49 protein-coding genes and 2 pseudogenes (1 of these 51 running past the window's edge) are annotated in these 57,671 nt (G+C 27.4%); 21 read left to right on the forward strand and 30 right to left on the reverse strand.

All coding sequences use genetic code 11. The features are described 5' to 3' along the window. Positions 1-498 precede the first annotated feature (498 nt). The 8 genes and pseudogenes from F811_RS0109375 to glmS all read right to left on the reverse strand — a co-directional run bounded on the left by F811_RS0109375 (position 499) and on the right by glmS (position 9,256). Positions 499-1,812, reverse strand: coding sequence for a hypothetical protein (locus tag F811_RS0109375; RefSeq protein ID WP_020004987.1), 1,314 nt, complete (start codon positions 1,810-1,812; stop codon positions 499-501). A 584-nt stretch (positions 1,813-2,396) separates the two neighbouring features. Then, positions 2,397-2,786, reverse strand: a complete 390-nt coding sequence (locus tag F811_RS0109380) for a hypothetical protein (protein WP_020004988.1) — start codon at positions 2,784-2,786, stop codon at positions 2,397-2,399. A gap of 52 nt (positions 2,787-2,838) precedes the next feature. Next, positions 2,839-3,291 carry a hypothetical protein gene (locus tag F811_RS0109385; RefSeq protein ID WP_020004989.1) on the reverse strand — a complete coding sequence of 151 codons (453 nt, stop codon included), beginning with the start codon at positions 3,289-3,291 and terminating at the stop codon, positions 2,839-2,841. Positions 3,292-3,440: 149 nt separating this feature from the next. Further along, a pseudogene (locus F811_RS16990) lies at positions 3,441-3,548 on the reverse strand (type II toxin-antitoxin system YoeB family toxin); the annotation flags it as partial. Positions 3,549-3,560: 12 nt separating this feature from the next. After that, complete coding sequence (locus tag F811_RS17125) at positions 3,561-3,695, reverse strand: hypothetical protein (RefSeq protein WP_020004990.1); 135 nt, start codon at positions 3,693-3,695, stop codon at positions 3,561-3,563. A gap of 121 nt (positions 3,696-3,816) precedes the next feature. Continuing rightward, positions 3,817-4,938, reverse strand: coding sequence for a hypothetical protein (locus F811_RS0109395; protein ID WP_020004991.1), 1,122 nt, complete (start codon positions 4,936-4,938; stop codon positions 3,817-3,819). Positions 4,939-5,019: 81 nt separating this feature from the next. After that, a complete protein-coding gene (locus F811_RS0109400; RefSeq protein ID WP_020004992.1) occupies positions 5,020-6,885 on the reverse strand; it encodes an ankyrin repeat domain-containing protein in 1,866 nt (621 codons plus the stop codon). Between the two features lie 547 nt (positions 6,886-7,432). Then, entirely contained in the window at positions 7,433-9,256 is a 1,824-nt protein-coding gene (gene glmS, locus F811_RS0109405; RefSeq protein WP_020004993.1) for a glutamine--fructose-6-phosphate transaminase (isomerizing), read from the reverse strand. Between the two features lie 235 nt (positions 9,257-9,491). On the opposite strand from glmS, the gene F811_RS0109410 reads away from it, so the two are divergent. Then, positions 9,492-11,612 (forward strand): alpha-amylase/4-alpha-glucanotransferase domain-containing protein, encoded by a 2,121-nt coding sequence (locus F811_RS0109410; RefSeq protein ID WP_020004994.1) that lies wholly within the window; start codon positions 9,492-9,494, stop codon positions 11,610-11,612. Between the two features lie 26 nt (positions 11,613-11,638). Further along, positions 11,639-12,304 carry an ATP-dependent dethiobiotin synthetase BioD gene (gene bioD / locus F811_RS0109415; protein ID WP_020004995.1) on the forward strand — a complete coding sequence of 222 codons (666 nt, stop codon included), beginning with the start codon at positions 11,639-11,641 and terminating at the stop codon, positions 12,302-12,304. A 62-nt stretch (positions 12,305-12,366) separates the two neighbouring features. On the opposite strand, the gene F811_RS0109420 is transcribed toward bioD, so the two are convergent. Further along, entirely contained in the window at positions 12,367-13,698 is a 1,332-nt protein-coding gene (locus F811_RS0109420; RefSeq protein WP_020004996.1) for a glucose-6-phosphate isomerase, read from the reverse strand. Positions 13,699-13,810: 112 nt separating this feature from the next. Here F811_RS0109420 and dcd point away from each other — a divergent pair, with 112 nt between their 5' ends. Further along, positions 13,811-14,329, forward strand: a complete 519-nt coding sequence (gene dcd, locus F811_RS0109425; RefSeq protein ID WP_020004997.1) for a dCTP deaminase — start codon at positions 13,811-13,813, stop codon at positions 14,327-14,329. Between the two features lie 254 nt (positions 14,330-14,583). On the opposite strand, the gene F811_RS0109430 is transcribed toward dcd, so the two are convergent. From F811_RS0109430 to F811_RS0109440, 3 genes are all read right to left on the reverse strand, one after another. Next, positions 14,584-15,090, reverse strand: coding sequence for a DUF2147 domain-containing protein (locus F811_RS0109430; protein WP_020004998.1), 507 nt, complete (start codon positions 15,088-15,090; stop codon positions 14,584-14,586). Between the two features lie 256 nt (positions 15,091-15,346). Continuing rightward, positions 15,347-15,847: a DUF2147 domain-containing protein gene (locus tag F811_RS0109435; RefSeq protein WP_020004999.1), complete on the reverse strand. Its 501-nt coding sequence runs from the start codon at positions 15,845-15,847 to the stop codon at positions 15,347-15,349. 80 nt (positions 15,848-15,927) lie between these two features. Further along, complete coding sequence (locus F811_RS0109440) at positions 15,928-17,556, reverse strand: phytoene desaturase family protein (RefSeq protein WP_020005000.1); 1,629 nt, start codon at positions 17,554-17,556, stop codon at positions 15,928-15,930. Positions 17,557-17,950: 394 nt separating this feature from the next. Between F811_RS0109440 and F811_RS0109445 the strand changes: the two genes are divergently transcribed. The 4 genes from F811_RS0109445 (at position 17,951) to F811_RS0109460 (ending at position 21,299) form a co-directional block, all read left to right on the forward strand. Continuing rightward, positions 17,951-18,451, forward strand: a complete 501-nt coding sequence (locus tag F811_RS0109445; protein ID WP_020005001.1) for a hypothetical protein — start codon at positions 17,951-17,953, stop codon at positions 18,449-18,451. Beyond that, positions 18,448-20,421: an AAA family ATPase gene (locus tag F811_RS0109450; protein WP_020005002.1), complete on the forward strand. Its 1,974-nt coding sequence runs from the start codon at positions 18,448-18,450 to the stop codon at positions 20,419-20,421. The genes F811_RS0109445 and F811_RS0109450 overlap by 4 nt, the downstream gene beginning before the upstream one ends. 20 nt (positions 20,422-20,441) lie before the next feature. Continuing rightward, positions 20,442-20,684 (forward strand): hypothetical protein, encoded by a 243-nt coding sequence (locus tag F811_RS0109455; RefSeq protein ID WP_020005003.1) that lies wholly within the window; start codon positions 20,442-20,444, stop codon positions 20,682-20,684. 192 nt (positions 20,685-20,876) lie between these two features. Further along, positions 20,877-21,299, forward strand: a complete 423-nt coding sequence (locus tag F811_RS0109460) for a rhodanese-like domain-containing protein (RefSeq protein WP_020005004.1) — start codon at positions 20,877-20,879, stop codon at positions 21,297-21,299. A 101-nt stretch (positions 21,300-21,400) separates the two neighbouring features. On the opposite strand, the gene F811_RS0109465 is transcribed toward F811_RS0109460, so the two are convergent. Continuing rightward, on the reverse strand, positions 21,401-22,921 hold the full coding sequence (locus tag F811_RS0109465) for a bifunctional metallophosphatase/5'-nucleotidase (RefSeq protein ID WP_020005005.1): 1,521 nt from the start codon (positions 22,919-22,921) through the stop codon (positions 21,401-21,403). Between the two features lie 163 nt (positions 22,922-23,084). On the opposite strand from F811_RS0109465, the pseudogene F811_RS16055 reads away from it, so the two are divergent. Then, positions 23,085-24,479, forward strand: a pseudogene (locus F811_RS16055) (MATE family efflux transporter). Positions 24,480-24,822: 343 nt separating this feature from the next. Here F811_RS16055 and F811_RS0109475 read toward each other — a convergent pair. Genes F811_RS0109475 through F811_RS0109490 form a run of 4 tightly spaced genes read right to left on the reverse strand, consistent with a single transcriptional unit; the run spans position 24,823 to position 27,071 of the window. Further along, a complete protein-coding gene (locus F811_RS0109475; RefSeq protein ID WP_020005008.1) occupies positions 24,823-25,509 on the reverse strand; it encodes an ATP-binding cassette domain-containing protein in 687 nt (228 codons plus the stop codon). After that, positions 25,499-26,227: an ABC transporter permease gene (locus tag F811_RS0109480; RefSeq protein ID WP_020005009.1), complete on the reverse strand. Its 729-nt coding sequence runs from the start codon at positions 26,225-26,227 to the stop codon at positions 25,499-25,501. Before F811_RS0109480 ends, F811_RS0109475 begins: the two co-directional genes overlap by 11 nt. Positions 26,228-26,234: 7 nt before the next feature. Next, a complete protein-coding gene (locus F811_RS0109485) occupies positions 26,235-26,645 on the reverse strand; it encodes an META domain-containing protein (RefSeq protein WP_020005010.1) in 411 nt (136 codons plus the stop codon). A gap of 21 nt (positions 26,646-26,666) precedes the next feature. Beyond that, the gene (locus F811_RS0109490) at positions 26,667-27,071 is read right to left on the reverse strand and encodes an META domain-containing protein (RefSeq protein WP_020005011.1); all 405 of its coding nucleotides are present in this window, start codon (positions 27,069-27,071) and stop codon (positions 26,667-26,669) included. A gap of 183 nt (positions 27,072-27,254) precedes the next feature. On the opposite strand from F811_RS0109490, the gene F811_RS0109495 reads away from it, so the two are divergent. The 3 genes from F811_RS0109495 (at position 27,255) to F811_RS0109505 (ending at position 30,450) form a co-directional block, all read left to right on the forward strand. Then, positions 27,255-28,160 (forward strand): metal ABC transporter solute-binding protein, Zn/Mn family, encoded by a 906-nt coding sequence (locus F811_RS0109495; RefSeq protein WP_020005012.1) that lies wholly within the window; start codon positions 27,255-27,257, stop codon positions 28,158-28,160. A 32-nt stretch (positions 28,161-28,192) separates the two neighbouring features. Continuing rightward, positions 28,193-28,933 (forward strand): metal ABC transporter ATP-binding protein, encoded by a 741-nt coding sequence (locus tag F811_RS0109500; RefSeq protein WP_020005013.1) that lies wholly within the window; start codon positions 28,193-28,195, stop codon positions 28,931-28,933. 428 nt (positions 28,934-29,361) lie between these two features. Continuing rightward, complete coding sequence (locus F811_RS0109505) at positions 29,362-30,450, forward strand: variable surface family protein (RefSeq protein WP_020005014.1); 1,089 nt, start codon at positions 29,362-29,364, stop codon at positions 30,448-30,450. Between the two features lie 423 nt (positions 30,451-30,873). Here the strand turns inward: F811_RS0109505 and F811_RS0109510 are convergent, their stop codons facing one another. Beyond that, positions 30,874-31,215: a YkvA family protein gene (locus F811_RS0109510; RefSeq protein WP_020005015.1), complete on the reverse strand. Its 342-nt coding sequence runs from the start codon at positions 31,213-31,215 to the stop codon at positions 30,874-30,876. Between the two features lie 216 nt (positions 31,216-31,431). Between F811_RS0109510 and F811_RS0109515 the strand changes: the two genes are divergently transcribed. The 4 genes from F811_RS0109515 to F811_RS0109530 all read left to right on the forward strand — a co-directional run bounded on the left by F811_RS0109515 (position 31,432) and on the right by F811_RS0109530 (position 34,966). Beyond that, entirely contained in the window at positions 31,432-32,196 is a 765-nt protein-coding gene (locus tag F811_RS0109515; RefSeq protein WP_020005016.1) for a ParA family protein, read from the forward strand. Positions 32,197-32,230: 34 nt separating this feature from the next. Further along, positions 32,231-32,737: a GNAT family N-acetyltransferase gene (locus F811_RS0109520; RefSeq protein ID WP_020005017.1), complete on the forward strand. Its 507-nt coding sequence runs from the start codon at positions 32,231-32,233 to the stop codon at positions 32,735-32,737. A gap of 37 nt (positions 32,738-32,774) precedes the next feature. After that, on the forward strand, positions 32,775-33,722 hold the full coding sequence (locus tag F811_RS0109525) for a ParB/RepB/Spo0J family partition protein (RefSeq protein WP_020005018.1): 948 nt from the start codon (positions 32,775-32,777) through the stop codon (positions 33,720-33,722). 77 nt (positions 33,723-33,799) lie between these two features. Then, entirely contained in the window at positions 33,800-34,966 is a 1,167-nt protein-coding gene (locus tag F811_RS0109530; RefSeq protein WP_020005019.1) for a DUF4384 domain-containing protein, read from the forward strand. 228 nt (positions 34,967-35,194) lie between these two features. On the opposite strand, the gene F811_RS0109535 is transcribed toward F811_RS0109530, so the two are convergent. From F811_RS0109535 to F811_RS0109555, 5 genes are all read right to left on the reverse strand, one after another. Continuing rightward, a complete protein-coding gene (locus F811_RS0109535) occupies positions 35,195-35,884 on the reverse strand; it encodes a hypothetical protein (protein WP_020005020.1) in 690 nt (229 codons plus the stop codon). 230 nt (positions 35,885-36,114) lie between these two features. Further along, positions 36,115-37,164, reverse strand: coding sequence for a hypothetical protein (locus F811_RS0109540; protein ID WP_020005021.1), 1,050 nt, complete (start codon positions 37,162-37,164; stop codon positions 36,115-36,117). A gap of 28 nt (positions 37,165-37,192) precedes the next feature. Next, entirely contained in the window at positions 37,193-38,008 is an 816-nt protein-coding gene (locus F811_RS0109545; RefSeq protein ID WP_020005022.1) for a TIGR00282 family metallophosphoesterase, read from the reverse strand. A gap of 36 nt (positions 38,009-38,044) precedes the next feature. Further along, the gene (rny, locus tag F811_RS0109550; RefSeq protein ID WP_020005023.1) at positions 38,045-39,574 is read right to left on the reverse strand and encodes a ribonuclease Y; all 1,530 of its coding nucleotides are present in this window, start codon (positions 39,572-39,574) and stop codon (positions 38,045-38,047) included. Positions 39,575-39,712: 138 nt separating this feature from the next. After that, a complete protein-coding gene (locus F811_RS0109555; RefSeq protein ID WP_020005024.1) occupies positions 39,713-40,252 on the reverse strand; it encodes a rubrerythrin family protein in 540 nt (179 codons plus the stop codon). 207 nt (positions 40,253-40,459) lie between these two features. On the opposite strand from F811_RS0109555, the gene F811_RS0109560 reads away from it, so the two are divergent. From F811_RS0109560 to F811_RS0109575, 4 genes are all read left to right on the forward strand, one after another. Continuing rightward, positions 40,460-41,077 (forward strand): cytidylate kinase-like family protein, encoded by a 618-nt coding sequence (locus F811_RS0109560; protein WP_020005025.1) that lies wholly within the window; start codon positions 40,460-40,462, stop codon positions 41,075-41,077. Positions 41,078-41,164: 87 nt separating this feature from the next. Beyond that, positions 41,165-41,665, forward strand: coding sequence for a DUF2262 domain-containing protein (locus F811_RS0109565; RefSeq protein ID WP_020005026.1), 501 nt, complete (start codon positions 41,165-41,167; stop codon positions 41,663-41,665). Between the two features lie 108 nt (positions 41,666-41,773). Further along, entirely contained in the window at positions 41,774-42,379 is a 606-nt protein-coding gene (locus tag F811_RS0109570) for a DNA alkylation repair protein (RefSeq protein WP_281167086.1), read from the forward strand. 695 nt (positions 42,380-43,074) lie between these two features. Then, on the forward strand, positions 43,075-43,947 hold the full coding sequence (locus F811_RS0109575; protein ID WP_020005028.1) for a flagellin N-terminal helical domain-containing protein: 873 nt from the start codon (positions 43,075-43,077) through the stop codon (positions 43,945-43,947). Between the two features lie 92 nt (positions 43,948-44,039). On the opposite strand, the gene F811_RS0109580 is transcribed toward F811_RS0109575, so the two are convergent. The 7 genes from F811_RS0109580 to F811_RS0109610 all read right to left on the reverse strand — a co-directional run bounded on the left by F811_RS0109580 (position 44,040) and on the right by F811_RS0109610 (position 54,017). Further along, positions 44,040-44,417 (reverse strand): helix-turn-helix transcriptional regulator, encoded by a 378-nt coding sequence (locus F811_RS0109580; protein ID WP_020005029.1) that lies wholly within the window; start codon positions 44,415-44,417, stop codon positions 44,040-44,042. 5 nt (positions 44,418-44,422) lie between these two features. Further along, entirely contained in the window at positions 44,423-44,647 is a 225-nt protein-coding gene (locus F811_RS0109585) for a hypothetical protein (protein ID WP_020005030.1), read from the reverse strand. A 526-nt stretch (positions 44,648-45,173) separates the two neighbouring features. Further along, on the reverse strand, positions 45,174-47,318 hold the full coding sequence (locus F811_RS0109590; RefSeq protein WP_020005031.1) for an ankyrin repeat domain-containing protein: 2,145 nt from the start codon (positions 47,316-47,318) through the stop codon (positions 45,174-45,176). A gap of 323 nt (positions 47,319-47,641) precedes the next feature. Continuing rightward, a complete protein-coding gene (locus F811_RS0109595; protein WP_020005032.1) occupies positions 47,642-51,952 on the reverse strand; it encodes an acyl-CoA dehydratase activase in 4,311 nt (1,436 codons plus the stop codon). A 27-nt stretch (positions 51,953-51,979) separates the two neighbouring features. Then, complete coding sequence (gene panD, locus F811_RS0109600) at positions 51,980-52,330, reverse strand: aspartate 1-decarboxylase (RefSeq protein WP_020005033.1); 351 nt, start codon at positions 52,328-52,330, stop codon at positions 51,980-51,982. A 183-nt stretch (positions 52,331-52,513) separates the two neighbouring features. Next, a complete protein-coding gene (locus tag F811_RS0109605; protein ID WP_020005034.1) occupies positions 52,514-53,338 on the reverse strand; it encodes a DUF2262 domain-containing protein in 825 nt (274 codons plus the stop codon). 151 nt (positions 53,339-53,489) lie between these two features. Beyond that, positions 53,490-54,017, reverse strand: coding sequence for a hypothetical protein (locus F811_RS0109610; protein WP_020005035.1), 528 nt, complete (start codon positions 54,015-54,017; stop codon positions 53,490-53,492). Between the two features lie 196 nt (positions 54,018-54,213). On the opposite strand from F811_RS0109610, the gene F811_RS0109615 reads away from it, so the two are divergent. Together F811_RS0109615 and mfd are read left to right on the forward strand one after the other, a co-directional pair. After that, positions 54,214-55,683 (forward strand): hypothetical protein, encoded by a 1,470-nt coding sequence (locus tag F811_RS0109615; protein ID WP_020005036.1) that lies wholly within the window; start codon positions 54,214-54,216, stop codon positions 55,681-55,683. Positions 55,684-55,786: 103 nt separating this feature from the next. Next, positions 55,787-57,671, forward strand: partial view of a transcription-repair coupling factor gene (gene mfd, locus F811_RS0109620; protein ID WP_020005037.1) — the 5' portion only. The gene runs 1,862 nt beyond the window's last position; the window shows 1,885 of its 3,747 coding nt (coding positions 1-1,885); its start codon is at positions 55,787-55,789; its stop codon lies off the right edge, out of view.

Genomic DNA, 57,671 nt, shown 5'->3' on the forward strand with positions numbered 1-57,671 from the left:
TGTTCGCCTCAGCTTAGTATAAGCTGCCAACTAAAGTTGTCAGCTGCTTCGGCTCACTTGTTAGTTGTTATGCTCGCCTTTTATTATTGCTAATAAAAATTATTGGCTTATAGGCTCTGCCAATAATTTTTATATTTAGCTTTCTAATATTTTATTATGTTTGTATTTTATTGTTGCCAGCAATAAACTCGCTTAATATAATATATATTAGAGTTGTTTCAAAAGTACTTGACAATATTATATATAAAATTTTGATAATTTATAAATTATGAAAATAAAGTTTTACATGTTGTATAACTTATTATTTTAGTATATAAATATGCAGTCCTTTTGCTTCTTTGGGTCACCAAAAGAAGTGGGGGTGTGGGGGCTAGTCCCCACTATCATAAATAAAATTAGTTTTGGAACAAATATATTATTTTTTGTTGCTATATTGACCTTTTATTTTTCTTATAAACTTTTATATTTTGCAAATGCTCCAAAATATATAAAAATTAATTATCTACTATTAAAAAATTTAAATAAGTAATGACTTTCATTCAAATAATTTTTTAAATGATCTGTAGGGATAAATATTCTTTCTGCCGTATTTTCTAAATTCATATCTCTATTATTAAGCTCCATATTTGGGTATTCAGGCATTACTATAATTCCTGTATCTGTTAAAAGAAATATTACATTATCTATATTATTATAAAAATTATCAGTAAGTTCATAATTAGATAATAATTCCTTACTATCAGCAACTAAATCTCTTAAATAAGAACTTATACTTCTTTCGCTTTCTAATTCAAATATAAGAGAATGATTTTTTAATATAATTTCTTTAGGTGCTTCTACTTCTACAGTTCTTTTGTATACGCATATTACTTCATCATCATAGTATAATATATCAAGGCATCTAAAATTACTAATTTTATTATAATATGCAATACAAGTTTTATCATCAAGACAGAATTTATCTTCTAAAAGCTCATCTTTATGGTTCAATTTCTCTTCAAGCTCTTTTCCTTTTTCTTGTTTGAATTTTTCATCATAATTATAAGCTCCGCTAATAGCCTTATTTATTCTTTCTTTTCCCTTAATAAAAGGAAAATTGAAATTAAACAAATAATTAGTCATCATGTTATTCATATCAGACCAAGCTGTATCATAGGAATCTATCTGTTCAATTGGAAGAAAAAATTGTTTTATTTCTATTTCAGGCTTTCTAATAACTTCAAAAACTCCTTCTATTCTTTTATTTTCAATATCCATAGTATATTCAATTTTTGATGCTTTTTCATAATCTAATTCTTTTCTGAATGTTATTCTTGTCAATTTATCTCTTATCCCTTCTTTTGACTCAAATTTATCTCTCTTTCGTATAGCTGAATGATTTTGTTTGAAATATATTTCTTTAAAATATTTAACATCATAATCATGATAAACTATTATTTGATCTATGTATAACGGACTAGTTTCACGAATAATTAATTCATCGCTGTTATTTATAAATATTTGCCCTGAAAAAGAGTCAAAATATTCATGTGCCCACAAATCGAAATCTAATGAAGGAGATACATCTCTCAACTTACGGCAGGATGCCCCGTATGAATAATAATGTTCATCATATTTAATTTTATAGCAATTAATATATATATTATTTATTTTATCTTTCAGCATAAATAATTCTTTTTCATTTAACCATATTTTATTTTTAGAATACCATTTCTTTAGCGACGGTAGAATTTTACCAATATTAAGATATAATACCAGAGGACCCAGAGATACAATAAAAACTACAATACCTACGATAAGTTCAATATCCATAAATAACTCCTATTATTGTTATGCTCGCCTTTGCCTAAAGGTTTGACTTAATAAATTAAGTCAAAGGCTTCGGCTCGCTTGTTAATTGTTATGCTCGCTTTCTATTATTACTAATAAAAATTGTTCGCTAATTGTATCTAGCAAATAAATTTGCTAGATGCTCACAATTTTTATATTTAGCTTTCTAATATTTTATTATGTTTAAATTTTATTGCTGCTAGCAATAAAATCACTTAATATTAATATAAGCTGCCAACTGCTTCGGCTCGCTTGTTAATTGTTATGCTCGCTTTCTATTATTGCTAATAAAAATTATTGGCTTATAGGCTCTGCCATTCTTACGAATGTCAGACGCCAATAATTTTTATGTTTAGCTTTCTAATATTTTATTATGTTTACATTTTATTGCTACAGCAATAAACTCACTTAATATTAATATAAGCTGCCAACTAAAGTTGTCAGCTGCTTCGGCTCGCTTGTTAATTGTTATGCTCGCTTTTTATTATTGCCAGCTATAAACTTGCTTAATAATATAATCGTTTATCTTTGACATACATAATTTTTAAAACTTATAACTTTAAAAATTATTTTTTTTGTTTTATTACAGTGATTATAATGGGTTCTTCTCCGCTAATATTATAAATAAGTTCAAGTGATGTATCAGTAAATTTAAATTCTGCATAATTGCCGTCTTCATCTGCAGTTTTATAATAATTATCTGACACTTTTAATAAGTTTTCATTTAGCATACCGCCTTGATAATCTTCTCCCCTTAGCATAATTCTTATACCTTCAGAACCTACTGTTACAATCATTTTTCTTATTTTCTCTTCAGAATTATTAGGGTCTCCAACATAAGTGCCGTACCATTTAGGAGATATTACACCTGATTCTTTAGGATATGCGGACAAATTCATTACTAAAAAACTTGGAACTAATAAAGCGAATAAAAATTTTAAAATACGATTTTTCATATAACCTCCTCATTGTATCTAATTATAATTTTATTCATATTAAGATATTTTTTCAATATTTTTTTCCTAATTTAGGCAAATTAATTGATTTAAGCTTCTGTGTTCCTTCATAAACAGACATTTCAAGTACTCCATTAGTAAATTTAAACTCCAAGTGAGCATCATTTGTAGATATAGTTTCATAATGATTATCTGATACTTTTGATAAATCATCATTACCTATATCACACTTTACAGCTCTGTCGCTTTCAATTACAACATCCGCACACTTTTTTACAACTTCTATTGTAGATTCATCATTAGGATAATCAATTTCTAATCCATCATAACCTACAATTACATAAACCGATTTCATATATGTTTCATCTGGAGACATAAAATATTGCCCGTATAGGTCTTCAGGGATATTTGTGTTTTCTTCTGTTTTCTTAGAGCATGAAATATTAATGAATAAAAAACTTGAAATTAATAAAAATAATGAAAAATTTAAAATTCTACCTTTCATATCATATAACCTCCTATTCTATAGAATTATAAATACATTTTGTAATTATGTCAATAAAAAATTTGTTTATGTATAAAAATATTTGATATTCTTTACTTAAACTATATTTACTTTTATAAAATATAGTATCAAATCATACTAAATAATAATTATTCTTTATTATAATGATATTTGCAAGATGTTATTATTAAGTTGTTATTTTCTATATGATAAACTAATCTATACTCTAAATTAATTCTTTCTGAATATAAATCTTTTTTATCATATTTTCATTTTTCAAGCTCTTCAAATTCTTCTAAAGTCTTGACTATAACTTTTCCATTAGTTTCCATATCTATAGCTTCATCAAGATACTGCTGTTCTTTTATTATATCGATAATTTTTGTTAAACTTTCTTCAGGCATACTGTCTATAATATTTATTAATTCTTCTTTAACCGTTATAATTATTCCTTAACAATTACTTACTAATAGTATAAAATAACAATTAAAACAAAATCAAATTTTCATTTATTTTATTTATAAATTAATCAAATAAATAATACAAATAATGATCTTTCTTTATATAATCTTTTATATTTTTATAATCAATAAATATTTTTCCGTAGCCTTTTTCCTTCATTATTATGATAAATGAATCAGTTATGCCAAAAATTAAATTATCTATATTAGAATAAAAATCACTAGGGGCATTATATTTTTTTAATAATGCTTCAGTATCATTGACAAAGTCTTTAAGATAAGGGCTTATTAATTTCTGACTGTCTAACTTAAATATAGCAAAGAGATTATTTATTTCAACAAGTTTAATATCTTCTAATTTTGAAAATCTTTTATATATACATATTGTTTTATCATCATAGTATAATATATTAAAACTTTTAAACTCTTTAAGTTCATTATAAATATTCTTATAATCGCTTATATAAGATAAGATGCTATCATCAAATAATGACTGCCAATCTTTTTTATAATATTCTTTTACATACGATCCAATTATATCCCTATTTTCTTCTATTTTTTCTTTAACAAACTCATCTGAAAACTCTTCAGCTCCATTAATAAATGAATTGATTTTTTCTTTTCCATTTATAAAAAAATAATTAAAATTAAATACATTATAAACGAATCTTTCCTCAACTTTCCTTAATGGTGATATTTCCGAATTACGCAAACTTATTACTTCTGCTTCTGGATTTCTTATGATTTCAAAAACACCTTCTATTTTTACAGTCTCTCTAAAAGTGTTTTTAAGTTTATCTGCAGCAGAATCTATAACATTTGTATAAGGATCAAACTCAATAATATATTCTATTTTTGATTCTGATGTATCATATAATTTTGTTTTGAATTTTATATAAGCAAAAGTAGTTGCAAAATTTGAAGATATATCATAATAATTATGAACTGTTATTCCTTCAGATCCCACAACAATATTATTTATAATAAATCCATTATCATTATTTATATATATTCTTCCTACATTTCTATATTCATAAACATAAATATATATATTGTTTATTTTATCTTTAAGTATAAAAAAATCATTTTTATAAAATATAACAGGATTATTTTTAGCATCTGTCAGCATACCAATAAAGACAAGAGCTGCCAATATCACTCCTGCTATAATTATTAAAGCCATCATATAACTCATAACTCCTTATTATTAGTTTTCTGATAGTAAAAAATATAAGCAATAAGTTATTAATATTTTATTTGTAAAAATTTAATCAAACAAATAAGATAAATAATGATCTTTATTAATATTATATTTTATCTCATATAAAGGAATAAATATTTTTTTATACCCTTTATCTTTCATCAATATAATACCCGCTTCTGTTATAAGAAAAATTAAATTATCTATATCCTTATAAAAATTACTATTATATTTTTTTAATATCTCATCAGCATTATTAACAAAATCTTTAAAATAAGGGCTTATTAATTTTTCATTATCTAAATCAATTATAAGCGATATATTATTTACTGTAAGATTATTATTAGTTTCTATTTTAGCAAATCTTTTATATACGCATATTGTTTTATCATCTAAATACACTATATTATTAACATTATAAAAATCTTTAAGTTTATCATAATATTTAGTTTTAATATCGTTTAATGACGTACTCTCATGTTTCTTTAAAATCTGTTCAACATTTATCTCCAATTCATTTTTTTTATCAGAATACGATTTATTATCTCCGTTTATATATGCATTAATTTTATCTTTATTCTTTATATTGAAATGATATAGATTAAAGAAATAGGAAAGCATCCCTATAAAACGATTACCTTTTGAAGCCTTTTTAAACATTAATCTAGAATATTCTACATTAATATTAGTATTTCTATTTACTTCAAAAACTCCATTCATAATTTTAGAGTCAGCTATTTCCACAATATACTCAATTTCATTTTTATCACTCTTTATAAAATCATAAAGAGAACAATCGAATTTTATTATAGCTTTTTCATTTGCTTCTATGTCAACATCATACCAGCTAAAATATTCCTTATCATTTTTTTTATTATCATACAAATCATAAATAGCAATATAATTCCCCGTTAAACTACTGTTTATATTATAATATCCTTTTAGCTTATTATTATTTATAAATATATTTCCAAAAAAACCCAGCATTGTAGATAATAGTCCGAAAGAATAATAAGTATAACAGTAAATATACATATTGTTTACCTTATCTTTAAAAGTTATAAACATTGTACTCTCTTCATAAATATTAGGAATATATCTTCTTTTATATACATAAATAAAAGAAGCAAATAAAGCAATCATAATAGCTATAAAAATTAAATATTTACCAAATACCAATTTAAAATAATATAAAAAATTGTCAGTTTTAGCACCGCTTAAAACTAATTCAGCTGCTATATCTTTATTGCCTTTATCAAGTGCTATTTCAAGCCCTTTATCTAAATTCATTTTGAATTTATTTCCAAAGAATAAAAATTTCTTTTTTAATAAAATTCTTAACATAGGCTCATTTTCATTATTAACAGCTAACAAAAACTCATCATTTACATCATCATTGTCTTTATAATGTTTCAAAATAACTTCAGCAGCATCATAAAAATAATCATCTACAGCACTGTAAAGAGGTTTTTTACCATTAATAGATTTTTTATAAATATCAGCATTATTTTCAATTAAGAAATCTATTATATTAGTTTCGCCCCTATATCCTGAATAAGTATAAAGCAAAGTATAGCCGTCATATACTCCGTTTATATCATATTTTTGTATAAACTTCTTAACATCTTCTAAATTCCCATAACCTTCTGCAGTACTTTGATATTCATCTTCTAAACTATCTATTTCTATAACATTATATTTTTTATAAAGTTCCATTTTCTCTTTTAATGCTTTTTCTTCTTCCTCTTTTAGCAAGTTTTCCATATATTCTTTAGGGTCTTTTGCCATTTCTTTTAATTCATCTTCATTTACAAACATTGCATCAAAAAGTTTTTTATAGAAATTAGTATCATATTCTTCTGAGTATAAAAATAAAGACGATATTATTAATAAAATAAAAGAGATAATTATTCTGCAAGTATTTTTTTTCATATTTTCATAAACCTCATAAATATTTTTCTAAATTTGCAAAATTATTATACATTATAAATCTATATACATCAATTAGGTATGATTATAAAAAATCCTAATTAAAACAAAATACATAATTCTATATAAAATAATTATTTCATAATTAATTTTTTTAATTTAATATACATGATAAAACTTATTATATACCTAAACAATTATATTTTGTCAAAAGTAAAGTTATATTTTTGTTTTGATATCTGGGGCTTTGCCATTACGAAGTACACAGCGTGACCGCTCTGCGCCCTACTTCTTTTTGACGCTGTCCGCCTCGCTCTGCGTGCCGTAGGCAGGCGTGCCACAAAGAAGCAGGCACAGCCCGCAGTAGCGAAAGGCTACATTTGGGTTTTAATTTACTAAAGCTATCTTACATGTAACACAACTTTAGTATGATTTAGTACTAATTTTTTACACTTGCACTTTTTGGTTCTTTTTGCGGCGGGAAAAAGAACAACAAAAAATTGACAAAATTAAAAATTTTCAGTATATACTAAATTAATACACAAAAACACTATTCAACAGTTACACTCTTAGCTAAATTTCTAGGCTTGTCTACATCGCATCCCCTTATAACAGCAGTATGATAGGCTAATAATTGTAACGCTGCTATAGACACTATAGGCATAAACATATCCTCTACTTTAGGAAGATATACTATTTTTCTGTAGGCATCTTTATCTATATCAATACCTTCTTTGGTAAATAAAAGAACATTAGCTCCCCTAGATATTACCTCTTTTGTATTGCTTATCATTTTACTTAATATTTTCTCCTGTATAGCTAATGCCACAACTGGAGTATTATCAGTTATAAGAGATATAGCACCATGTTTAAGCTCTCCTCCAGCATATGCCTCGCAGTGAATATAGCTAATCTCTTTCATCTTCAAAGCTCCTTCCATAACCTGATAATAGTCCAAATCTCTCCCTATAAAAAATATACTGCCTGCTTCTTTATAATCTATACATAAATCTTTTATAGCACTGCTCATATTAAGTACATCTTTTATAGAGTCTATAGTATTAAGCAAATTTTTTATAAGAAGTTTTATATAATCATTATCTTTTATTTTTCTCTCTAGTATTATCTTAAAAGTTATCAAGTACATTATGGCCATCTGTACAGAATAAGCCTTTGTTGAAGCTACTGATATTTCAGGTCCTGCATAAGTATATATCACATAATCAGCATTCCTAGCGATAGAAGACCCATTAACATTTACTATAGCTAAAGTTTTGTATCCTTTCTCTTTAACCAAATTCAAAGCAGCCAAAGTATCAGCAGTTTCTCCAGACTGTGATATAAATATTGATAAAGTTTTTTCTGTGAGTATAGGATTTTTATATCTGAACTCAGAAGCTATTTCGCATTCTACAGGTATTCTGCAATTATCTTCTATAAGTCTTTTTCCTATCATAGCAGCATGCATAGAAGTACCGCAGCCCACTATATAAACCCTATCAAAAAACTTCCAAAAATTTTTATCAGTAATACCGTCCCTTTCAAAATCTGGAACACCCTGAACTATTCTAGGCTCTATAGTATCAAGAAGTGCTTTAGGCTGCTCATTAATTTCTTTAAGCATAAAATGATCATATCCGCATTTCTCTGCCTGCTCTACAGTCCAATTAGCTTCAAGTATATCATAATCAGTTTCTTTTAAATTTTCATCATATATAGTTATTTTATTTTTCTCCAAAACAGCAATATTATTTTCTTCTATTAATATGTATTTATTAGTATATTTTAATATTGCTGGTATATCAGAAGCTAAAAAATTTTCATTATCGCCTAATGCCGCTATTAAAGGAACTGACTTTCTTACTGCATATACTTTATTAATATCATCTTTAAATATTATGGCAAAAGCATAAGAGCCTTCTATTATGTTAACTGCTTTTTTTATAGCTATTAAAGGATCTCCTTCATATAATGAATCTATTAAATTCGCTGCCACTTCAGTATCAGTTTCAGAAAGAAATTTGTATCCTTTAGTTATTAAATCTTTTTTTATATCTTTATAATTTTCTATAATACCGTTATGAACAAGAGAAAGCCTCTCTGTAAAATGAGGGTGGGCATTAATATCTGAAGGAGCCCCATGCGTTGCCCATCTAGTATGACCTATTCCTATATTTGAGGATATATTATCCTTAACAATATGTCTCAAATTCTCAAGTTTTCCTTCAGCCTTAAAAGTAATAATATCATTTTTTGAATCAACTATAGATATACCCGCCGAATCATATCCCCTATACTCCAAAGATGAAAGTCCTTCCATTAATACATCAATAGCATTATCATTATTTCCTACATATCCAACTATTCCACACATAAAAAATTCCCTAAATAATAAATTTTATCAAAAAACATATTTTTTAAAAATAGCTCATTTTTGATAATCGTATATTTTAAAGCATAAAAAAATAAAGTCAATACTGTTTAGAGTAATACTATAAATATAATGGTACCTTTACAAAAAGACTTATTTAGTATAGAATTATGTTAATTAAAATTTCTATTATTACGAAATTATAAGTAATAAATTTTTAATCAGGCAGGGCATAATAATGAAAACTATTAATTTAATACTAGGCAATCATAATCATCAGCCAGTAGGTAATTTTGACTTTGTATTTGAAAGCACATACCAAAAAGCATATAAACCTTTTTTAGATATACTCACAAAATATAAAGATATAAAATTTAATTTTCACTATACAGGCTGTCTATTAGAATGGATAGAAAAACATCACCCAGAACATATAGAAGCATTAAAAAAATTGGCAGATGATAATAGAATAGAACTTCAAAGCGGGGGTTTTTATGAGCCTATAATGCCTTCAATACCTGATAAAGATAAAGACATACAGATAAAAAGATTAAATGAGTATATAGAAGATAAATTTAATTTAACTCCAAAAGGAGCTTGGATTGCTGAAAGAGTATGGGAGCCTACATTAGTTAAAAATTTAGCTAAAAACGGTATTAAATACATAATGCTTGATGATTCTCAGTTTTTAACTACAGGAATAGACACAAAAAATATTTTCGGATATTTTATTACTGATAATGAAAGCTATAAACTTAATATATTTCCTATATCACAGGAACTTCGATATCTCATACCTTTTAGAGATGTAGAAAAATCTATTGAGTATTTAAAATCAATAGCAACAGAAGATGGAAACAGAGTTGTAGTTTTGCACGATGACGGCGAAAAATACGGTGATTGGCCTGGTACTCAAAAATGGGTATATGAAGATAAATGGCTTGAAAAATTCTTTGAAGCTCTTACAAAAGAAAAAGATACTATCATAACAACAACATACAGCGAATATATGGAGCGTCATGCACCTGTTTCAAAAATATATATACCTACAGGTTCTTATGAAGAAATGCTTACTTGGGTGCTTCCTGCCGAAACTCAGTATGAATTCCATAAAAAACAAGAAGAGCTTAAAAAAGATGAGAATAATGAAATAATAACCAGATTTATGAGAGGCGGATTTTGGAGAAATTATTTTTATAAATATTCTGAAAGCAACAGAATGAATAAAAGAATGATATTCACTTCCAATCTTATAGGCGAAATTACAGAATCCAACTATAAAGAAAAAGAAATCGCTTTAAACTACTTATTAAAAGGACAATGCAACTGCCCTTACTGGCATGGTACATTTGGAGGACTTTATTTAAATAATTTAAGACATGAGACATATGCCAATCTAATAAAAGCAACAACAATATCTTTAGAAAAAGTATATGGAAGAAAACATTTCCTAAGTCATAATATGGATTTTGATATGGACGGAAGAGATGAAGTTATGATTTCATCAGAAAGTGCCGATTTCATTTTGCATTCTTTAAGCGGATCTATAATAGAATGGGATATAAAAAAAGAAAACCCTATCAATTTAATAGACTGCCTAAAAAGAAGAAAAGAGGCTTATCATATAGCTGCTATGAAAAACGCCAACAATAATAATAACGGCAATGAACATGTATCTATACATGAAATAGCAAAAAAAGTTGATGAAAAAATTGCTAAATATTTGGTATTTGATAAAAATGAAAAAGTTTTTGGTGTAGATCACTTCTTAAATAAAATGCCTACTGCAGAAGAATTCCAATTGTTAAAATATGAAGAGAATGCATCATTTTATGAAGAGTATTATAATATACTAGAAAATCTCATTAATAAAGACTATGCCACTGTTTCTTTTGAAAAAACTTCAAAAGTTAATGATAAAGATATTCATTTGATAAAAAGATATGTAATAAATAATGACGGCTCTTTCTCTCTTGATGTTATTATGGAAAATAAATCTAATGAAGATACAGAGTTTATATATGCATTAGAAAATAATATAACACTTCTTGCAGGACAGGAAAAAGACAGATATTATATAGGCGGAGGTGAGAGAATATCAAATAATCTTTCTGATATTGGTGAGTATACAGGTACTTCTTTTGCTATGGCTGATGAAGGATACATAAAAATAAATGTAATGATAGAAAGTAATGAAGAAACTGCATTCTTATATATGCCTAACTATACTATATCTGATGCTGTTGATAAACTTGAAATGAATTATCAAAACTCTACAATAGTATGCTGCAAAAAAATATCATTAAAAGCGGGAGAGAAAATTAAATATAAAATTAAAGCTTCTGTTAAAGATATTTAAAATATATTTAATTTTAAGGATGTTTGATGAAAATATTTTGTATTATATCTGATAAAAGCCATGTAGGAAAAACTTATCTTTCCTCTCATATAGTATCATCATTGAAAATGTTTGATAAGAAAGTATGCTATTACAAACCTTTTGTTATGGAAGTAAGAGACAATAAATTATTCGACTGCGAATATATAAAAAATACTACCAATCTAAAAGCTTCAGAAATATTTGTCTCTTATGCCACAAACGGAAATATATCTCCTATGCATAGCATTAATACAAAAATTGATGAAAGAGATATTACAGATTTAATAGATGAAAATAAAAGTGTTTATGATTATATGGTGTTTGAATCATTATCTCTCTACTGCCCTATAAAAGAAAATTATAACTTTATGGACTTGATACTGGATATAGAAAAAGAAAATGAAGTGCATATAATACCTGTTATAGAGTATGATTCTAATGTTATACATACATCTTTAGAACAAGTGGAACTGTTCCATACAAGAGGATTCAAAGTTCCTTTTATAGTCATAAATATAAAAAAAGATGTATTTGTTTCAGACAGTGTTATAGAATATATACGAAGGCAGATAAATCCTATAAAAGTGCATACAACAGAATTTGATAATACTCCAGAAAATAAAAAAATAGAAATAGTAAAATATCCTGATATTATTAAGGAATTATTTTAACAAATAAAAAAGAGGCTTTAGTATATTAAAGCCTCTTTCTTTTATAATACAATTAAATATTATTATTTTTCTAATCTTGCTCTTAAAGTTTTACCCATCTCTTCATAGCCTTTTTTACCAAGCATAGCAAACATATTTTTCTTATACTCTTCTACACCAGGCTGATCAAACGGATTAACACCAAACATATAACCTGATATACCGCATGCTTTTTCAAAGAAATATAAAAGCTCTCCGATAGTGAAAGGAGTAATTTTATCAATATCTACTATTATATTTGGTACTCCTCCATCAACATGGGCTAATACTGTAGCTTCTAATGCTGATTTATTTATTTCATGCAAAGATTTTCCGTCCAAATAATTAAGTCCATCTAAATCTGATGCTTCTTTTTGTATTTTTAAATCAATATCTTCTTTATCAACTCTTATAACAGTTTCAAATAACCCTCTTTTACCGTCCTGTATAAACTGACCCAAAGAGTGCAAATCAGTAGAAAAATCAACAGAAGCAGGGAATATGCCTTTTTTATCTTTACCTTCACTTTCTCCGTATAATTGTTTCCACCATTCTGATATATAATGCATTCTAGGTATATAATTAACCATTATTTCTGTGCTGTATCCTTTAGTATAAAGTGCATTTCTAAGCATAGCATATAACATAGAAGGATTTTTCTTATAATCCATTTCTTTAGTTAATTTAGCCATAGCATCAAAACCTTTAACAAACTCTTCTATATTTATACCAGCAACAGCAATAGGTATAAGTCCTACTGGAGTAAGTACAGAATATCTTCCGCCTACATCATCAGGTATAACAAAAGTTCTGTATTTATTTTCATTGGATAATGTTTTTAAAGCTCCTTTAGCCTTATCTGTAGTAGCTATTATTCTTTTAGAAGCTCCTTCTTTTCCGTATCTTTTTTCAGCATATTCTTTAAGCATTCTAAAAGCTATAGCAGGTTCTGTTGTAGTACCACTTTTAGATATTACATTAATATAAAAATCTTTACCTTCCAAATAATCAAGTAAATGCTTAAAATATTCACCGTTCATATTATGACCAGCATATACCACCTGAGTATTTCCTTTTTTAGCCTGAGCAAAAGGATTTAAGAATGACTCAATTACAGCTTTACCTCCCAAATAAGAACCGCCTATACCAACTGAAACCAATACTTCAGCATTCTCTCTTATTTCTTTAGCTAAGTTATCGATTTCACTAACCATTTTTAAAGCTTCTGTAGGTAAATCAACCCAGCCTAAAAAATCATTACCAGCACCCTTTTTATTTTCTAAAAGTTCATTAGCGTATTTTGCAAAGTCAGATAAATATTCCAATTCATGTTCTCTTAAAAAAGACAACACATTTTTATAATTTATAGATATCATTAATAACTCCCTCATTTTATTTTAGTCAGTAAATTATACTATAATAATACCGAAAAATAAAGAAAATAATTATAATTTCTCAAAGAAAATACAGTATATAGGATAAATATAGATGATTTTGTCTGGGCTTCAAATAGAAAAAAATATAGGTAAAGATATAATAATAGATCCATTCAATAGAAAACAATTAAATTCAAACAGCTATAATGTAAGACTGCATGATAAACTTTTAGTATATAAAGATAAAGTTCTTGATATGAAAAAATTAAGCGAAACAAAAGAAATAATAATACCAGAAAGCGGATATGAATTAAAACCTAATGAATTATATCTTGGACGCACTCTTGAATATACAAAAACCAAAAAATATGTCCCTATGATAGAAGGGCGTTCATCTATAGGAAGACTTGGAATATTTATTCATATTACAGCAGGATTCGGCGATGTAGGTTTTGCTGGATATTGGACTTTGGAAATATTCTGCATAAAACCTATCATAATATATCCCAATGTAGAGATAGCTCAGCTTTATTATCACACTATAGACGGAGAATATGAAGAGTATACCAGCAGTAAATATCAAAATAACACAGATGTTCAGCCAAGTATGCTATATAAAGATTTTAAATAATATCAATATATAACTAAAAAATTATACAAAGAATTAAGTATTAAAAGAGAAGCAGATATTTTAAATAAAAAATTATTTTGTTTTTAATATCTGAACTCTTCTGCAAAATGTAAACTTCTATTGCTGCATACAGAAAATCATATACTTCTATAAAAGAACAATAAAAAATTATATTACAAGTTGAATATTTATAAAAATAAAAAAGAGGCTAAAAAGCCCCTCTATAAAAAATAGTTTATATATTTTATGAAATATTAATTAAACTTTCTTAAATCAGACCTATTTAAAGGTTTATAAAGTGATTTTTCAGAGTCAGGTACTTTAGTCCATTTCATGGATTTGCCCAATACACCTGCTTTATCTAAAGAACCTCTTACAGTTAGAGTTTTTTTATCTTCTGATAATGACATTTTACCATTATATGTTTTTCCATCATAAGGATTATATATTTTTCCGCCTTTCCATTCTCCTTTTTCAAAAGAAAGCCCCATCAGATAAACTAATCCTTTTAAAGGAAGTTCTCTTAATTCTTTATTAGGATTTTTCACATCTTTTTTCTCAGGTCCGTTATATCCGCCTTTATAATCGAAAAAGTAACCATAATATTTACCATTTTCTTTATAAATCTCTACAACAGGTATCAGACCTTGAGAATCCTTCTCCGAATACCAAAGACCCACAACATCATCAGCACTTTGAGCTAAAAGCAGTAAATTTGAAAAAACTGCAAGCACAAATGAAATAAAAATTTTTCTCTTCATAATTTAACTTAATTCCCAAAATAATTTTTACAAAAACATCATTATTTTATAAAATTTTATATTTATATAACACAATTTTTTATTCTTTGGTAAAATTATTTTTTGTTTTTTATTATTTTAGCCTGCAAATACATAGATATATCTGCAGGCCAAGACAATTTAATTTATCAACAAGGGATCATAAAACCTAAACTGCTGTTTTATAAAAATTAATAATCTCCATATAGTTATTTTTTATACATAAATCAATTGTTAGTTAATTTAGCTTTCTTAATTCACTCTTATTTAACGGTTTATATTTAGCAGCATCACCGCTTGGTAATTTTTGCCATATTATATTTTTTCCAAATATTCCAGCTCCGTCAGCACTAGCTCTTATTTTTATTTCTGTACCATTATCCGATAAAGTTACTTTGGCATGATAAGTTTTACCGTCATCTGGATTGTATATTCTTCCATTTTTCCATTCGCCATTAACAAACTCCAAATCATATAAATAAACAAGTCCTCTTAAAGGGAGGTTTCTTAACTCTTTTTTTGGATTATTAACATCGTTTACTATATCATTTGAATTTTTATAGGCAAATGAATAAGCGTAATATTTATTATTTTCTTTATATATTTCAACAACTGAAACTCTATTTTGAGAATCTGCCTGACTGTACCATAAACCTGTTATATCATCAGCATTCTGAGAAAAAGCTAATACATTAAACAAAAATGTAAAAATTAATATTGTCATTATTTTATTTTTCATTAAATCCTCCTTAAAATTAGTAATTTTAGTATAAGTGATAAACTAATACTTTAGTCTATCACTTTACGCAAACATATTTTTTACTTAAACAAATTAATTAAAGCGGGTATCCATTGATAAGCCGTACCTATAGCAGTACCAACAGCCGCACATAATAAAAATCTAAGCACTATATAAGGTTTTAATGGGAATAGTATATTGCGTGCTGCCAAATATCCGCTTAATAAAGCACCTGTAAATCCTCCGCCGGGGAAGTTCCAAGCACTAGCAAAATGTAAGTTTTTAACAGTAGGCGATACCCTTACACATCTGCTTTTTTTCAAGTAAGTATCCTGTACAAATCCGTAAGGAGTACCGTCTGGTGTTTTAATGTATCTCTTAATTGTTTTAGGAGTAGCTACTTCATAATACTCTATATTATCTCTAAATCCTGGGTAATGCTGTTCTGCTCTGTCAATTAATTTTTCTGCCATTTCTTTTTTTCTTGCTTTATATTCTTCATCGCTTAAATCTTTCCATTCATCTAAAAATGAAGGTCCTGTAAGCACGGCAAATGAACGGTTATCCCCCTCCTCTACAAGTCCGCTGTCTATTGCTGAATAGTCTACAAATACAAAGTTTCTGTCTTCTACTGGTATATGTCTTTGTCCTTTAGCATCCTCTTTGAAGTTTGTATTTAAAGTTTTTTCTGTAGTTATAAAAGTAGAGTATGCATTATTAGGATAAAGCTCTGAGAATTTTTTCTTAAATATTATGTAAACTGTATAAAGCGATACTGAGTTTTTAAGTTTCTTTATTCTCTTATCTTCATATCCTTTAGGCAGTAATTCATCATAAACTATTTGAGGAGCTGCATTTGCTATTACATAATCAGCATTAACTGTAACTTCCTGTTTTGCTCTTTTATCATAATAAGTTACTCCCTCAGCAATATTTCCTTTTACATTTATTTTCTTAACTTCTGAAGAAACTTTTATCTCTCCTCCGTTTTCTTTGATTATATCAGCTAAAGCATTTGATAAGTTCTGACTTCCGCCTTTAACAAAGTAAGCAGAGTTATAATAAGCACCCTGAGCACAGGCATGATAATACCAAGTAAACTCATATGGGTTTTGGTGATAGTAAGTAATATTTATATTCAATATTCTTTTTAACTTATCACTTTTTATTATAGAATCCAAAACATCTCCAGTATTTTTCTGCTTAAACAACTGATATAAAATCATAGGAAGTGTTGTTACTGGAAAGAAGAAATAATCCCAAAACTTCAAGTCATAAGGTACTCTTCTTATCATATACATCATTCTTGAAAGTCCAGCAAAGTATTTTTTTATACCTTCTTTCTCCGCTGGAAACTCTTTTTCTAAAGTGTTTATAGCATTCTCATAACCTTCAGGTATAACCAAGTCTGTAGATTCTGTTTTTATTCTCCAAGTTTGAGGAAGCTGTACTAGATTAACTCTGTCATAAAGACCTAATTTACTAAATATTACATGCTTCATCTCTCTGTTTTTTTTAGCCATATCTAATTCATGAAGACCTACTTCAAATTTTACATTTTTTCTTTTATATGCTGTAGCACATCCTCCCACTATATTATGGCTTTCTAATACAAGTACTTTTTTTCCTTTTTTTGCTAAATAGGCTCCTGAAGTTAATCCTCCCAAACCAGAACCTATTATCACTATATCATATTTATTGTTAGTCATATTCATAATCTCCTTTAATAAATTTAAATTGTCTTTATATATTATAAGCGTTTTTATTATTTTTTGCTTATATATTAATAATAATATAAAAAATAAAAAATACAAGCAATTTTTATAAAAAATGCGTATATATAGTTCGTTTTTTTGAGAAATTTAAGATTTTTTTACAATTTTGTATTATATGTATGATAATTTTAAAATGTTTGTTTGTTATTTTAGAATAAATTATAATTAGGCAGCCTATATTATAAAGCTAATAAATTAATAATAATCAATAAAAATAATATTTACACTTTTTGTAATCAAAAATTTTACATTTTTTGTAAATACAATATTGACAGTTTCTGTAAACAGACTATAATAAAAATATATAAAAAATAAAGCGAATAAACAAATGGAAAACAAACTATTAAGAGAAAAAATAAAAGATCTTGATATTAGAATAATGGACTTAGCCAAATATATGGAAATGTCAAGACCTACAATTTATAAATATATAGAAATGTACGAAACTGGACATCGTAATGAAATAGAATCAAAAGTTTTAACTGTTTTTGAATATATTGATAATAATAAAAATATAGGCAAGACTAATGTTATAAAGTTTATATTAGAGAATATATCAAAAATAGAAGAAAATATCAGCGAAACAGAAAAGAAAAAAATACAAATAAGAAATTTATTAAAGCATCAAAATAAAACAAAAGAAGATTTTATATATCTTATTTCAGAAGATAATTTCTTTGACCCTATTTTAGATTATTTGATAAAATGCAGAAATATAGCTGATAAAAAAATCACAGAAGAAGAATACGAGTTTATAAAGCCTTTAGAAGAACTGTATAAAACTCAAGGATTTAAAATAAAAATAAATAAAAAAAGGAGCGATAAATGAATAGAAGATTTTTAAAAATTCAAAACTTTAGAAATATAGGAGTTACAAAAGACTTGGAAGAATACCAAACACTTTATTTAAATAACACTTTGAATAAAGATGAAATGGGCGAGCTTATAATACTTATAGGCGAAAACAATGTCGGTAAATCAAATATATTAGATGCTGTTAATGTAATAAGACCTACAGAAAATATTAAAAGTATAAATTTAAAAAAAGATATACCCGACTTTATGGACTATGAAGATGCAAAACCTAAAATAAAACTTATTTATGCTGATGAAAATGAAAGCCAAGAGATAGAATATTTTTTAGATGAAAATTTAAATGTTAATTATAATTCTAATTTACAAAAAGAGTATAAGACTATTAAAACCCAAAAAACTGTAAAAGGCAAAGAATTTGATATAGAAGCAGTAAAAGCAGAATTTAAGAATAAATTTAATTTATATGAATCACAAAGAAATACTTTTTCTCAAAGAAATTATTCTTATGAAAGTAGTATCAAGAATATTAGCAATAAATATTATAATATGGTAATACATAATAAATCATTAGATGAACTTGTAGCTATATATGAAGAGTTAAAAAAACTATATTCAAATTTCGTTTCAGAATATAATAACTACTATTCTCCAAAAATAGAAGAAAAAGAATTTTATGATTTAAGAAAAATAGCATCCAAAGATACAGTTATAGAAGCAGAAGAAACTATAGAAGTACCTAAAGATATTATTAAAGAAAAGTATGATATTAACTTTATACCTAATATTATTTATTATAAAGAAGAAGAGGTTAAAGACAGCGATTTAGTTACTACTCCTGAAAACATTAAAAATTCTAAATTCTTTAATGCATTATTCAAAGCTATAGGAAAAAATATCAGCACTGTAGAAACAGCCTATGAAAAAGCAAAAAAAGCGCCCGGACATAAAAATCAATATCAAAACACAATAAATCAGAATCTTAAAGATATAGTAAGCAAAAAATTTAATGAATTATACTTTCAGGATTTGAATACTCAGGAATATAATTTCTATATCACTTTAGAAAAAGATCAAATATATTTATCTATGGAAAAAAACGGAAATATCATTTTATTAGAGCAGCAGTCTGTAGGCTTCAAATGGTTTTTTAATTTCTTCTTTAATTTCTTATACTCTAATGAATTAAATCCAGGTGATATAGTTTTGATGGATGAGCCAGAAATACATTTATCAATACCGGGTAGAAGAGATTTAAGAAATTTTATAAAAAAGTTTGCAAGAAATCATGGTATAACATTTATAATTACTACTCATAATCCTTCATTTATAGATGTTGATTATTTAGATGAGCTTAGAATTGTAAGATTCAAAAAAGATAAAATAGGCGTTGAAATACAGAATGATTTTTCTGCTATAGGTGAAGATGAAGTTGATACATTAAATGAAATAGTAGACGGTTTCGGAGTGCTTCATAGAGATATAATAACCAATCCTAATAATAAAGTAATATTTGTTGAAGGGCTTATGGATTATAATTATCTTACAGCTTTCAAGAAATTAAAAGAAGCAAAAGAAAATAAAAAAATTAATTTAGTATTTCTTCCTATTCATGGACTTGGAAAAGATGATAAGGAGATGAACAATAAATTAAAACAGTTGGTACAGTTTAGGGAGGCTATTATATTGACAGATAGCGATGAGAGGGCAAATTTATTCAAAAAAGCTTCAGAATCAAATACTTTAATGAAAGAGAGATTAACAGTATTTCAATTAAAAGAAGCGGATCAATCTTTCAAAGAAATAGAAAGTCTATTCAGTGATAATGACAAAGGAAGATACAGAGAAATGATACAAAATAAAAGCGGAAGCCTTTCTTCATTATTCAAAAATAATATTTTTAAAAGAGAATTAGATGAACAGACTATAAATAATTTTAATAAACTTCTTGACTATTTAAGCGAGATGCTATTAACTAATAAGTAAATATAAAGAGGAGAAATAAAATGACTAAAATATTAAAATTTAATAATGCTATTTTAAATTTAGACAATTTAGACGTTATACAAAAATTTGCAGATAATGCTTATGACTTATATTTTACTACATGCTTAGTACGAGTTCAACTTACTGAAGAAGAATTTCAATATCTAACAGAGTTTTTAAAAAGCGATTTTAAATTCCATGAAATTAATAAAGATATTCATCAGCTTTTTGACAATAATGAAAGTATTCATAATATGATATAAAAATATTAAAAAATACTCAAAAAAATATAAAAGTGACTGTTTATTACAGTCCTTTTTTATATAATAATTCTTTACAATTATAAAAAATCAAATTTTTATTATAAAAAATAAAAAAAAATATGTTTTTTGGGAACTTTTACAAAAAATATTCGTCTAATTAATAAATTAAATATACTTATAGGGAGTACACCTATGAAAAGAAATCTTTTTATTATTTTCACATTATTATTAACAGCAGTTATGAGCAATGCTCAAACAGCAAAAACCGAATCATACGAACTTGACAATATAAAAGTTGTGGGTAAAAACGGATTAGCACTTAATGACTTTATATCATCACTTAATGCTGACCCTAACATAGTATTAGTCGATGCTAGAACACCAGAAGAGATTAAAGAAACAGGAATTATAAAAAATGCTGTAAACATCGACTACAGAGCTAAAGGCTACAGCAAAAAATTATTATCATTAGACAAAAACAAAAAATATATGTTTTACTGCAAAACAGGAGGACGCTCTGGAAAAACTGTTCAGTATATGCTTGATAACGGATTTAAAAACGTTAACTATCTAAAAGATGCAGGATACATAGAACTTTCAGCTGCTTTAAAATAAGTATAATTATTAATCAAATATAGGGGTTGTTATTTACAGCCCCTTTTTTAATTATATATTATACTTAAAAAATAAAATCGTTTCTATATCATTAGAATTTTTTAATTAAATATTATGCGCTCTCTATTATCAATGGCACTCTCTGGAACATTTTTATATTCTTTTAATTTTTTTATTATTAAATCTCTTATGTCAAGCCCTGTATGTATTGTATTTTCTCCATACTGAAATAAAGGCTTACCATTAGAATCTATATATTTTTCGCCTCCATTAAATATATAGTCGGCAACAGCTGCAACATATTTTTCATTATCATTTATAGGATTTCCTTTTATATATGATTCTAAAAGTTTTCCGCTACTGTCAAAATTAATAATGCAGTCTTTTGAAACCTGTAAAAACGCTCCCTCCCCTACTCTTGAAGCTGAAAGCTCTAATATATTTTTTAATTCTCTTCCGCTTAAAGTGGTTAGTATTATAAGATTATCAAAAGGAAAAAACTCATAAATATTTCCTAATGTAACTTTTCCGCTTGGAAGCTCTCCTCTTAAAGAGCCTGAATTAATTAATGCTATATCAATATTTTCCTGCGATGAAGAGACTATATCCGAAACAAAATTACCCAAAGCTGTAGATTTATTTCTTACATCTTCGTCAGTTAAAGCATAAGGTAAAACAGCTATTTCAGTATTAAACTCTTTATCAACTTCTTTTTGCATCTCATCTATTTTTGAAAGAATAGTTTCATCTTCTTTTATAGTTTCATCTAATCTTGTAAGTTTATAATTAGGATAAGCATATTTACCATTTTTAAACATCACATCTATAGTACCAATATACTCTCCGTACTCTCCAGCCTGCACTATAGTGGTATTTCCTATAATAACTGGTTTTTCAATCAATGTATGGGTATGTCCGCCTATTATAATATTAAATACATTAGGCATACTCTCTGCTATTTTTTTGTCAGTGTCAAATCCTGCATGGCTTAATAAAATTGTCATGTCATTTGTTGTATTTATAGGAGTAGTATTTAAAAGATTTTTTAAAGATAATATTTCATCTTCTATATCTATATAATCAAGACCCTGAGTAATATTCATTTTCTCACTTTGAAGCACTCCAACTACAGCAACATTTATACCTTTAATATTAGTTATCATATAAGAAGGCACATAATTTTCACCAGTAGATATAACTTTAACATTGCATGCTATTGTAGGAAAGTTTCTATTACTTATAATATTATTAAGCTGATTTATACCAAAATCAAATTCATGATTGCCAAGTGCAGATACATTAACACCCAAATCATTCATAAGTTCAGCTTCGTCCATTCCCTGATAAACAATAGAAAAAACACTTCCAGTAATAGTATCGCCCGCATGCATAACTATAACATTTTCATTAGTCTTTTTTATATTATCAATAAAAGTTTTTCTTCTTGCAGCTCCGCCGTATCTGTTGGTACTGCCGTCTTCTTTCGACACTGTTGTAAATTCTTTATTCTTTGAATGTGTATCATTCATATGAACTATTGTAAAAACTTTGACAGTATTATCATCAGAACATGAAATAATAAAAAGAATTGAAATTATAAATGTAATAAATATTTTTTTCATTTGTGTATCCAAAAAATTTATAGGTCTAATGATATAATTATTAATTTTTTAAGTCAATAATGCCCAGTATGTAAATATGTACATATAAACAAATAATTTGACTAAAATATAAATAGGTTTATCATATTATAAGTTTATTAAAAATTATTATGCGGAAATAACTATGGAAAGTGAAGCAGTATTAAACAATTCAAATACAGATAAAAAAACTAATGATCTAGCAAATAAGCCAGTAGGAAAATTATTATTTCAATTGGCACTTCCAGCAATAGCAGCACAGATAATAAATGTATTATACAATGTAGTAGACAGAATGTATATAGGTCATATTAAAGATATCGGAGCTACTGCTTTAACTGGTGTGGGAGTAACAATGCCAGTAATTATAGCAGTATCAGCATTTGCATATCTTGTAAGTATGGGAGGCTCTCCTCGTGCTTCTATTATGATGTGAAAAAAACATTATGATAAAGCGGAAGAGATACTTGGAAACTGTACTATGACTTTAATCATAATCTCTATAACTTTAACTATAATACTAATAATATTTGCAAAGCCTATACTTATGCTTTTTGGTGCTAGCGAAAACACTATCATATATGCATTAAGATATTTAAGAATATACTCTATTGGAACAATATTTGTGCAGTTGGCATTGGGACTAAACACTTTTATAACAGCACAGGGTAAAGCAAAAACAAGTATGTTCACAGTATTAATAGGAGCTTTAGTTAATATTATATTAGACCCTATATTTATATTTGTATTTAATATGGACGTAAGAGGTGCCGCACTTGCTACAATCATATCACAGGCAATATCCTGCATATGGATTCTATCATTTATGACATCAAAAAGAACAATCCTAAAATTAAAAATAAAAAATTTCAAAATACAGCCTAATATAATACTTCCTTGTTTGGCTTTAGGATTTTCTCCGTTTATAATGCAGTTTACCGAAAGTATTTTGTCTGTATCTTTTAATACTTCTCTTTTAAAGTACGGAGGAGATTTAGCGGTAGGAGCTATGACAATATTAATCAGTATTATGCAGTTTTCTTTTCTTCCTATAATGGGACTTACTCAGGGAGCTCAGCCTATTATAAGCTATAATTACGGAGCTGGAAATTTGCAAAGAGTAAAAAGTACTTTTAAAATACTTCTTATAAGCTGTTTATCATTTTCTGCTTTAATGTGGACAATATCAGTATTTTTCCCATATTTATTTGTAAGAATATTCACAAGCGATGAAGAGTTAATAAATTACAGTGTATGGGCTTTAAGAATATATATGGCTAGCTCTTTAATATTTGGAGCCCAGACTGCATGTCAGCAGACATTTGTTGCTTTAGGCAATGCTAAAATATCAGCATTCCTTGCTATATTAAGAAAGGTTATACTACTTATACCTCTTATATTCATACTTCCTATATTTTTTGATAATAAAGTTATGGCTGTATTACTAGCAGAACCGATAGCTGATTTTTTAGCAGTATGTACAACTATAACATTATTTAGCTTAAACTTCAAAAAACTGTTAAAATCGGCAGATAAATAAATTATCAATTCATAATAATGATTTATAATTGCACAAACATTATATATACATAAACAAATATAGTTTGTCAAAAAATAAATTTTTAAATTCGCATATTTTGAAGTCTTTTCCAAAACCAGTTTTTTTACGGCTGTACGGAGAGTACTTCAGATTGCTATAAAAGAACACCTTACGAAGCATTCCTTTGGAAAGGTATGTACTATAGATATTATCATACGTTTAATACATATATCTAACATATAAAACTGCAGTAATTGAGTTTTAAAAAGTACCATTAGGTATTGAAAGCAGCCTTAACAAAGTCAGTAAAAAAGAAGATAATACATTTACAAAAATATAGTAATCAACTGCTGATTAAAATCTCTATTAATTCTGACTGTAAAGTGCTATTTAAATCATTGCTTTTTATTTCTCTTTCGTATGTAAGTTTAGTATACCCTTCTTTATTTGAAAGCACATACAAATAATCTCCAAGCATAACAGCTTCAGATACATCATGTGTAACATAGAAAAAAGTTTTATTTGTACTTACCTGTATTTTTTTTATTATATCAATAAGCTCTTTTTTCTTTTTTATATCCTGCCCCTGCAAAGGTTCGTCCATAAGTATAAAATTTGAATCATAAGCTAAAGCCCTTGCAAGTGATAATCTCTGCTTCATTCCTCCGCTTAATTCGCTTGGTTTTGAATATGTATTTTTTGTTAGCCCTGCCATTTCTAAAGAATATTTTATTTTTTCATCTATTTTATTTTTTTTATCTTTTTCTTTTATTTTATCTTTAAGTACATATTCTATATTTTTGTAGCAGTTGAAATAATTAAGAAGTCTAGGTTCCTGATATACAAATGCTTTATCATCTTTGGCAATATTTGAAGAGATTATATTCAAAAGCGAAGTCTTTCCAGAACCTGAAGAGCCTAATATTATATTTATACTATTTAAATGAAAGTCTATATTAAAATTTTTAAATACTATTAAATCTTTATATGACAGATTTATATTTTCTAATTTAAATATTTTATCTGTCATGAGTAATCCTTATAATGATTTCAAAAACAGCATTAAATATTACAGCAATAAGACAGTAAGCAAATAAACTCACAGTATCCAAATATAAATGCGACTCATAAAGTCTGCTTCCTATACCAAAGCTAGGAAGTGCCAATATTTCGGCTGCTAATATGCTTTTCCAAGTAATACCCATAGACTGAGATAAAGCAGTTAATACATAAGGTTTTATAGAAGGTATATAAAGACTAATTATCTGATTTTTTAAAGATACATTGTAAGATAAAGACATTTCTATAAGATTTTTATCAACATTTATAATGCCGTTAGTAATAGCATCATATATTATAGGAAATATAACAAGCATAGAAACAAATATAGGCACTGTATTATTATCAAACCATATTACAGCAACCAATATAAGAGGTATTGTAGGTATAGTACGTATAAAATTTATTATAGGCATAAGTATATATCTTAAAGGTAAAAATATACCTGATAATACCCCGAATAAAAAAGCAGACAAAAATGATAAAATAAATGCCGCAAATACTCTAACTATACTATACATCAAATCTTTATAAAATGATTTTTCTAATACTATATCTCTTAACTTTTTTATTATTGTAAATATATTTGGAAATATTATTTCAGAATTAATTTTAATAGAAACAAAACTCCATAATAAAATAAAGATAATTATACCAAGTAATATATATATAATTTTTTTATTATTCATTTTATTTTTATTTTATTCTTTTAAATACAAGCTTTTCCTCATCTAATGTTATTATGGTAAGCATATTACTTGTAAGTTCTATAGAAGATGCCTTGTTTAATAATTCAATATATTGTCTTTCTGCCTCAATAGCTTCTGATTCTCCTCCCATTTTTGTAACAACCATATCTTTAAATATAATCATGTTACCTCTTCTCATTTCATACTTTCCTAAATAAGTATTAAAACCACTGTATCCGTAAAACTCTTCATTATAAAAAGATATAGTAATTCCTCTTCCTTCAAACATATTAGTAAGCTGAAATGTTTTTCCATTAAGCGTACTTGTAGATACAGATATTGATTTCTTTGATGAAGCACAGGAGCTTATAAAAATTATTATAATAAAACTAAATATTAATACAAAATTTCTTACCATCTTAAAATATCCAAATAATAATTATATTTCTTCAAACACTAAGTTATTGTTTGACAATAATGTATATATTGTTAATTTTTTGCCTTTAATCTCATATGAAGTTGCATTTTTAAGCATATTAAGATATTCAATTTCAGCTGCAATTTCCTCTTTGCTTCCAGTTCTTTTTGTCATAGATATAGATAATACATTAAATATATCACCGTCAAGCATATATGATGATGAATAATCATTAACAGCAGAAAATCCAAAAATAGTATCTGGAGTAAACTCTATAGTAATATTCATTTCTGGATATATACTTACCAATTTAAATTTTCTGCCGTTAAGACTATCCGTATTAATTTCTGTATTGGCAACAGATTTTGTTGTTGAACAAGATAATATAATTAATAATATAGCTAAAATCTGTACAATATATTTCATAATTATCCTATTTTTTTATTTATAGTACCGTTATTATTGTCGGTAAAAAGTTTTTATATTTGAATATGTATTTTTATATATTATCCAAATGTTAGTGCAGTAAAACATATTGAAATTTGACAATTATAGTATTATAATATTAAAATTATATTTATCAATTATTTATTAAAGGATTTTTAACATATGAATAAAATTATAACAACTATTTTTATATTAATATCAATTATCAGCTGTAATAATAATGCAAAAAAAGATAATAACAGCCAATCATCTGAAAATTATCTTGTAATAAATAAGCCAAAATCAAACTCTGAAAAACTTCAGGTTTATGCAAGTATATACCCTATATATGACTTTGCCAAAAAAATAGGCGGAGAAAAAGCAGATGTTTATAATATGACTTCATCTGGTTCAGAACCGCATGACTTTGAAATAACTTCAAAAGATATGGCTAATTTAAACAAAGCAGACATTTTTATATATAACGGCGGCGGAATGGAACATTGGGCTGATACTGTAAAAGAAAGTATAAATGATTTGAATTATTTAGAAAGTTCATATGGCATAGAAAAAGAAGAATTAGACCCTCATTTTTGGCTTTCTCCTATAAAAGCAAAAAAACAAATGGAAAATATTAAAAATGCTCTCTCAGAAATAGATAAAAATAATGCTGAATATTATAATTCTAATTACAATATATATGCTGAACGTTTAGATGAACTTGATAAAACTTTCAGAGATAATTTATCTAATGTAAAAAATACTAATCTTATAGTAACACACCCTGCTTTCGGACATTTCTGTAAAGAATATTCTTTAAATCAGGTGGCTATTGCAAGAGATGAAGCTGACCCTAAAGCTATGTCAGAAACAATAAGTTTTATGAAAGATAATAATATAAAAGCCATATTTTATGAAGAGTTTTCAAGTTCAAAATTGGTAGATTCTATAGCTAAAGAAACTGACGCTCTTACATACACTCTAAATCCAATAGAATCTTTAAGCGAAGAAGATATAAAAAATGGTGATGATTATTTTTCTGTAATGGAAAAAAACCTTATATCGTTGACTAATGGTCTTAATCAATAAGATATTAATATAATAATATAAAGAATAGCATTATGAATAAAGTTATAGAGTTTAAAAATGTACATTTTGGATACACTTCAGACGACATATTAAGATGTATAAGTTTTGATATAAATAAAGGTGATTTCGTATCTATAATAGGCTCTAATGGAGTTGGAAAAAGCACTATATTAAAACTTATACTAGGAGAACTTCATCAATATAAAGGAAGTATAAAACTATACGGAGAAGATATAAATAATTTTAAAGATTGGAAAAAAATTGGCTATTTGGAACAAAATGCCTATTCTAAAATAATGCATTTTCCAGCTACAGTTTATGAAATTGTTATGTCTAATAATTTTGCTGATATAGGATTATTTAAATTTCCTAATAAAAAACATCATGACAAAGTTATAGAAGCCTTAAAACTTTTAGGTATGGAAAATTATAAAGACAGAATGATATACAAACTTTCAGGAGGTCAGGTGCAGAGAGTATTTTTAGCTAGAACCTTAATATCAAAACCCGATTTACTTGTACTAGATGAACCTACTAATGGAGTTGACAGAGAAACCACAGAATTAATATACAATATACTTTATAATTTAAATAAAAATGAAAATGTATCTATAATAATGGTTACTCATGATGTGGAAAGAATATCAAAAATATCTAATAGAATATTTTGTTTTGAAGACGGAACTTTAATAGAGCTTGAAAAAAATCAAATAGATATAGAGCTTTCACATAAGCATAAACACCCGAATGCAGATAATGCCTGCTCATGCTAATTTTGATTACATATTTACGATATATTATACTTGTTTCAAAAGTACTTGACAAACAATTTTGCAAGTTGTTTATTTTATGCTAAATTAAATAATATTAATAATTGTTTAAATAAATATTTTATATGTTGTATAAATCATATTGTTTAAGTTACAAAATGCAGTTCTTTTGGTTCTCGCCGAAGGCGGGCTGTGCCTTATACCACGCCGCGGGCGGACAGGCGTCATAAAAGAACTGGGCACGTACGTGTGGTGCAAAGCCCCAACTATAATTAAAAAATGTTAAATTAAAAATTTATAAATATTAACAAATTTAGTTTTGAAACAAGTATAAAATATTAATTAAAAAAAATATATTTCAATGTAAAATAAATTTGATTTTTCTGTATATAATGTATATAATTTCCTAAATTTTTTAGGAGACTTCAATTATGAAAAAAGTTTTATTTACTGTGATTGCTGTGCTGTCTATAAGTAATGCATTAGTTTTTGGTATGTACGGCAATAATAATGATTGGATTGATTTTCTTACAGATGGAAACCAATTCAGAGCTAGAATGGATCAATTAGGTTTTACATTGGGAAATGATACTATTAAAGGTACATTCGGTTTCAGAGCCAATACTGGTTATTTAGGCTCAATATTAACTTCTTCAGATAATAATTTTAATTTGGATGCTACTATATCTGCTGGTATAGGATATAATTCAGAGTTAATAGGAATAGGTATCGGGTATAATTATACTATGCCAGTAATAGATGAAAACCTAAATTCATATAAAAATTTTGGTATACATACTCCTGTTTTGGCTGTTAATGCATTAAATAACAATTTAAGAATAGTAGTTCCAGTGCAAATTGCCATAACAGATTCCCTATACAATGCTAATAATTATAAATATACAGGCATAAGTCTTGACCCACAAATAAGATATTATAGTGATTCAGATATTTTTAAACAATTCAGATTAATATTAAAATACGGAATTAATCAAACTAAAGATACTTCTTCTACATACACAGCTTCATCATTCGGTTTTGATTTTAGACTATACTTTGGAGCAGTAGTTGGAAACGTTTCTCTTACTCCATTTATTAAAGTTACTTATGATACTTCTTTAGGTGCTAAAGGAAAAACTTTAGGAAGTTATGAAGTATATTCAGACAGTGTAATAATACCTATGAATACTGGTGCTGATTTGCTTGAAAGAGAAACTTACCAATTATCAATACTTCCTACTTTAGGATTAGAAGCAAGCAGTGATATAGTTTCTTTATATATGGAACCTGGTTTAGGATATTCCATTATTGATGATGGATTAAAAGGTTCAGGCATTACTCATGCACTAGCTTGGTCAGCATATACAGAACTTTATATTACACCAGTTGAAGATTTAGAATGGTATTTTGAAATGGATGTTAATGGAGATTATGCTCCAGATGGAAATTCAATACCTGTATATTTTGAAACTACTACTGGTATCACTTGGTACTTACCTTCTTTTGGTAATGAACAATAAGTAATTTAATATAATTTTATTATATAGAGGGCTTATTTAAATATAAGCCCTTTTTTATGGCTGGATTTCATTTAAAACTAAATCAATAAATATTTAATAATTTTATCTTTTTAGTATTCTATAATTATTATTTGTAGATTTAGGCAATACCCTAATTATTAAAATTAAACATTATATAATAATAATCATATACGAATACAAAATAGCAGCATATATGAAAACTATTAAAGACAGAAAATTATTATTAAAACTCCTGCCTTTTTATTTTTTTAATTAAAAAGAATTATTTAAAAAACTTACCTATATCATACAGATAACCAATATTATGTATTTTTCTCTAGCATTATCAGTATCAATTTCTAATTCACATTTAATATTTTAAGCATTATATGCACATCATTAGAATTTAATTATGCTAATTTTTTAATTTGCGGCTACTTTAAATACTAAAACTACCAAAAGAACAACTATTAAAATTCCTATAACTCCTACTATTAAAAGCCCCCATTTTATGAACTTAATTATTTTTCTTATGGAACTATTAGCTTCTACAACACCATTCTGTATGCCGTTAAGCCCTCCCACTAAAAGAAATAATGCATCCTCAAACCAGCCTAATACTGGTATTACATCAGGCACCAAATCTACTGGAGAAACTGTATATATTACAGCCAATATCAAAGGTATCCAAGGCAGTATTCCAGACTGTGCTGGTTTGTTCTCATTGTTAGTATTGTTTTCATTATTATAATCATAATCACTCATAAAAAACTCCTATTTTAAGTTATAATTAAATATACTTAAATTAAACAAAAATAAAATTAATATATCATTAAATTAGTATATATAATAATATTAATTTGTCAATACTTTATGCGTATTTTATATATTTTTAAGTATAAAATTAGATAATAAAAAACTTGATAAAATACCTGATTTTGATATAATAGTATAATTTCATGATAGTTTAAGGATATATTTATGTCTAAAGTTATAGCCATAGTCAATCAAAAAGGCGGAGTTGGAAAAACAACTACAGCAGTTAATCTAAGTGCAAGCATAGCAAAAATGGGTCATAAAACTCTTCTTATAGATATAGACCCTCAGGCAAATGCTTGTTTGGGTATCGGCATCACAAGAGATAAGATGAAAAAAAGCGTATACGACCTACTAATAGGAGAAGCTAGTACAAAAGAAGTAATAATGCCTACATATCAGGAGAATCTGTTTTTAATACCAGCCGACTCAGATTTGGTAGGTGCTCAGATAGAACTTGTTAATGAAATAGCCAGAGAATACAAATTAAAAAAAGCTATAGAAACTATAAAAAATGACTATGAATATATTATTATAGACTGCCCGCCTACTTTGGGTATACTAACACTTAATGCTCTAACTGCTGCAGATTCTGTTCTTATACCTATACAATGTGAGTTTTATGCTTTAGACGGAGTAGCTGAACTTAATAATACTATAGCACTTGTAAAAGAAAATCTTAATAAAGAATTAAAAATAGAGGGGGTACTTCTTACTATGTATGATGCCAGAACAAAATTATCTTCTGATGTAGTAAAAGAGGTTGTAAATTTCTTTAAAGAAAAGACATATAAAACTATGATACCTAGAAATGTGCGTTTAAGCGAAGCTCCTTCATACGGTAAGGCTATAAGTGATTATGATAAAGACTGCGTTGGAGCTAGAAGCTACAGAGAATTTGCTAAAGAGTTTATTGAAAAATCTAAATAATTATCATTTTTTAAAATATGAGGATATTACTAGTATGAATAATATTATTTTACAAGATGTAAAAAAAGAAGATATTTCTGTATTTAAAAATAAATTACAGGAATCATTTATGTTTGGTGCTCAAAAGTATTTTGAAGAAAATATTACAGATAAAATTCCAGAAGAAAAAGATATTGACGAGTCTTTAAATACAAATGACACGTATTCTTATCACTTAATACTTAATAATGAAAAAGTAGGAGGAACAATAGTAGAAATAAATGATAAAACAAATCATAATGAACTTCATTTCTTCTTTATATATCCAGAATATCAAAATAAAAAAATAGGATATTTATCTTGGAAAGCTATAGAAAATAAATATCCTCAAACAAAAATTTGGACATGTTATACTCCGTATTTTGAAAAGCGTAATATAAACTTTTATGTGAATAAATGCGGTTTTCATATAGTTGCTTTTTATAATCAATATAATAAACTTGAAGGAATAGAGAGCGGTCCTGAAGAGTTTTTTAAATTTGAAAAAGTTATCAATAAATAATATAATATGTTAATTAAATAAAGATTAAGAGGGTTTTATGAGCAGAAAAGGTGGACTTGGTGGTCAAGGTATGAATGCATTAATAAAATCTGCTGACAGTGAAATTAGAAAAGCAGCTTTAGATGCAGAAAAAAGAGGAGTATTAGAAGTAGATATTTCACTTATAGATGTAAATCCAGACCAGCCTAGAAAAATTTTTAATGAAGAAGAAATACAGGGACTTGCAGAATCTATAAGAGAAAACGGACTTATAAACCCTATAACTTTAAGAGAAAAAGACGGTCAGTATCAAATTATATCAGGCGAGAGAAGATTCAGAGCATTTAAATTTTTAAATAGAGATAAAGTACCTGCATTAGTGCTTGAAAATATAGATGATTCAAAAATGCTTGAACTTACGCTTGTAGAAAATATACAAAGAGCCGATTTGAACCCTATAGAAATAGCAAGAAGCTACAAAAAATTAATATATGATTTAAATATCAAACAGGAAGAATTGGCTAACCGTGTTGGAAAAAGCAGAAGTACCATATCAAATTCAATGCGTATATTAGATTTAAGTGAAAATATACAAAACTTAATATTAGAATCCAAAATTACAGAAGGTCATGCTAGAGCTATATTATCATTAACAGATGAAAATGAAAGAGAAACATTCGCAAAAGAAATAATAGAAAACGGATATTCAGTAAGAGAATGTGAGAAAATAGTAAAAGAGAGAAAAAATGATAATAACTCGCAGGAGAATACTGAAAATAATCAAAAAGACAATAAAAAAGAAATAAAAAAAGACCCTAATATAAGACAATTAGAAAATGATTTGGAAAAAATATTTTCTACAAAAGTTAATGTTATAGATAAAAACGGTAAAGAAGGAAAAATAGTTATAGAATATTACAGCAGCGATGATTTATCAAGAATTATGGATATGCTTGAAAAAATACATGAAAGAGAAAACAGTACAATACATACTCTTGAATATTAGGAGACAATTTGAAGTCGAAGTTTTTTTTATTCCTTACATTATTATTAATAACATCAAGCCTTTATTCAAGAGAGAGAATGCCTATAGCAACTATAGATTTGGATCATAGTTTAAGAGAAAATGAACCTTTAAGAAAAGAACTTGTAAGAACTATAAACAGGTTCGCATATTTAAAACAAAAAACTTCTATATCTGTAGATAGAACAAAAAAGAAATTATTCTCTACTAATGAATTAACGCTTGAACAAGGATTAACTGTAGCTTCTAATCTTAATATAAAAGCAGCTATTATAATGGACAGCGAAAAAGTATTAAAGAGTACAAATAATTCTGTTTCAAATAATAATATAGTAATTAATTCTGATAATATAAATACGGTTCTTAGTAATTATAATATTACAAATAATATGATAAGCAATGATATAGTTATCACAAATGGTATAACTCTCACAAATGAAATTAAAGATTTGGGAGATTTAATAGAATATGGAATAGGAAAGAAAACCGAAGGTACAGATAAAGCCGCTGATGAAAAAAGCGATGAAGAACTATATGATATAAAATATAATTTTAAAGTTATTGATATAGAAACAATGGAAACGTTAAAGGAATATGAGCTTAAAACATCATCAGAAACTATATCAGTAATACAGGAAATATGCACATATTTGGAGTTTTACTTTTCAAACTATATATTCAAATCCTTTGAACCGCCTATAAATGGTGTTAATTTAACTTTAAGAATAGACAGAATATCATTAGAAAATAAAACTAACTCAATATATAATTCTGGTGAAATAATAGAAGGGGAATCATTTTCATTAAATTTCAGATCCAATACAGAAGGATATATATATATATTCGCCTTTCAAAATGACGGAACTGTAATACTAATGCATCCCAATGACTTTAATAATTACATAGATAATCAATACCATAATAAAATAGAATCAAGAAAAAATTATATAGTGCCTCCAGAAAACTCAATATTTAAAATAGTAATAAGCCCGCCTTTTGGAGAAGATTCATTTTACTGCCTATATACCAAAAAAGAACAAAAATGGATTACTGGAACATATTTTTCAGGCGATGGATTTAAAATATGTAATAAAAATAAAATAGCCGAGTTTACTGCCAAATTAAAATCTACACTTAAATGGATGAATAGAGATAATTGGCAGATATCATCAATCTATTTAAAATCTATACCCGAAATACCAGAAACAGAAACAATAGAAGAATAATTTTATATTTAAAAAATTAATTTTTAACAAACTATATTTATATACTAAAACAATAAGAATATAGCATGTAAAGTATTAAATTGAATATTTTTTATATAATATAGTAAAGTAATTTCAAAAGCTATAATAAAAATAAATAGAGCGAGTATTAAATATAAAAAATAGCTATCACCTTATCAATAAAGCAATAGCATTTTTATGTTAATAAAACTTTATCAGATTAGAAAATTATCTATAAATATATTTTTTGTTATAAAAAGGCTGATAACGATTAACTTTATCCAAGAAAGAGTTCTGATAAGAAGGATATAAAACAACCGTACCATCTTCATTTACATGTCCTACAGGATCATACTCATAGAAAGGAAGAAGAGTACCTTTATAAGTAACATTGTCAGAAGGTCCCCATCTTAAAGGAACTTCCACTCCAAATACTGTATCCTCCTCTACTGGAATACCATATATATAAACATATTTTGTGTATATATCAACAGCAACTAATGTATTATCTAATGATATTATTCCGCCGCCTTTTCCAGTAAATCTATAAAAATAAAAACGTTTCATAGCATCAGCATTATCTCTGTTTCTTTTGGCTGTATACAAAGGATTGTAGCCTCTGTATTGATAATATTTCATACTTGATATAAAGAATATACCAGCTTTTGAATTTTTACCGCTGTACATATACTCTTTAGTGTCTGAATTGTTAAGCTCCCAACATTTATCCTCTGTCTTATCTATGAATTGAAAACTAGGAACATTATTTTTATCAAATGTAGCTACTAAAAGCCAATCTTTAAACTTTGAAGAGCTGAAATTCGGATTATCTGAAACTGGTCTTTCAACAGCTTCTTTTGAAAATAATAATAAACTATTTATAAATATAATTGCTATATAAAAAAATATTTTTCTCATAATGATATCTTCAAATTAAATTATTTTTATTTATTCATTTAAATAATACACTAAATAATATATAAGTAAATATAACAAGTTTTGAAATGTAAACTAAATTTATCATAAATAAACAAAAAACTATATTTTTTATACTTTTATAATACATTTGATACATTTTACACTACATTTAATTATTAATGTTTATCAATTAGTGGACATTTTAAACTTTTTGTCTTATTAACAAAATTTTACTTTTTATCAGAATCATCATTTTCAGGAGTAAGCTCTATAACTTTAATATCCCCTTCTTCTGTTCTGTCATCATCAGGATTAATTTCTATAACTTTTACTTCATTATGGTCTTTATTACTGTTATCTTCTCTATAAACTTCCTCAGTTTTTTTATGTCTGTTTTTTAATTTGCCGTAAAATAACACAAATATAAGACAGTAAATAATAGCCATCAAAACAGCAGATAAACTATAAGGTATTAAAGCCATATTATTATTATAAACTGTATCAAATATATAATTATAACCATAAGGGAAAACTATATATATTATTAAAATAAGAGGAATAGTAAGTAAAAGCCACAATTTATTTTTATATACTTTATTAGCAAATGAATATGATATAATTATTGTTAATATAGATATAGTGCTTAAATATGAAATAGTACCTCTGTCCAATTTGGCATCATGATAATTTAATTCTAGGAAATTCATAATAATTATACCGCATACAGAAGTTAAGAATATACCAAACATAGTATAGATAACAGAAAGAAATATTTTTACTAAGAATTCTCTATTAGAAAATTCTTTTTCACTATGCGGTATTATTTCAGCCACCCATAATATAAGAGAAAATGCTAAAGTTTGTATAAATACCTCTGGAAAAGAAATTATATGAAATTTGATAGGAATCTGAGTGTATATTATACCTTCTATAGAACTTGGAGCCGAAATAGGAGCTGCTATAACACCTATACAAATAAATATAAGCCATACAATAAGCCAGCCCAGTTTAGAGGCTATAATTCTTCTAATGGGAAATAAAGCTATGGCTATGAATATCGCTCTTATAGGCTGTAGAAAAGGCCCTATAACAGTTAGAGGCGATTCAAAACCTCTCATAAAATTTATTATTATAGGATCATCATAAACAGATGTATAGTCAAATAGATTAGAAAATAATAAACCAAAAACTATATATGTAAGAGTATGTATAACAGCAACTTTTATATAAAAAATAAAAAAATGTCTTAAAAATATTTTTGGTGAATTATAATTTTCCATAATGCTAGTCTTTAAAAAATTATTTTTATTATTTTTCCTGCCTTTCAACTATATCATTGTGATATACAAAATTTATTCTCTTAATAGAAATAGCCTTTCCAGTATCACTGTCAGCCTGAACTATAATACCATTAATCATAGGACTCGAAGTTTCAACCTCAAATCTATGAGGCATTTTTGTAACAAATCTAGCAATGGCAGCATCTTTTTTCATACCTATAACAGAATAGTAGCTTCCGCACATACCAATATCAGATATATAAGCAGTATGAGAAGATAGTATTTTTTCATCTGCTGTCTGTACATGAGTATGTGTGCCGAAAACACATGAAACCTGACCTTCAAGATAGTATGAGAAAGCTATTTTTTCTGCTGTAGCTTCAGCATGGAAATCCACAAATATAAGATTAGTTCTTTCTTTCATATGCTTAATTGCAAGATTAGCCTTTTTAAAAGGACAATCTAAAGGATCCATAAATGTTCTTCCCATAAGATTAAGCACGCCAATCTTACAATCCAACATCTCATATATATAATAGCCAAGACCTGGTGCATCGTTTGGGTAATTATAAGGACGAATCAGACGATGCTCATTTCCTATAAGAGCAAATACATCTCTATTGTTCCATATATGATTACCCGAAGTAAGCACATCCACCCCAGAGTCAAAAAGCTCAGCTGCAGTATCTCTAGTAATACCTATACCATTAGCAGCATTTTCTCCGTTGGCTATTACAAAATCTATATTATTTTCTAATTTTATCTCTTCTAAATGCCTTCTTACAGCATAACGTCCTGTAACACCAATTACATCACCAAGACATAATATATTTTTTATAGACATTTTTAATTTACCTTTAATTAAAAATTAATTTAAAAATTATCTGGCAACCTCAACCGCCCTAGTCTCTCTAATAACTGTAACCCTTATTATACCGGGGTATTTTAACTCATCTTCTATACGTTTAGCAATATCTCTGGCAATCTGTTTGGCCTGAGTATCATCTACCATATCGCTTTTAGCCATTACTCTAAGCTCTCTTCCAGCCTGTATAGCAAATGATTTTTCAACACCTTCTATACTGTCAGCTATTTTTTCAAGATTATCCAAACGTTTTATATAGCTTTCAAAAGATTCTCTTCTAGCACCAGGTCTTGCCGCACTGATAGCATCAGCTGCTTTTACTATAACAGCTTCAACAGTTTGAGTATCAACATCATTATGATGTGCCCTTATAGCATTAACAACCTCTTCTTTTTCACCGCATCTTTTAGCTAAATCAGCACCGCTCATAGCATGAGAACCTTCACCTTCAGTCTCTATAGCCTTACCTATATCATGAAGAAATGCACTTCTTTTAGCCAAATCAACATTGGCACCTATTTCAGCTGCTATCATAGCTGCAATATTTGCAACCTCTTTACTGTGAAGAAGCATATTCTGTCCGTAACTAGTTCTGTACTGAAGTCTTCCCATATGCCTTATTAATTCATGATGCATAGTTGTAAGATTTAAATCCACAATAGCGTTTTCTCCAGCCTCCATTATAGAATCTTCAACTTCTCTTCTAGTTCTTTCAACAACCTCTTCTATTCTTGCGGGGTGTATTCTTCCGTCTAATATAAGTTTTTCTAATGAAACTTTAGCAATATGTTTTCTTACAGGATCAAAACATGATATAACAACAGCCTCTGGAGTATCATCTATAATAATATCAACACCAGTAAGTGTTTCAAGCATTCTTATATTTCTTCCCTCTCTGCCTATGATTCTTCCTTTCATCTCTTCGCTAGGCAAAGATACAGAAGTTACAGAAGTTTCCTGAGCCACTTCGCTTGAAAGACGCTGTATGGTTTGAACGATTATCTCTCTTGCTTTTCTTTCGCCTGTTTCTATAGCATTTTTTTCTATGTTATCAACTATCTTAGCAGCAGATTTTTTGGCATCTTCTTCTATTTCTTTTATCAAATTGGTTTTAGCCTCTTCTCTTGTAAAACCAGCTATTTTCTCCAATTCTTTTTCAGCTTCTTCTATAACAGAAGCGAGCCTGTCTTCCTGCTCCTTAATCTTTTTCATTTTATTCTCAATATTATGTTCTTTATTTTCCAAATACTGAGATTTTTTATCAAGATTGGCCTCTCGTTGTAGTACTCTATTTTCTAATTTCTGAATCTCTGCTTTTCTATCCCTATTCTCATTTTCTAATCTGCTACGCTCTTTTTGTATTTCAGAATTAGCTTCGGAAAGTATAGTCTTTCTTTCATTTTCTGCTTGTTCTCTTGCACTTTGAAGCAACTTATGTGTTATTATTTCCGTAGAGTTAAGCTTTATTTTCGCTATAACAAAACGGGTTATATATCCAAAAACAAACGCAACTACAACGAAGGTGATTATTAAAGGTATGTTCATATTTCACCTCGTTATTATTTTTTGATATTTAATACATTTTTTACAACAATATTATTTAACATGATTTTTATATAAAGTCAATAATATTATTCGATTGTAAAAAAAGTATATAAATAATTTTATAAATAAATTAATGCATTAATATTTTTGTAACATTTTTCCAGAACCGCCGCAAGTTTCGCAAGTTTCCGGAGCTTTGTCTCTGTATATATTACCGCAGCTAGGACAGAGATAAAAAGTTACATCTGCATCCTTATTTAAAAAATTATCTATAATGTCTTGGAATAATTTAGCATGTTCAGTTTCTACTTTTCCTAAAGAGTTTACTGTTTCACTTACTAATTTATTTTTTTGTTCTACAGCTACTTGAGCTAATTGAGGATAAAGTATAGTAGATTCATATACTTCTCCTTTTATACCTGCTTCTAAATTTTCTCTGTCGCTTGCAGGAGCTACGGGATTAAGTTCTGGAACAAATTTACTCATATCTAATCCGCTTCTTAAAGCTAATTTTCTCATTTTTTCAGCATGTATTTTTTCTGCCAAAGATGTTGTTGAAAACACTTTCTGAACAGCTTTATTGCTTGATGCTTTTCCAAATGAACTATATCTATTTGCAGCATTAGATTCACCTTGAAATATTGAATATAAAACTTCTTCTAATGTTTTAGCAGCCATATTTATTTTTCCTCCGTTTTGTATGTATATATTTATTTATAAAAAATAATTCTTATTTATTAAGATTAACTTCACTATATAATATCAATTAGTAAAAAAAAATCAAACTTTTTTTTTAAAAAATATATTAAAAATTACAATAATATATAATGAATAAATTTTATTTTATAATATAATATTTCGGATAAAATACGTAAAAAGGTAAATATGAAGAACAGAATAATAACTATAAGCAGGCAGTACGGGAGCGGAGGAAGGCATATAGGAGAAATGCTTTCAAAAAAACTTAATTTTGATTTTTACGATAAAGAATTGATAGAAATAGTAGCTAAAAGAACAGGTATTAACAAACAATATCTCGAATCAAAAGAAGAAAAATTTACTAATGATAATCTATTTTTCAGTGCATTTCATAAAGAGTTTTTTTCAAGTCCATTTGCATCAAAAACCAGAGATTCTACCCTCGACAAAATATTTGAGATACAAAGAGAAGTTATAATGAATATAGCAAACAAAGGAAACTGCGTTATTATTGGAAGATGTGCAAGCTTTATATTGAAAGACTGTCATAAATGTTTCAATATATTTGTTCATGCCCCAAATGACCGAAGAATACAGAGAATAACCGATGAATATGGAGTAAAAATGGAAAATGCAGAAACTCAGCTTAAAAATACTGATAAATATAGAGCAAATTATTATAAATACTATACTGGAGGCGATTGGGACGATATGACTAATTATAACCTCACCATAGACAGCGGATACTTTAACGATGAAGATATATGCTCTATAATAATAAATGCTTTGAAAAAAAATATATAAAAACTTGAAAATTAATAATATATTACTATATTTAATTAATAGCTATATAAAATTATATAATATGATATTTAGTGAAAGGATTTATTTATGAAGAATAAAGATATTAAAGATTTTTATGAAAACGACTACTTCTCGTACGAATCGGATTGTGATTTATGGAATGATGAAAAAATATCATTATTAATAGATTTTGGTGAAGAAGCTGATAAGTCAAAAATGCTTATGAAACATTTATGTAAAATTAATGAAATATTAAAATGGATTGATGAGCATAAAAAAGATGTTTCAGATTTTCTTATAAACAAACAATGTTTAGCATTAGCTGAAGAATGGGTTATAACTGGAGAACAAATAGATGAAAATACATATAAAAATCAGTCCGGAGAAATCATAAATATACCTATTAAAGATGAAGATTTCTTTAATGCTATGTATATAGATACAATATTAATAGATTTTGATGAAGATGAAACAAGACCTGATACTACACTTCATATACTATTTGAGCCAGATTATTTTAAACATCATTCATTAATAGTTTATATTGACGGTGAAAGAAAGATAGAATATGGTGATATAGCGGGATAATACAAATTATACAAATATGTTCAATTAAATAAATGCATTTTTCAATCTAAACATTATAATAATCATATTATAAAATTACAAAACAGGAGAATAGAACTGAAAGACTACATTAAAAATTTAGAAAAAGAATTTTCAAAAATAACCAACGGATTTAAAGAAATAGAAAAAAAGGCCTTATCTGATTTCAAATCTAATAATAATTCTTATATTAAAGAATTAGCATACTCAGCTTATAAATCAGATTCATATCAAGTAAGAATGTACTCTGTATTTTTATTTGGTTATTTATCTGAAAACAAAGAAATTCTTAATTTTATGAAAGATGTAGTTTCTAAAGATAATAATTGGAGAGTTCAGGAAATATTGGCAAAGTCTTTTGATGAACACTGTAAAATATTAGGATATGAAAAATCTATCATAATTATTGATGAATGGCTGAATGATAGTAATCCTAATACAAGGCGTGCTGTAACTGAAGGTTTAAGAATATGGACAAATAAACCATACTTCAAAGAAAATCCTAGTGAAGCAATTAGAAGATTATCAAATCTAAAACATGATAATAGCGAATATGTTAGAAAATCTGTAGGTAATGCTTTAAGAGACATAAGCAAAAAATATCCCAAATTAATTGAAGAAGAATTAAATAGCTGGAATTTAGAAATAAAAGAAATAAAACAAGTTTATAAATTAGCAAATAAATTTATAAAATAATGAAGTTCATAATTTTTTCAAATTTATTATCGACTTTTTTGACTTTATTAAAGCTTCAAAATACAAATAAATATATAATACTTGTTTCAAAAGTACTTGATTATATACTGAAAATTTTTAAGTTTGTCAATTTTTAATTGTTCTTTTTCCCGCCTTCCACAGAGTGTCGGGCTTCGCCAAAAGAACCTTATATCATCGACAAGCTAGGATATGCTATAAAAAAGTGCATTTATAAAAATAATACTAAATAGTACTAACTATGTTTTATATGTAGGATAAATTACTAAATTCAGTATAAAATGTAGCCTTTCGCTACTGCGGGCTGTGCCTGCTTCTTTGTGGCACACCGAAGGCGGACAGCGTCACAAAAGAAGTGGGGGTTCGGGGGCTAGTCCCCGAAAATAATAAAAATATAAAAATTAATTTTGACAAACTGTATTTGTTTAGGTATATACTAAAGTGATTACAATTTAATATAAATAATAATTAAAAAATAAATTACAGCCGTGTAAAGTCATATTAACATAACTATATTAACATAATTAAATTAACATAATATTAGAAAATTATTTTTAATAAAACTGAAGAAAAAAAATTTTATTTTTACAAAAAAAAATTAATAATTAATAGCCACTAACCGATAATAATTATGTGTTCAGGGAAGAATACATATAATTAATTCATGGAGGAACCATATGGTTATCAACAATAATATAAGTGCTATTAATGCACAACGCACTCTTAAATTTCGCCAAGTAGATTTAAGAAAAGACGCTGCTCAGATTTCTAGCGGTATGAGAATCAACCAAGCTGGAGACGATGCTAGTGGATTAGCAGTATCTGAAAAAATGCGTACACAAATTCGTGGTTTACGCCAAGCTGAAAGAAATACTCAAGACGGTATATCTTTCATACAAACTACAGAAGGATACTTAGAAGAAACTACTAACATTCTTCAAAGAATCCGTGAATTAGCTATACAAGCTGCTAACGGTATCTATACTGATGAAGACAGACTTTATGTACAAATCGAAGTTTCTCAATTAGTAGATGAAATCGACAGAGTTGCTTCACAAGCTCAATTCAATAAGCTTAACATGTTAACTGGTAGATTTGCTAGATCTACAGGTGAAAACACTCCTACAGCTTCTATGTGGTTGCATATTGGTGCTAACATGGACGAAAGAAAACGTGTTTATATAGGTACTATGAACAGCCAAGCTCTTGGACTTAAAAACCCAGTAGGCCCAGCTACTAGTGCTACATTCATCAGTGTTTCTAGCCCAGCTAAAGCTAACTCTGTTATAGGTATGGTAGACGAAGCTCTTCTTAAAGTATTAAAACAAAGATCTGACTTAGGTGCTTATCAAAACAGATTAGAAATGACAGCTCAAGGCTTAATGGTTGGATTCGAAAACATGCAGGCTTCTGAAAGCAGAATCCGTGATACAGATATGGCTGAAGCATCAGTTAAACTTGCTAAAGACCAAATTCTTAACCAAGCTAACTTGTCTATGCTTGCTCAAGCTAATCAGTTACCACAAGGTGCTCTTAGATTATTACAATAATTAATATTCAATTAGTTTTGTAATATTAACCATATAAAGGGGAGACGCTCTTAAATGAGTGCCTCCCTTTTAATTTTTAATCTTAATAATTCCTATGCATTAATAACCATATTAAACTGCTTTGATATCTCCTTTTTTATAGCTGTCAAATACTGAGATACTGCAGACTGCGTTACATTAAGCATAACAGCTAACTCTTCTTGAGTTTTGCCTTCAGAGAAAAGCTTCATTACTTTTTTCTGCTTTGGTGTAAGTATTGCTATTATTAAATTTGATACCCTGCTGTACTCGCTTTCTGTTAGGGCATTTGAATAAAGTATATTATCCAAATCATCATTTGTTAATACTGTTTCTCTGCTATCTGTTCTATCAGAATTAATTTTTCTGGTACCCAAACTCTTATTAATTTCTTTCAAAACATCATTACAAAGTTTTTTACAGGTGTCATATTTAGGGCATAAATTACACATTATTATTAATACTCCTTTAATATATTTAATATGCTATCCAAAATTTCAGGCTTATAATTAGAAATGTCAATATCATCTAATTTGCTTATAGCATTATTAATATCAACACGCATTATAACCCACTCCTCCCAATTAGTTTTTTTATTGTAAAAATAATCATCCTCCTCTATATTATCCAATATGTTTTTTATTATTTTTTTGTAATAGATATTGCTTTGAAATTTATTCATTTTAGAACTCCTAAAACAGTATATTTTTATACTGTATAAGAATACTATATATACCGAATTTGAGTTAATTACAAGTATCTATAATGTATTTTTATACATTATTTTAAATTTATTATAATAAAATTTTAATGAATGCTACATTTAAAACAAAGCAATATAATTGGAAAATATATTTCTCTCAAAAGTACTTTAAAATAGTATATATCAAATTTTCATAATTTATTAATTACAAAAATAATGTTTTATATGTTGTATAATTTATCATTTTAGTATATAAACATGCAGTCTTTCGCGACTGCGGGCTGTGCCTGCTTCTCGCCACAGGCGTACTTCGTATGGAGCAACAGCGAGTAGGTGCCTATTCGGTAAAAGAAGTGGGGTGCGGGGGCTAGTCACCGCAATTATAAATAAAAATAGTTTTGAAACAAATCTATTTTATACTTAATCTTGTTAAGTACTTTTGAAACAAGTCTAATATAAATAAACAAGAAATAAAAAACTATTTATATAACCACTAATAAAAAAATCACTTGCTATATTTTTCAAATATACTTTTTATTTCATCATCGAAGATTATTGACCACTTTATATATTCATTATTAATAGATAAATCAGCCCCATTTTTTAGTAAAAGCTCAAATATGTAAGCATTTTTCTTTTTGGCTGCTATAACTAATGCAGTATTTCCTTCAGGGTCTGTCATGTTAATATCAGCATTATTTTTTATAAAAAACTCTGCAAGTTCTACAAGTTCTTTTTTAATAGCAGCTATTAGAGGGGTGTATCCGTCTTTTCCTCTTTTATTAATATCTGCATTATTATCTAATAATATTTTTGCAATTTCTATATTTTCAACAAGAGTTAAAGGCGTATCTCCAAAATCATCTTGAAAGTTAACATCTATTCCTTTTGATATGTATTTTGATACTTTTTCAATTTCTCCATATGAAACACTATTAAGAAATTTGGAGTTTCTCTTATATTCTTTATCATGATAACTTTTAAAAATATTAAACATATCATAATTTTCATTTTTACTCGCATAATATAATGCTCTTCTTCCATAAGCATCTCTTGCAAATACATCAGCTTTATTTTCTATTAAAATTTTTACTATATTAATATGATTATGCATAGCAGCAAGAATTAAAGCACTAGAACCTAATTTAGTTTGAATATTAATATCAGCATTATTTGCTATTAATAAGTTTAATATCTTTTCAGCATTATAAGAAGCAGCACACATTAAAGGAGTAATACCGTCATTATCCATAGCATTTACATCTGCTCCTCTTTTTATAAACTCTTCTGCTATATCAAAGTCATTGTCATTATTAGAAATATATTCTAAAGCTGTATTATTTAAATAACTTCTGAAATTAACATCAGCATTATGTTCTAATAATATTTTTATTATTTCTTTATAATTACTGCGTGAAGCTAAAAGTAATGCATTAAATCCGTATTTCCCGTATACAGCATTATTAATATCAACTCCTTCAGAAATATATTTCAAAACATCATTTATTTTATTTTCAATAACTGCATATAAAAATTTTATTTCTTTAGATGAAGCATCTAATATTAATTTTACCATTTTCTCTTGATAAAGATTTTTATTATATGCTATATCTAATGCAATTTCTTCATAGTTATTTTTTAATGTCAAATCAGGATTATATTTTAAAAGAAGCTCAGCAATCTCTATATTATGTCCATTTACGCTATACATCATAGGGGTTTCTTTTCTATTATCTGATAAATTAATATCAGCATTATGCTCTAACAATATTTTTGCTATATCATAAGAACGATAATCACATGCAATTATCAAAGGAGTTCTGCCCCATTTATCTTGTACATTTGGACTTGCATTATATTCAAGTAAAGCTTTAACCATATCAATATTTATACTTTCACATGCATATATTAAGGCGGTATTTCCTTCATCATTATTTTTTATTTCTGTATCAGCATTATTCTCTAATAAAGCACTTACAAAATCAGTTTTTCCAGCATAAGAAGCTCCTATTAATGCTGTAAAACCTCTATTATCCTTTGCGTTTATATCTGCTCCATACTCTAATAATATTTTTATTATTTCTATACTAGGTTTATTATTTTCCATTAAGGCATAATATATTAATGCTGTTTCTCCTTTTTGATTTTTATAATTAGGGTCATATCCATTTTCAAGTAATATTCTCACTATTTCAGCATGATTTCCGATGCAAGCTATCATCAATGCAGTTAAATAATTATTTTCTAATGTAGTCTCTATATACATATCAGCTTTATGTTCAAGGAGAATTTTAACTACATCTGAATTGCCATAAATACATGCATATATCAAAGCAGTATAATTATAATCGTTAGTCATATCTACAGAAGCATTATACTCTAATAAAAGTTTTACTATATCAGCATTTCCTTTGTAAGAAGCAATCATTAAAGGAGTATATCCGTCTTTATTCTTAAAGTCAATTTCAACATCTTTTTCTGAAGCAACATTTTTATTGTTTTTATTATTTTTATTTTTAATTAATATTTTTGCTACTGAAAATATATTTATATTTATATAATCATTTTTATTTAATAAATATTTTATATGCTTAATATTGCCGTCTTCTACAGCATTGAAAAATTCGATTTTTTCTTTATTTGTAAACATCATAAACCTCTAATATCTTTTTAGTGCAGTATATCAAAAACTATAGAGTTAATCAATATAGAGTCAGCAGATGTTATATACTAAAAATTTTTAAGTTTGTCAATTTTTTTAGTCAACTTTTCACACCTTCCACAGAGTGGTGGGCTTTGCCAAAAGAACCTTATATCATCGACAAGCTCGGATACGCTTCGCAAAAGTGCAAGTCTAAAATAATACTAAATAGTACTAATTACATTTAATAAGTATAATAGATTATCAAAAAAGGCTCACAAATCATCACAATTTGCAAGCCTTTCATTATATATTTAAGTAACTAATACTAATTATTTAGCATAAGCACCTATTTCATCTTTTATAGTATCTTCAACCATAACACTGTTCATACTGTCTTTAGCAGAACGTACAAAGAACTCTAAACGGTTTATAGTATTAACTTCACTAGCACCAGCATCCATATCCAAATAAAGAAGATTCAAATTAGGATATCTAGTTTTAAGTCTAGTTTCAATACCGCGTGCTATGATGTGATTAGCAATACAACCAAAAGGCTGTAAACAAAGTACATTATTAACACCCTCTTCAGCAAAAGTAGCTATTTCACCAGGTAAAAGCCAAGCCTCTCCAAATTGGTTAGTCATAGCAGTAACCTTAGCAGCATTTTCAGCTATTTGACGTATATGATGAGCAGGTCTAAAACCTTTGAATTTTGACATTATCTGATTGATAGAATCTACCCTTACATCAATAACCTTTTCTGAAAGTTTAGAACCATAATAGCCTAAGAATGATACATCTCTTGCATTAGTTTCTTTGTTTACCTGTTCGCTTATAACTTTTTGTACAAAGAAGTCAAATACAGGAGGAACTATTACCTCAACCCCTTTAGCCATTAACCAATCGCAAACATCACCGTTAGCAAATTTATTATATTTTACATAAATCTCGCCTACCAAACCAGCTTTAGGAAGCTCTAAATTATCATTAGTTTCAATAGCATTAAACTCAGCAACAGCCTGTTTTAATAATTTATCAGTTGCTTTAAGAGCAAAATCTTTAGGATGTAAAGCTATATATTTATTAGCAAGTGCCAAAGATTCGCCTCTTTTTACTTCGCGTGCTGCTGTGTAATAATACATTGTAGATATAGCATCAGCATAAGGCATAGCTATAATACCTTCTTTCATCAAGTCAATTTTTGAAAGCTCAAAACCTGGCTGATCATTAATAACAGTAAGTCCCACAGTTACTACTGGAACATCTGGATAACCTGCATTGATTAATCCTCTTTTTATAAGAGAAGCATAGTTACTAGCACGGCATTGTCCGCCAGTTTGCGTAATACCAGCAGCTATATTTTTAGGATCATATTTGCCGCTTTGTACTGCTCTTATAATGTCTCCTATAACAATAGTAGCAGGGTAACATATATCCTGATTTGCATATCTTAAACCAAGTTCAACTGATTCAACATCTGGTTCTGGAAGAGGAATTGTATCATATCCGCTTCTTTCTAATAGAGTTAAAATCATAGGATCATAGAATTGACCGAATTTAGGTACAAGTATTGCACGTCTATCATTTTTCTCATATCTTTTAATGATAGTTCTATTAGGTTTATCGCTAACAGTGAAATCGCCTTTCATTCTCATACTTTCTATCATAGAACGTATTCTTAAACGTATACTTCCGGGACTTGATATTTCATCAACTTTTACCAAAGTAGGATTTTTTCCATAAGCATTAAGTATAGATTTTATCTCATCTGAAGTAGTAGCATCAGGACCGCATCCGAAACTATTAATTTGAACTACTTCAAGTTTCATATCTTTTTGCTGGCAAGCCCATAAAGCCGCTTTAAACATTTTATTAGGATAAGACCATTGAGTTAATACCTGTACATCACCAAGACTAGTATCATTAATATCAAGTCCATCTTCTGTAAGTACGTTGATACCAAATGAAGCAATAGTTTCTGGTATTTTATGATTGATTAATGGGTCAATATGATAAGGTCTGCTTACTATAAGTATAGTAGGTGTCTGAGTTTCTTTGGCATGTTCTATTATCTTTTTGCCTTCAGTCTTTAATTCATTTTTTACCCTTACTTGTTCCTGCAAAGCCATTTTGAAAGCTCTGTCAAAATCTTTTTTGTTTATGCCAAGTCCTTTAACAAAATATGCTTTACAGCCTTTGTATAATAAATCTTCATTTAAGAAAGAAATTGTTGGAGCATCAAAAGGTATACCGTATTTAGTCAATGGACTTATAGAACTGTCTATTACATCTGGATATCCTGTTACTACAGGGCAGTTATAGCTGTTTGCACTTCCATCTTCTTCACTTTTTTCAAGTACAACAGAAGGATAGAATATTCTGTCTACTTTGGATTCTATCAAATCATATATATGTCCGTTAGCTATTTTAGCAGGGAAACATATATTATCACTCATAACAGTACCAGAACCTTTTTCAGCTATAGCCATGCTAGAAGGTGAAGATAATTGTACTCTGTATCCGCATTCTACAAGTATAGTAGCCCAGAATGGGAAGTTTTGATACATATTAAGTACGCGAGGTATACCAATAGTACCTTTTATTTCATCTGATGCTGGAGCTAAAGGTCTGTCAAAAAGAAGAGAAAGTTTTTTCTGAGTAATATCCATTCCATAATTTCTTTCTTTGTTTCCTTTATTGGTGAATATTCTCTCACATTTATTTCCAGTATAGAATGATTTATTATCTTTGAATTTTAATCTTGTAACAGTACAAAGGTTTTCGCAGCCTTTACAAGTAAGCTGTTTTCTTTCATAATCATTAGCTTCCTGTAAATTATCCAAACCTATAAAAGTAGTATCTTCTTCTTTAGTGTTATAAGTATCCAAAGCAAGTAATGCACAGCCATATGCCCCTATAAGTTCGGATATATCTGGACGAATAACTTTTTTATTTAAGAACTTTTCTACAGAACGAAGAACAGCAGAGTTTTTGAAAGTACCGCCCTGAACAACTATATGATCTCCTAAAATAGAAGTGTCAGTAATCTTTAATACTTTAGTGAAACAGTTTAATGTAACACTTTTAGCTAATCCTGCAGAAATATCCGCAACAGAAGAGCCTTCTCTTAAAGACTGTTTAACTTTACTATTCATAAATACTGTACAGCGACTTCCCAAATCGCAAGGACTTGCAGATTCGCATGCAATGTTAGCAAAATCAGCTACTTTGTATCCCATTCCGCGTGCAAATGTTTCTATAAATGAACCACAGCCTGAAGAACAAGCCTCATTAATTTCAATATTTTCTATAATACCGTCTTTAATGAATATAGCCTTCATATCCTGTCCGCCTATATCAAGTATGAAGCTAACGTCTTTATCAAAAGCCTTAGCACCTCTGTAATGAGCCATAGTTTCTACTATACCCTCGTCCATATTGAATGCTGCTTTTATCAAGTCTTCACCGTATCCTGTAACAGCAGTTCTTGCTATATTTATTTTAATATTTTTTTCATCTAATTCTTTTTTTATCTCTGTAAGACCTTCAGTAACAGCACCTACTGGGTTGCCGTTATTGTTTCTGTAATGTCTTAAAACAACCTGTCCGTCTTCATCAATAATAACTATTTTTGTAGTAGTAGAGCCTGAATCTATACCTAAGAATGTATTTTTACCATTAACTGTAGATACATCAGCAGATTTTACTTTATCTTTGCTATGCTCATCTTTCCAATTATCATATTCTTCCTGACTTGTGAATAATGCTTCTCTATGTTTAGAATTAGTTATTTTTACTTCAGCAGAAATATTTTCAACTAATCTTGTAAACTCAGAAACTTTTATTATAGTCTGATCTTCCTTTTCTCCGAAAGCAGCACCTATTGCAGCAGTTAATTCTGGGTGTTCAACTGTATACATATCTTCTTCGGTAGCATTTAAAAGTGATAGGAATGTTCTTCTTAATTCTGGAAGGAAAGTTAAAGGACCGCCTGTAAATAATATCTTTGGCTTTATTTCAAAACCTTTAGCCAAAGTATTAACTGTTTGAACCGCTACAGCTTGGAATATACTTTTAGCAATATCAGCTTTTGGAATATCACGGCTTATAAGAGTTTGTACATCTGTTTTAGCAAAAACTCCGCATCTGCTTGCCATAGGATAAATAGAAGTTGATTTTTCTGCCAATGTAGAAAGCTCAGAAGGCTGAACATTAAGAAGTGTAGCCATTTGGTCTATAAATGCTCCTGTACCTCCTGCACAGTTGCCGTTCATTCTGATATCAGCTTTAAAATTATCATCAAATACTATAATCTTTGCATCTTCTCCTCCTATATCAATCAATGTCCTTCCATAAGGATAAATCTTTCTAATAGCAGTTGAAGAAGCAATTACCTCCTGCACAAAACTAATGCCAGTCTTTTCACATACACCCATACCTGCAGTACCTGTCATAGATAAAGCAAGAGTCAAATCTCCATGCATAGCCTGAAGATTTTCTAGTATGGATAATAATGTATCTTTTATGTCGGCATTATGTCTTACATAAGTTTTAAATATCATATTATTTTTATCATCATATACAACCATTTTAGCAGTAGTTGATCCTATATCAATACCAGCTTTGAAAATTTTTTCCATAATATCTCTCCTAAATATTAAGTTATTTCAATCTATTATAAAATTTTTCATATTTACAAATATTACTTTAGTTTTAAAATTATTTATACTATCCTCAGCCGCATGTCCGTAAGAAAGTATTATTATAGTATCATCTTTTTTAGCATAATGAACATTATCTCCGTTAATACCTATAACTCCTGTTCCGCGTATGCCTTTAACTACAAATGTTTCAAACCTTTTATCATTGCTCAAATTAATAACAGATACCCTATCCCCTTCCAGTATATCAGCTTTATCCATCAGGGCTTCATCTATTGTTATTGAGTTTTTAAAATTTAAATCTGTTCTTGTTACTGTAAGTCTGTGTATCTTAGACTTTATAACACTTCTCATCATAATGATACTAAATCCAAAAACTAATCTTTTCTTATATATTACTAATTTATCTTTACAAATATTTTACTTATATGACAAAAAAATGTCAATATTATAATTAAAGATATTTATTAATAATAGTTATTATATACTATAACTATTATTAAAAATATCATACATTTTATACATCTTGTAGCTTAATAATTAAAATTGACTTACGAATGCATTTGTGAATTTTCCTGTCAAATCACCTTCAGCAATAACATCTAAAGGAAAAACTTTTTTATTGCCCAATCTGTAATTAACATAATTCTCTCTTTCATGTATTATAATTTCAATAAGATCTATTTTATTAGCAAACTCTTTTACAAATTCTCCCTCATCAACAGCATTCTCTCCTCTTTTTGAGGCAGCCTTATTTCCTTGATTAATTATACTTCTTGCCGAGTATTCCTTAATCTCCTTATTCCAATATTCTATATCTGAAAATATATTTCTAATAAAATTAACAGCCCTTTCTTTATAGTATTCATCTGCATCGTCAAAGGCTATAAGTATCTTTCTATTATTAACCCAATCAAACTCTTTATCAAAAGAACCTAGCATTCTGTTATACAAAAAGTCCCCCAAAACTTCATCTTTATAGTAGATAGGCTCTAAATATTCCTTAAGCATAGGAGTTAAATCTTCATCTTCGTAATTACTATCTATAATATCAGCAAGTAAAAACTCTGCTAATTCCTCTCCCTGCTCTTTTTCATATCTTACTTTCAACTTTACAACAGACTCTCTTTTAAGAATAGATTTATAATAATCCATTTCTTTTTCATCTATTTTCATTCTTACAAGTATTTTTTTATTTTTTTCTATATAATTAGTCCCCATATCTTTATATGCAATACAAATAATAAGAACATTTATTTTATTATCATCTTCCGTTTTGGCACCTAAAAAGTCTGGAGATCCTATTATGAAAGCAATGTCTTTATACTCATCTCTAAATTCACTTTCTTTTTGTAAATAAAACATAAATAAATCCTACTGCAATAATTCTTTATAAATCTATAATATAATACAAATAATTATAATTGTCAAAATAAATATTTATATAGAGTAAAAATAAAAATGTGAGTATTTATTTAGAATTTTATGATTATTAAAAGATATTCATATTAATATATTACCTTAATACTCCAAATTCTATTAAATTTAAAGTATTAACTTCTTCTACATATGGTATTGGATATTCAGACATATCTTTACCTTCACGTAAAGTATTATATATAGTTAAATTGCTCTTTTTCCAATTAGACAATCTATTTTGATATTCTTTAGTATATCCAGAAGTCATTTTTATTTTTCCATTATCATCAAGTACAAAACCAACAAACATATTTACATTAGTATTCGGTATAGAATCTCTTACACCATAAGCAACATAGCTCAAAGGCATTTTTTCATAATAATATGCATTAGTAGCAGTTTCAGCATATAAAAATACTCCCCTGCCTGTTACCATACCGTTAATTTTATATTCAACATTTCCATTTTCTTTAAAAGTGTATAAATATCCGTTTGGTGCCATCACACTTTTACCACTCACTTTTTTTATCCAAACATTATTATAATTGCTATCTGCAACTTTATCATTAGAAGCACATGCTGTTATTAAAAATAAAAAAACCGATATACTATATAGTCTTATCATAAGATACCTCTTTAATGAATAAATTCTCGACATTAATAATAAATAGATTAAAAAATTATTTATAATCAAATATAAACAAAAAATTTTATTTTGCTTCTATATTTAATATAATCATTATTAACATATTTTACATAATGATATATTATCTGTTTAATTATAAAATTATTATAAAAAACAATTGATACGAGAAAACATTATGAAGAAAACATATAAATTGATTTTATTATCAATGCTATTTTTAATTTCATGTAATAATCAATTTAATCCAAGATACTATTATAATAAAAAACTTTTAAGCACAAAACCCGACAATGGAACAAGTTCAGATTTGGGAGAAGATGAAGATATCAGTCCAGAAAATGATCCTTTTAATCCTAATAATGGGGAGTGGAATCATATAGACTATATTTTTAATGGAAATATTATAAAAGACTGGTTTTTAAAAGTTAGTTTTACAAGCGGTAATGTTCCAGAATATCAATTTTTTAATGCAAATGACAGCAGAGTATGGCTAAATGGAGATGAAAGTAAAAATGAAAAATATTTTGATGCCTCTAATGACGGAAATAAAGTTACATCTCCAATGCAAGTGTCTATAAATCCTTTAAAAATATTCAGGTATGACTATAAAAACCCATTAGCAGATCCTAACTCACAATATAATTTATCAGACAGAATGAAAAGATTCTTATTTATAAAAATAGAAGGAAAAGCTATTATAGATTTAAATCAATATCTGATAGCAATAGATACATACTCAAAGTTTATATTCGCATATGCTAAAATAACAAAAACAGCCAATGCTCCGTTAGTAGGCACTCCATACCCAGTTCTTTTTGAAGCTATAGAAAACTTTGAAGAAAAGAGAAAATTTTATGAATATGATCCTATAGGTTTTGTAAAAGAAGACGGGGAAGTAGTACTTTATCAGGAATATAAAAATGAAATGGCATTAGGTGCTACAAAATATGTTCCTTCCGTTCATAAAAATGACGGAAAAATAAGAGATACGGCAAAACATGATTTTAATAGTCCAGGACGTTCTCCATATTTGAATGTCAAAGAAGAAGACAGCAGAGCTTCAATTATTGTAGAATCAAAATCTGTAAAAAATATAAGTATGAAAAGCTATTCAAACCCTTGGGGATTTGGAGGATATAATCTAAAAAATGAGGCTTATTTAGTATATGCTTTGAGAGCCGCTATTTATGAAGATAATTCAAGTATAAACTATACTATGCTTGGAAACTACGGAGAAGGAAAAGAACTATCTATAGGTGCTACTGCAGGAAGTATAATAACTATAGGAAATGATAAAAGTATAAACTGTGAGGCAAATACAAAATATGCCGTAACTGATATGAAAAATATAGATATTAATATTATACTAGACAGTCAGTTCATAAAATATAATTGGCTTCTTGGATTTCCTGATTATGGAAATACTGTAACAAAATTATCCTCATATGATGACAGCAAATTAAAAATAAATTATGATGGTAAAAAATTTAAAGTATATGAAACTCTAAGTTCTGTAATTTCTTGTACTCCTAATGAATTTACTATAGAAAAAGGACAAGCACAAGATATAGTTATAAAATATCATAACAATAATGATAACAGAGATGAAGAATGGGAAGTAACGTATAATATAAAAATTGAATAATAACAAAGTTTATACAATCTTTTTATTATAGGCTATTGCTATTTAATAGAATATTATTTATATTTATATATTTATATGGAAAATATTTTACGGTAAAAATATCATGTACAGCAGCGAAATAATATCAGACATATTAATAGAAAGATTTACTAAAAGCGAAGAATATTTAAATTTCAATATAGAAAACACAAAAAGTATAACATGCCTTAAAGGAGGAAGCGATGCATTATTATTTGCATCACTTTTTCAAAAAAACAGTATTTTAATAATAAAAGAAAATGAAAGCGAGGCGATGCTTCTTAGCCAGTCATTAAACTTTTATAACATACCTAATTATTATTTTCCAGATTATGATACAGTACCTTTTACAAAAATGTCTCCTATAACCGATATAGCTCAGGAGAGAATAAATATTTTATACAGATTAATAAATAAAGAGCATTGTATTATAATAACAACCATAAACGCTATAACAAGAAAAATAGCAAACATAGAAGACCTTAAAAAACTTTATATAGAACTTCATATAGGCGACAAACTAGATTTGGATAATTTAAGATTAAAATTATATGATTTGGGATATGTTATAGAAAGAGAAGTTGCTGAAAAGGGTACTGCATCTGTTAGAGGAAGTATTGTAGATATATTTTCTGTAGAATATGATAACCCTATAAGAATAGAAATGTTTGATGATGAGATTGAAAGTATAAGGTTATTTAATATAGAAGACGGAAGATCATTTAAAAGTATTGACAATATAATAATTTATCCAGTACGTGAAGTTGTTTACAGCGATGAAGATGTAGAAGCTTTTTTAAATAAAAATAATACAGAAGATGAAATTAAAGATAATATAATTAAGAGAAAATATTTTGCGGGAAGTGAGAATCTGCTTCCTATGTTTTATTCAAATCTAGAAACTATATTTGATTATTTTGATTACGGATATGTCTTTATAGATGATGCTCTAAAATTAAAAACAAAATTAATAACAATACTTGACACTATAAGAGAAAATTTTAATGATATAGATAATATGTTTTCTCTAATAGGAGATATTGAAAAACTATATATTAATAATGATTATTTTAATGAAATAGTAAAAAAGTCAATTAATATATCGCCTTTTATAACAGACATTGATATATACAAATTTAATTTTTTAGAAGGTGTTTCTTTCAAATCAAGATTAACGGACTTTCTTGATTATGTTAAAGAATACAGAAAAAAAGATTATCTTATAATTCTATCTACTGGACATTATGATCAGGCTTTAAGATTCTATAAAATAATGCAGGATTTGTCGCCCATAATTATAGCACCAGAGGAAGAAAAGAATAACGAGGAAGATACTAAAGAAGATTTTAATAAAAAAGAAGATAATGAAGAGAATAAAGAAAATAAATCAGAAATAAAAAATACTGAAAAAGAAAATCATAAAGAGATAATTTTAGAAGATAAAAACATTACATCAGAAGAAAACATATCGGAAGAAAAAGAAGACTATTCAAAAAATGAGAATAATTTTTATATTATAACGGCTCAGGCTTCTTCAGGATTTATAAAAGACAGCATAAAAACTATATTTATAGCAGACTGGGAAGTATTTGGAAGAAAAAGAAAAAAGGTAAGAAAGATACCTAAAGTCAATAAAAACCTAATAGAAACATTTGTTGATTTGAATGTAGGAGACTATGCTGTACATGTCAATTATGGTATAGGAAAGTATTTAGGATTAACAAGAAAATTATCTAACGGAAAAGAGAAAGACTATATCACTTTGGAATATGCTAAGGGGGATAAATTATATATACCCGTTGAGCAGATGAACTTTGTACAGAAATATATATCTGGTCATGGAGAAGCTCCTAAATTAACTCAGCTTGGAGGAAGTGCTTGGGATAAGATAAAAAGCAAGGCAAGAGAAGATGCACTAGCTACTGCAAGAGAATTGATAAAACTTTATGCTATAAGGTCTAATATACAGG

Source organism: Brachyspira innocens ATCC 29796 (assembly GCF_000384655.1).
GTDB classification, from domain to species: domain Bacteria; phylum Spirochaetota; class Brachyspiria; order Brachyspirales; family Brachyspiraceae; genus Brachyspira; species Brachyspira innocens.

Coding starts and splice junctions, on each gene's coding strand:
- F811_RS0109455 (WP_020005003.1), top strand. CDS start 20,442: ATGACTAAAATATTAAAATTTAATAATGCTATTTTAAATTTAGACAAT.
- F811_RS0109580 (WP_020005029.1), bottom strand. CDS start 44,417: ATGTGTAATTTATGCCCTAAATATGACACCTGTAAAAAACTTTGTAAT.
- F811_RS0109505 (WP_020005014.1), top strand. CDS start 29,362: ATGAAAAAAGTTTTATTTACTGTGATTGCTGTGCTGTCTATAAGTAAT.
- F811_RS0109510 (WP_020005015.1), bottom strand. CDS start 31,215: ATGAGTGATTATGATTATAATAATGAAAACAATACTAACAATGAGAAC.
- F811_RS0109430 (WP_020004998.1), bottom strand. CDS start 15,090: ATGAAGAGAAAAATTTTTATTTCATTTGTGCTTGCAGTTTTTTCAAAT.
- F811_RS0109440 (WP_020005000.1), bottom strand. CDS start 17,556: ATGACTAACAATAAATATGATATAGTGATAATAGGTTCTGGTTTGGGA.
- F811_RS0109420 (WP_020004996.1), bottom strand. CDS start 13,698: ATGATATCTATAAATTATAAAAATGTGTTGTCTTTTTTAAGAGAACAT.
- F811_RS0109500 (WP_020005013.1), top strand. CDS start 28,193: ATGAATAAAGTTATAGAGTTTAAAAATGTACATTTTGGATACACTTCA.
- F811_RS17125 (WP_020004990.1), bottom strand. CDS start 3,695: ATGCCTGAAGAAAGTTTAACAAAAATTATCGATATAATAAAAGAACAG.
- F811_RS0109380 (WP_020004988.1), bottom strand. CDS start 2,786: ATGAAAAATCGTATTTTAAAATTTTTATTCGCTTTATTAGTTCCAAGT.
- F811_RS0109465 (WP_020005005.1), bottom strand. CDS start 22,921: ATGAAAAAAATATTTATTACATTTATAATTTCAATTCTTTTTATTATT.
- rny (WP_020005023.1), bottom strand. CDS start 39,574: ATGAACATACCTTTAATAATCACCTTCGTTGTAGTTGCGTTTGTTTTT.
- F811_RS0109605 (WP_020005034.1), bottom strand. CDS start 53,338: ATGTTTTATTTACAAAAAGAAAGTGAATTTAGAGATGAGTATAAAGAC.
- F811_RS0109595 (WP_020005032.1), bottom strand. CDS start 51,952: ATGGAAAAAATTTTCAAAGCTGGTATTGATATAGGATCAACTACTGCT.
- F811_RS0109460 (WP_020005004.1), top strand. CDS start 20,877: ATGAAAAGAAATCTTTTTATTATTTTCACATTATTATTAACAGCAGTT.
- F811_RS0109585 (WP_020005030.1), bottom strand. CDS start 44,647: ATGAATAAATTTCAAAGCAATATCTATTACAAAAAAATAATAAAAAAC.
- F811_RS0109615 (WP_020005036.1), top strand. CDS start 54,214: ATGAAGAAAACATATAAATTGATTTTATTATCAATGCTATTTTTAATT.
- F811_RS0109485 (WP_020005010.1), bottom strand. CDS start 26,645: ATGGTAAGAAATTTTGTATTAATATTTAGTTTTATTATAATAATTTTT.
- F811_RS0109385 (WP_020004989.1), bottom strand. CDS start 3,291: ATGAAAGGTAGAATTTTAAATTTTTCATTATTTTTATTAATTTCAAGT.
- glmS (WP_020004993.1), bottom strand. CDS start 9,256: ATGTGTGGAATAGTTGGATATGTAGGAAATAATGATAATGCTATTGAT.
- F811_RS0109395 (WP_020004991.1), bottom strand. CDS start 4,938: ATGATGGCTTTAATAATTATAGCAGGAGTGATATTGGCAGCTCTTGTC.
- F811_RS0109520 (WP_020005017.1), top strand. CDS start 32,231: ATGAATAATATTATTTTACAAGATGTAAAAAAAGAAGATATTTCTGTA.
- F811_RS0109450 (WP_020005002.1), top strand. CDS start 18,448: ATGAATAGAAGATTTTTAAAAATTCAAAACTTTAGAAATATAGGAGTT.
- F811_RS0109545 (WP_020005022.1), bottom strand. CDS start 38,008: ATGTCTATAAAAAATATATTATGTCTTGGTGATGTAATTGGTGTTACA.
- F811_RS0109530 (WP_020005019.1), top strand. CDS start 33,800: ATGCCTATAGCAACTATAGATTTGGATCATAGTTTAAGAGAAAATGAA.
- F811_RS0109435 (WP_020004999.1), bottom strand. CDS start 15,847: ATGAAAAATAAAATAATGACAATATTAATTTTTACATTTTTGTTTAAT.
- F811_RS0109590 (WP_020005031.1), bottom strand. CDS start 47,318: ATGTTTACAAATAAAGAAAAAATCGAATTTTTCAATGCTGTAGAAGAC.
- F811_RS0109495 (WP_020005012.1), top strand. CDS start 27,255: ATGAATAAAATTATAACAACTATTTTTATATTAATATCAATTATCAGC.
- panD (WP_020005033.1), bottom strand. CDS start 52,330: ATGATGAGAAGTGTTATAAAGTCTAAGATACACAGACTTACAGTAACA.
- F811_RS0109555 (WP_020005024.1), bottom strand. CDS start 40,252: ATGGCTGCTAAAACATTAGAAGAAGTTTTATATTCAATATTTCAAGGT.
- F811_RS0109410 (WP_020004994.1), top strand. CDS start 9,492: ATGAAAACTATTAATTTAATACTAGGCAATCATAATCATCAGCCAGTA.
- F811_RS0109515 (WP_020005016.1), top strand. CDS start 31,432: ATGTCTAAAGTTATAGCCATAGTCAATCAAAAAGGCGGAGTTGGAAAA.
- F811_RS0109525 (WP_020005018.1), top strand. CDS start 32,775: ATGAGCAGAAAAGGTGGACTTGGTGGTCAAGGTATGAATGCATTAATA.
- F811_RS0109480 (WP_020005009.1), bottom strand. CDS start 26,227: ATGAATAATAAAAAAATTATATATATATTACTTGGTATAATTATCTTT.
- F811_RS0109565 (WP_020005026.1), top strand. CDS start 41,165: ATGAAGAATAAAGATATTAAAGATTTTTATGAAAACGACTACTTCTCG.
- F811_RS0109560 (WP_020005025.1), top strand. CDS start 40,460: ATGAAGAACAGAATAATAACTATAAGCAGGCAGTACGGGAGCGGAGGA.
- F811_RS0109535 (WP_020005020.1), bottom strand. CDS start 35,884: ATGAGAAAAATATTTTTTTATATAGCAATTATATTTATAAATAGTTTA.
- F811_RS0109490 (WP_020005011.1), bottom strand. CDS start 27,071: ATGAAATATATTGTACAGATTTTAGCTATATTATTAATTATATTATCT.
- F811_RS0109375 (WP_020004987.1), bottom strand. CDS start 1,812: ATGGATATTGAACTTATCGTAGGTATTGTAGTTTTTATTGTATCTCTG.
- bioD (WP_020004995.1), top strand. CDS start 11,639: ATGAAAATATTTTGTATTATATCTGATAAAAGCCATGTAGGAAAAACT.
- F811_RS0109575 (WP_020005028.1), top strand. CDS start 43,075: ATGGTTATCAACAATAATATAAGTGCTATTAATGCACAACGCACTCTT.
- F811_RS0109475 (WP_020005008.1), bottom strand. CDS start 25,509: ATGACAGATAAAATATTTAAATTAGAAAATATAAATCTGTCATATAAA.
- F811_RS0109540 (WP_020005021.1), bottom strand. CDS start 37,164: ATGGAAAATTATAATTCACCAAAAATATTTTTAAGACATTTTTTTATT.
- F811_RS0109610 (WP_020005035.1), bottom strand. CDS start 54,017: ATGATAAGACTATATAGTATATCGGTTTTTTTATTTTTAATAACAGCA.
- F811_RS0109445 (WP_020005001.1), top strand. CDS start 17,951: ATGGAAAACAAACTATTAAGAGAAAAAATAAAAGATCTTGATATTAGA.
- dcd (WP_020004997.1), top strand. CDS start 13,811: ATGATTTTGTCTGGGCTTCAAATAGAAAAAAATATAGGTAAAGATATA.
- F811_RS0109400 (WP_020004992.1), bottom strand. CDS start 6,885: ATGAAAAAAAATACTTGCAGAATAATTATCTCTTTTATTTTATTAATA.